The sequence below is a fragment of the Streptomyces sp. NPDC127106 genome (assembly GCF_042677605.1).
Taxonomy (GTDB): Bacteria; Actinomycetota; Actinomycetes; order Streptomycetales; family Streptomycetaceae; genus Streptomyces.
This window is the reverse complement of the sequence record NZ_JBHXTC010000061.1, coordinates 1-43,014: the sequence shown is the minus strand read 5'-3', so window position 1 is coordinate 43,014 and position 43,014 is coordinate 1. Positions and strand designations below refer to the sequence as shown.

The 43,014-nt window shown below is 74.5% G+C and carries 31 protein-coding genes and 3 pseudogenes; 13 read left to right on the top strand and 21 right to left on the bottom strand.

Translation table 11 applies throughout. From position 1 onward, the window contains the following. Window positions 1-285, top strand: a pseudogene (locus tag ACFVGY_RS32295) (hypothetical protein); the annotation flags it as partial. On the opposite strand, the gene ACFVGY_RS32290 reads toward ACFVGY_RS32295, so the two are convergent. Continuing rightward, entirely contained in the window at window positions 269-2,080 is a 1,812-nt protein-coding gene (locus ACFVGY_RS32290; protein WP_385684276.1) for a DUF6350 family protein, read from the bottom strand. The pseudogene ACFVGY_RS32295 and the gene ACFVGY_RS32290 sit on opposite strands and share 17 nt — an antisense overlap. Before the next feature lie 108 nt (window positions 2,081-2,188). On the opposite strand from ACFVGY_RS32290, the gene ACFVGY_RS32285 reads away from it, so the two are divergent. Next, entirely contained in the window at window positions 2,189-3,169 is a 981-nt protein-coding gene (locus ACFVGY_RS32285; RefSeq protein ID WP_385684274.1) for a hypothetical protein, read from the top strand. Window positions 3,170-3,182: 13 nt separating this feature from the next. Here ACFVGY_RS32285 and sucD read toward each other — a convergent pair. From sucD to ACFVGY_RS32260, 5 genes and pseudogenes are all read right to left on the bottom strand, one after another. Beyond that, window positions 3,183-3,938 (bottom strand): annotated as a pseudogene (gene sucD / locus ACFVGY_RS32280) (succinate--CoA ligase subunit alpha); the annotation flags it as partial. A 23-nt stretch (window positions 3,939-3,961) separates the two neighbouring features. Next, window positions 3,962-5,143 carry an ADP-forming succinate--CoA ligase subunit beta gene (gene sucC, locus ACFVGY_RS32275; protein ID WP_385684271.1) on the bottom strand — a complete coding sequence of 394 codons (1,182 nt, stop codon included), beginning with the start codon at window positions 5,141-5,143 and terminating at the stop codon, window positions 3,962-3,964. 261 nt (window positions 5,144-5,404) lie between these two features. Continuing rightward, window positions 5,405-6,592, bottom strand: coding sequence for a vWA domain-containing protein (locus ACFVGY_RS32270; protein ID WP_385684268.1), 1,188 nt, complete (start codon window positions 6,590-6,592; stop codon window positions 5,405-5,407). 187 nt (window positions 6,593-6,779) lie between these two features. After that, the gene (locus tag ACFVGY_RS32265; protein ID WP_385684265.1) at window positions 6,780-9,104 is read right to left on the bottom strand and encodes a DUF5682 family protein; all 2,325 of its coding nucleotides are present in this window, start codon (window positions 9,102-9,104) and stop codon (window positions 6,780-6,782) included. Next, window positions 9,101-10,207 (bottom strand): AAA family ATPase, encoded by a 1,107-nt coding sequence (locus ACFVGY_RS32260; protein WP_385684262.1) that lies wholly within the window; start codon window positions 10,205-10,207, stop codon window positions 9,101-9,103. The genes ACFVGY_RS32265 and ACFVGY_RS32260 overlap by 4 nt, the downstream gene beginning before the upstream one ends. 135 nt (window positions 10,208-10,342) lie before the next feature. Between ACFVGY_RS32260 and ACFVGY_RS32255 the strand changes: the two genes are divergently transcribed. Both ACFVGY_RS32255 and ACFVGY_RS32250 read left to right on the top strand, forming a co-directional pair. After that, complete coding sequence (locus ACFVGY_RS32255) at window positions 10,343-11,689, top strand: SWIM zinc finger family protein (protein ID WP_385684259.1); 1,347 nt, start codon at window positions 10,343-10,345, stop codon at window positions 11,687-11,689. A gap of 242 nt (window positions 11,690-11,931) precedes the next feature. Continuing rightward, window positions 11,932-13,512 (top strand): DUF5691 domain-containing protein, encoded by a 1,581-nt coding sequence (locus ACFVGY_RS32250; RefSeq protein WP_385684256.1) that lies wholly within the window; start codon window positions 11,932-11,934, stop codon window positions 13,510-13,512. A 187-nt stretch (window positions 13,513-13,699) separates the two neighbouring features. Here ACFVGY_RS32250 and ACFVGY_RS32245 read toward each other — a convergent pair whose 3' ends face one another. Beyond that, window positions 13,700-14,101 carry a cobalamin B12-binding domain-containing protein gene (locus ACFVGY_RS32245; RefSeq protein WP_385684253.1) on the bottom strand — a complete coding sequence of 134 codons (402 nt, stop codon included), beginning with the start codon at window positions 14,099-14,101 and terminating at the stop codon, window positions 13,700-13,702. A 221-nt stretch (window positions 14,102-14,322) separates the two neighbouring features. On the opposite strand from ACFVGY_RS32245, the gene ACFVGY_RS32240 reads away from it, so the two are divergent. Together ACFVGY_RS32240 and ACFVGY_RS32235 are read left to right on the top strand one after the other, a co-directional pair. After that, window positions 14,323-15,138 carry an esterase/lipase family protein gene (locus ACFVGY_RS32240; RefSeq protein WP_385684250.1) on the top strand — a complete coding sequence of 272 codons (816 nt, stop codon included), beginning with the start codon at window positions 14,323-14,325 and terminating at the stop codon, window positions 15,136-15,138. Window positions 15,139-15,359: 221 nt separating this feature from the next. Continuing rightward, window positions 15,360-16,904: a M23 family metallopeptidase gene (locus ACFVGY_RS32235; RefSeq protein WP_385684247.1), complete on the top strand. Its 1,545-nt coding sequence runs from the start codon at window positions 15,360-15,362 to the stop codon at window positions 16,902-16,904. 102 nt (window positions 16,905-17,006) lie between these two features. On the opposite strand, the gene pcrA is transcribed toward ACFVGY_RS32235, so the two are convergent. Together pcrA and ACFVGY_RS32225 are read right to left on the bottom strand one after the other, a co-directional pair. Continuing rightward, complete coding sequence (gene pcrA / locus ACFVGY_RS32230) at window positions 17,007-19,493, bottom strand: DNA helicase PcrA (RefSeq protein ID WP_385684245.1); 2,487 nt, start codon at window positions 19,491-19,493, stop codon at window positions 17,007-17,009. Between the two features lie 43 nt (window positions 19,494-19,536). Next, complete coding sequence (locus tag ACFVGY_RS32225) at window positions 19,537-19,839, bottom strand: ArsR/SmtB family transcription factor (RefSeq protein ID WP_385684242.1); 303 nt, start codon at window positions 19,837-19,839, stop codon at window positions 19,537-19,539. Between the two features lie 129 nt (window positions 19,840-19,968). On the opposite strand from ACFVGY_RS32225, the gene ACFVGY_RS32220 reads away from it, so the two are divergent. From ACFVGY_RS32220 to ACFVGY_RS32210, 3 genes are all read left to right on the top strand, one after another. Continuing rightward, the gene (locus ACFVGY_RS32220; protein ID WP_385684239.1) at window positions 19,969-20,895 is read left to right on the top strand and encodes an alpha/beta fold hydrolase; all 927 of its coding nucleotides are present in this window, start codon (window positions 19,969-19,971) and stop codon (window positions 20,893-20,895) included. 26 nt (window positions 20,896-20,921) lie between these two features. Further along, a complete protein-coding gene (locus ACFVGY_RS32215; RefSeq protein WP_385684236.1) occupies window positions 20,922-21,275 on the top strand; it encodes a hypothetical protein in 354 nt (117 codons plus the stop codon). A gap of 119 nt (window positions 21,276-21,394) precedes the next feature. Further along, window positions 21,395-22,441 (top strand): NlpC/P60 family protein, encoded by a 1,047-nt coding sequence (locus ACFVGY_RS32210; protein WP_385684233.1) that lies wholly within the window; start codon window positions 21,395-21,397, stop codon window positions 22,439-22,441. Between the two features lie 34 nt (window positions 22,442-22,475). Here the strand turns inward: ACFVGY_RS32210 and ACFVGY_RS32205 are convergent, their stop codons facing one another. From ACFVGY_RS32205 to ACFVGY_RS32195, 3 genes are all read right to left on the bottom strand, one after another. Continuing rightward, complete coding sequence (locus tag ACFVGY_RS32205) at window positions 22,476-23,579, bottom strand: alpha/beta hydrolase (protein WP_385684230.1); 1,104 nt, start codon at window positions 23,577-23,579, stop codon at window positions 22,476-22,478. Between the two features lie 81 nt (window positions 23,580-23,660). Continuing rightward, window positions 23,661-24,389 carry a LuxR C-terminal-related transcriptional regulator gene (locus tag ACFVGY_RS32200; RefSeq protein WP_385684227.1) on the bottom strand — a complete coding sequence of 243 codons (729 nt, stop codon included), beginning with the start codon at window positions 24,387-24,389 and terminating at the stop codon, window positions 23,661-23,663. Then, entirely contained in the window at window positions 24,386-25,681 is a 1,296-nt protein-coding gene (locus ACFVGY_RS32195; RefSeq protein ID WP_385684224.1) for a PspC domain-containing protein, read from the bottom strand. Before ACFVGY_RS32195 ends, ACFVGY_RS32200 begins: the two co-directional genes overlap by 4 nt. Window positions 25,682-25,812: 131 nt before the next feature. On the opposite strand from ACFVGY_RS32195, the gene ACFVGY_RS32190 reads away from it, so the two are divergent. Continuing rightward, window positions 25,813-27,141, top strand: a complete 1,329-nt coding sequence (locus ACFVGY_RS32190; protein WP_385684221.1) for a PspC domain-containing protein — start codon at window positions 25,813-25,815, stop codon at window positions 27,139-27,141. Continuing rightward, window positions 27,128-27,382 (top strand): hypothetical protein, encoded by a 255-nt coding sequence (locus ACFVGY_RS32185; protein ID WP_385684219.1) that lies wholly within the window; start codon window positions 27,128-27,130, stop codon window positions 27,380-27,382. Before ACFVGY_RS32190 ends, ACFVGY_RS32185 begins: the two co-directional genes overlap by 14 nt. Here ACFVGY_RS32185 and ACFVGY_RS32180 read toward each other — a convergent pair. The 4 genes and pseudogenes from ACFVGY_RS32180 to guaA all read right to left on the bottom strand — a co-directional run. After that, window positions 27,298-27,792, bottom strand: a pseudogene (locus tag ACFVGY_RS32180) (DoxX family protein); the annotation flags it as partial. The gene ACFVGY_RS32185 and the pseudogene ACFVGY_RS32180 overlap by 85 nt on opposite strands. 214 nt (window positions 27,793-28,006) lie before the next feature. Beyond that, window positions 28,007-29,272, bottom strand: a complete 1,266-nt coding sequence (locus tag ACFVGY_RS32175) for a hypothetical protein (protein ID WP_385684216.1) — start codon at window positions 29,270-29,272, stop codon at window positions 28,007-28,009. Between the two features lie 116 nt (window positions 29,273-29,388). Further along, entirely contained in the window at window positions 29,389-30,228 is an 840-nt protein-coding gene (locus ACFVGY_RS32170) for a class II aldolase/adducin family protein (protein WP_385684213.1), read from the bottom strand. A 179-nt stretch (window positions 30,229-30,407) separates the two neighbouring features. Next, complete coding sequence (gene guaA, locus ACFVGY_RS32165) at window positions 30,408-32,000, bottom strand: glutamine-hydrolyzing GMP synthase (RefSeq protein WP_385684210.1); 1,593 nt, start codon at window positions 31,998-32,000, stop codon at window positions 30,408-30,410. Between the two features lie 300 nt (window positions 32,001-32,300). Between guaA and ACFVGY_RS32160 the strand changes: the two genes are divergently transcribed. Beyond that, entirely contained in the window at window positions 32,301-32,579 is a 279-nt protein-coding gene (locus ACFVGY_RS32160; protein WP_385684207.1) for a chorismate mutase, read from the top strand. A 430-nt stretch (window positions 32,580-33,009) separates the two neighbouring features. Here ACFVGY_RS32160 and ACFVGY_RS32155 read toward each other — a convergent pair whose 3' ends face one another. The 5 genes from ACFVGY_RS32155 to ACFVGY_RS32135 form a co-directional block, all read right to left on the bottom strand. Continuing rightward, on the bottom strand, window positions 33,010-34,866 hold the full coding sequence (locus tag ACFVGY_RS32155) for a GMC oxidoreductase (RefSeq protein WP_385684204.1): 1,857 nt from the start codon (window positions 34,864-34,866) through the stop codon (window positions 33,010-33,012). A gap of 33 nt (window positions 34,867-34,899) precedes the next feature. Beyond that, window positions 34,900-36,528 carry a succinic semialdehyde dehydrogenase gene (locus ACFVGY_RS32150; RefSeq protein WP_385684201.1) on the bottom strand — a complete coding sequence of 543 codons (1,629 nt, stop codon included), beginning with the start codon at window positions 36,526-36,528 and terminating at the stop codon, window positions 34,900-34,902. Window positions 36,529-36,698: 170 nt separating this feature from the next. Then, window positions 36,699-38,336, bottom strand: a complete 1,638-nt coding sequence (locus ACFVGY_RS32145; protein WP_385684199.1) for a serine/threonine-protein kinase — start codon at window positions 38,334-38,336, stop codon at window positions 36,699-36,701. Window positions 38,337-38,462: 126 nt separating this feature from the next. Further along, complete coding sequence (locus ACFVGY_RS32140) at window positions 38,463-41,849, bottom strand: protein kinase (protein ID WP_385684197.1); 3,387 nt, start codon at window positions 41,847-41,849, stop codon at window positions 38,463-38,465. Between the two features lie 151 nt (window positions 41,850-42,000). Further along, the gene (locus ACFVGY_RS32135) at window positions 42,001-42,810 is read right to left on the bottom strand and encodes a hypothetical protein (RefSeq protein ID WP_385684194.1); all 810 of its coding nucleotides are present in this window, start codon (window positions 42,808-42,810) and stop codon (window positions 42,001-42,003) included. Here ACFVGY_RS32135 and ACFVGY_RS32130 point away from each other — a divergent pair. Next, on the top strand, window positions 42,809-43,014 hold a 206-nt coding region (locus tag ACFVGY_RS32130), incomplete at its 3' end, for a hypothetical protein (protein ID WP_385684192.1). The genes ACFVGY_RS32135 and ACFVGY_RS32130 overlap by 2 nt on opposite strands.

Sequence of the window (43,014 nt, the reverse complement as noted above, 5' to 3'; positions counted from 1 at the left end):
CCGGGCGGCGGCCCGGGCGGCGGCGCGGTCCCGGAGCAGGCGGCGGCCCGGGGCGGGCTCGCGGCCCTGGGGGCGGCGGCGGCCCCCCAGCGGGCGGCGGCGGTCAGCGGGCTGGTCACGGCCACGCTGGCGATCCTGCTCGCGCTGGGCTCGTACGGGGTGCAGCTCGCGTACAAGGACTTCTACATCTGCCGCGACGACGCCCTGACGAAAAGGGCGGAGCTGCAGTGCAACACGCTGCTGCCGGACAACACCCTCGGCCAGATCCTCAAGGTCCGCCAGTAACCGACCCGGCCGGGGGCCTGCGCCGGGTCAGCACCCGGGCGCCCGCCACGGGCGGCACCGGGTGCTCCTGCGGTGCCGTGGCGGCGACCTGCCGCACCGGGGGCGGGAGCGGGGTCAGGTCCAGGTGAAGTCCCGTCACGAGGGTGACGGGGCGGGCCCGTTTCGCCGTGCCGGGCGGCCGGTCTGACGCCGGGATGGATTCCGGGTCGGAGGCCGGTGCGGGGGACGGCACGGGGACGGAGGGCCCCTGGCCGGTGTCCCGGGCCGCCGCCGGGGACGCCTTCGGGGCCGCCCCGTCGCCCGCCGGGGCGTCGGCCGGGGCGTCGGCCGGGGCGTCGGCCGGGGGCCGGTCATCCTCGGCATCGGCATCGGCCGCGGGGTGGTCCGGGTGTGGGGGGAGGTCCGGGATCAGGGTGCCCGCGGCCTGTCGCAGCGTCTCCCAGCGGATCTCCCGCACCCCGCTCGCGTGCCATGCGTCGTCCTCGGCGGGCTCCGCCCGCCGGACCGGCCGCATCCGCCAGGCATGCACCGCCACGGCCAGCGGCACCGCCGGCAGCAGCATCCAGACGAAGGCCGCCGCGCCGGTCGCCCACCACACGGGCCCGAAGTGGGCGAGTTCGCCCGAGCCCAGCGGGCCGCTCGAGGCCGCCGCCAGCCCGGCCATCGCCAGCCCGCACACCAGCGCCCCGAGCGCCGCCGTCAGGGCCGTCTCCCCGTACGAGACCTCACGCGGCCGGCGTACCGCGAACCAGCCGACCACCAGCCCGGCCGCCACCGGAACCACCGCGGTCGCGCAGGTCAGCAGGGTCCCCGGCCCCTGCGGCGGCAGCGCCGCCAGCAGCGGGAAGTCCGGCAGCGCGGGTGACCCGGCGAAGCCGAGCGGGGTGGCGCTCACGCCGCCGCCCAGGGAGAACCCGGGCCCGAGGGCGTAGGCGGCACCCCACACCATCGCGTTCGGGAGCAGTGCGAGCGCGAGGAGCAGGACCGCGAACCGGCCCGACCAGACGCCGGTCAGCGCCAGGAAGCCGTCCTCGACCTCCGCGCCGTGCCAGGCGAGCGAGAGGCCGACCAGCAGCCCGCCCCCGCCGGCCAGGACGAGCGCCCCGGCCGCACCCGCCCGCAGCGCGACCGCGTAACGGGGGCGCGCGACGGCCCTGCGCAGGGCCGCGGGGACCCGCGGCGGCAGCGGTCCGACCGGGCGGCCCTTGGCCGCCCACACCCCGGCGCCCGCAGCGAGCACCGCGACGAGCGGGACGTGCCAGGCGGCACTGAGGGGGTCCGCGGGCATCGGGCCGCCGGCCGCGTAGACGGTGGCGAGGGAGCCGACGGCCAGGTACCCGCAGAGCACCGCGGAGAAGACCGCGCTCGCGGGCAGTCCGCCGTCCGGCTCGCCGCCGCCATCGCCCCCGGCGGCGGCACCCGCGTCACCGGAGGCGCTGCCGAGGCGGCCGGCGCGGCGCATGAGGAGCGCCGGCAGCACGATGAGGAGCAGCGGGGTCACCCCGACGGGAGCCGGCACGCCCGACAGGGTGTCGTAGCGGACCAGTTCGGTGCCGTGGGCGAGGAGCCACAGGCCGGCGGCGAGGTGCAGGGCCCCGCCGGGTCCGCTGTCCGGGTACGGGGAGCTGATCCACAGCACGATGACGAGCACGGCGAGGAAGCCGAGCCCCAGCCCGGCGGCCAGGGCACCGCCCAGCACGCAGGCGGCGGCCTCGGGTGAGCGGCGGCGGCGCCGGGCCGCGGCGTGGCGTGGGGCGGGCCGCAACGGGCCCCCGCGTCCGGTCGCTTGGGTCACCCCGCCATGGTGCACAACGACACGCGATATGGGCGGTTAATAGGCGAATGTCCGTTGTGTCGCTAAAAATACGTTTATGTACTTTTTTGGCATCGCCGGGAGCATGGCATGACAAAAAGCGCCGAGGAGCCGGAGAACGCCGACCTCCTGACCCCGCCTCCGGCGGACACCCCGTCAGACCGGGGTCGTTCGCCCCGCGTTGCCGATCCGGGCGCGGTTGCCGGGCCGGGCGGGCCCGGAGAGCGCCCCGCGGGACCCCGCGGGGCGTTCGACGCGCTCTACCGGGCGGCCGCGCCCCAGCTCGTCCGAGAGGCCTATCTGCTGACCGGGCGCCGGTTCCTCGCCCTGGAGGCCGTGGAGCGGGCGTTCCAACAGGCCTGGGCGCGCTGGCCCGAGGTCGCCACCGATCCCGACCCGGCCGGGTGGGTGCGCGCGGCCGCGTACGAGTACGCCCTCTCCCCCTGGCACCGGTTCCGCCGCGGCGTCCAGGAACCTCCCGATCCGGGCCCGGACGCGACCGACCCGGCCGACCCGGAGGACCCGGACGACCGGATCCTGCGGGACGCCCTGCTGGAGCTGTCCCCGATCCACCGCCGCACCGTCCTGCTCTACCACGGCGCCGGCCTCGACCTCCCCGACACCGCCGCCGAGACCGAGGCCAGCACCCCCGCCGCCGGCATCCGCCTCCTGAACGCCCACGACGAACTCGCCGCCCGCGTCCCCGAACTGGCCGGCGCACCGCCCGAGGAACGGCTCGCCCTGCTGGAGCAGCGGCTCGGCGCCCTGGAGCCGCCCGTACCGCTGGTGCCGCGGGCGCCGGCCGCCGTCCGCGGCGACGCCGAGCACCGCTCCCGGCGCTGGACGCAGGCGGTCGTCGGCGTGACCGCGGTGCTCGCCGTCGCGACCTCCTACACCCTGGCGACCGCCCCCACCCGGTACGAGGCTCCCGTCGCGCCCGGCGTCAGCGTGTCCGGGGTGCCCCCGCTCAGCGGGCCCCAGCAGCTCACCGAGGAGCGCAGGCAGCTCCAGGACAAGCTGCGGGCCGACCCGGCCGCCGGGCCCGCACGGCTCGCCCCCCGCTTGGAATGAGGTGCCGAAAACGGGCGTGGCCCATGGTCTTGCCCTCGGGGGCGGTGAAGCCCGCGACGTAGCCGACGACCGGCTTGGTGACGTTCTTCGCGATGAAGTCCGCCGCACGCTCCTCGGCGTCGCCACCGATCTCGCCGATCATGACGATCAGCTCGGTCTCCGGGTCGGCCTCGAAGGCCTCCAGGGCGTCGATGTGGGTGGTGCCGATCACCGGGTCGCCACCGATGCCGACGGCGGAGGTGAAGCCGATGTCGCGCAGCTCGTACATCATCTGGTAGGTCAGCGTGCCGGACTTGGACACGAGACCGATCTTGCCGGGCTTGGTGATGTCGCCCGGGATGATGCCGGCGTTGGACTGGCCGGGGGTGATCAGACCCGGGCAGTTCGGGCCGATGATGCGGGTCTTGTTGCCCTTGGCGGTCGCGTACGCCCAGAAGGCGGCGGAGTCGTGCACCGCGATGCCCTCGGTGATGACGACGGCCAGCGGGATCTCGGCGTCGATGGCCTCGACGACGGCGGCCTTGGCGAAGGCCGGCGGGACGAAGAGGACGGAGACGTTGGCGCCCGTCTTCTCCATCGCCTCGGCGACCGAGCCGAAGACCGGGACCTCGGTGCCGTCGAAGTCGACGGTGGTGCCGGCCTTGCGCGGGTTCACGCCACCGACGATGTTCGTGCCGTCAGCCAGCATCAGCTTGGTGTGCTTCATGCCCGTGGCACCGGTCATGCCCTGGACGATGACCTTGCTGTCCTTGTTGAGGAAGATAGCCATGGTGAGTCTGTGACCTCGTCCCTTTACTTCGCAGCCGCAGCGAGCTCGGCGGCCTTGTCGGCCGCGCCGTCCATGGTGTCCACGCGCTGGACCAGCGGGTGGTTGGCGTCCGAGAGGATCTTGCGACCCAGCTCGGCGTTGTTGCCGTCGAGGCGGACGACGAGCGGCTTGGTGACCTCTTCGCCCTTGTCCTTGAGCAGCTGCAGGGCCTGGACGATGCCGTTGGCGACCTCGTCACAGGCGGTGATGCCGCCGAAGACGTTGACGAAGACGGACTTGACGTCCGGGTCGCCGAGGATGATCTCGAGGCCGTTGGCCATGACGGCGGCGGAGGCGCCACCGCCGATGTCCAGGAAGTTGGCGGGCTTGACGCCGCCGTGGTTCTCACCGGCGTAGGCGACGACGTCCAGGGTGCTCATGACGAGACCCGCGCCGTTGCCGATGATGCCGACCTCGCCGTCGAGCTTGACGTAGTTGAGGCCCTTCTCCTTGGCCGCGGCCTCCAGCGGGTTGGCGGCGGCCTTGTCCACGAGCTCCTCGTGGGACGGCTGACGGAACTCGGCGTTCTCGTCCAGGGAGACCTTGCCGTCGAGGGCGATGACGTCGCCGGAGGCGACCTTCGCGAGCGGGTTGACCTCGACGAGGAGCGCGTCCTCGGCGACGAAGGTGTCCCACAGGGTGACCAGGACCTCGGCGACCTTCTCGGCGACGTCCTCGGGGAACTTCGCCAGGGCGACGATCTCGCGGGCCTTCTCGATGGAGACGCCCTCGTTGGCGTTGACCGGGACCTTGGCGAGCTTCTCGGGGGTCGTCGCGGCGACCTCCTCGATGTCCATGCCGCCGGCGACCGAGGCCATGGCCAGGAAGGTGCGGTTGGTGCGGTCCAGGAGGTAGGAGACGTAGTACTCCTCGACGATCTCCGGAGCGGTCTCCGCGATCATCACCTTGTGGACCGTGTGGCCCTTGATGTCCATGCCCAGGATGTCCGTCGCGCGGGCGACGGCCTCGTCCGGGGTGGCGGCCAGCTTGACGCCGCCGGCCTTGCCGCGGCCACCGACCTTCACCTGCGCCTTGACGACAGACTTGCCGCCCAGCCGCTCGGTGGCCTCGCGAGCCGCCTCAGGCGTGTCGATCACTTCACCGGCCAGCACCGGTACACCGTGCTTGGCGAAGAGGTCCCTCGCCTGGTACTCGAACAGGTCCACGCGCGTCCGTCCCTTGTCTTCAAAGATTCGCAGTGTTCGCGGTTGTCTGCGTGGGCGTGCCGCGGAGGGCAACGTGACGGCGCTGTCACAGGGGATGCGCACACGGTGACCGTGGACGCGGCATGTCCGTCTCGCAGGTTATCCCCGGGACACCTGCGTCCCTAAATCGCAGATCACACCTGAGCGGTGATACCTGTCACAGATCCGCTCACCGTCCGGCCGCAAATTCGTGCGATCCGCCGATGTCCCCCCGGCGCCGGGTCAGGGCACCGGCAGGGGCCGCTTCTCCAGCGCCGCCGCCATGACGTCCGGGAAGAGGTCGGGCGTGCAGGCGAAGGCCGGGACGCCCAGCGCCGCCAGGGCCGCGGCGTGCTCCCGGTCGTAGGCGGGGGCGCCCTCGTCGGACAGGGCGAGCAGGGCCACGAACTCCGTCCCCGCCGCCTTCATCGCCGCGACCCGCCGCAGCATCTCGTTGCGTATGCCGCCCTCGTAGAGATCACTGATCAGGACGACGACCGTGTCGGCAGGGCGAGTGATCTTCGACTGGCAGTAGGCCAGGGCGCGGTTGATGTCGCTGCCGCCGCCGAGCTGGGTCCCGAAGAGGACGTCCACCGGGTCGTCGAGCTGATCCGTCAGGTCGACGACGGCGGTGTCGAAAACGACGAGCCGGGTCGCGATCGACCGCATCGAGGCCAGCACCGCCCCGAAGACGGAGGCGTACACGACGGAGGCCGCCATCGAGCCCGACTGGTCGATGCAGAGGACCACCTCCTTCTTCACCGATTGGGCCGCACGGCCGTACCCGATCAGCCGCTCGGGGACGACGGTGCGGTACTCGGGCAGGTAGTTCTTCAGGTTCGCCCGGATGGTGCGGTTCCAGTCGATGTCGGCGTGCCGGGGGCGGCTGGTCCGCGCGGACCGGTCCAGGGCGCCGGCGACGGTGGCCCTGGTCCGCGCGGCCAGCTTCCCCTCCAGCTGCTCGACGACCTTGCGGACCACGGCCCGGGCGGTCTCCCGGGTCGTCTCGGGCATCGCCTTGTTGAGGGAGAGCAGGGTGCCGACGAGGTGCACGTCCGGTTCGACGGCCTCCAGCATCTCCGGCTCCAGCAGCAGCGCGGACAGGCCGAGCCGCTCGATGGCGTCGCGCTGCATGACCTGGACGACGGGGCCGGGGAAGTACGTGCGGATGTCGCCGAGCCAGCGCGCCACGGAGGGCGCGGAGCCGCCGAGCCCGGCGGACCGCTCCCCGCCGGCCGGCCGGCGCGAGCCGCTGCCCGCCCCGTCGCCGCCGTAGAGCGCGCCGAGCGCGGCGTCCATCCCGGCGTCCCGGCCGGTCAGGGTGCACCCGGTGCCGTCCGCTCCTCCGCCGCCGAGCACCAGCCGCCACCGCCGCAGCCGCTCCGCTTCCACTGTTCCCTCCACCGCCGCCACGTTCCCCGTCCCGCTCATCCGTCCGTCCCCCTTCGTGTCCTGGTCGCCGACGGCCACCCGGCCGCCCGCCCTTCCTGCCGCGCCCGTCACCGCCGCGGCGCCGTGCCTGCGCCCGCCGCGCCGCCCTGCCGTCCTCCCGCAGGCCGGTCCCCGGCGTCCTCCCGCAGCCCGGTCCCCGGCCGTGCGCCGCCGGCCGGCGCGGGCGTCAGGGTGCCCCGGCGGCGGCGCAGGCTCCCGCGAGGAGCAGGTGGACCAGGTCCACGACGGCGTCCGCGCGGGCCGGGTCCAGCTCCGGGGCGAAGCCCTCGGGGGCCGCGCCCGGGGCGGCGCCCCCCGGCCGGGCGCCGGGGCCGCGCCGGGCCAGTTCGCCGAGGGTCCGGCGGACGCCCGGCTCGTACGCCCCGAAGGTCCGCCGCAGCAGCGGCAGTACGTCGGTGAAGGCCTCGGCGGGCACCGAGACCAGCCAGGCGTCGATCAGCCCGAGCAGCCGGTCGTCGTGGACCAGCAGCGTGCCGCTGCCCGGGCCGCCCCCGGCGAAGCCGTCGATCCAGCCGGCCGCGTCGGCCGGGGCGGCCGCCGACGACAGGGCGAGCCCCATCAGCCGCGCCGTCTCCTCGGCCGGCAACCGGCCCTCGTCGAGCAGCAGCCGGGCCGCCCGCCCGCGTATCGGCCCGGGCACCGACTCGCGGCCGGCCAGCGTCCTCAGCACCGCCGACCAGCGCTCGCGCAGGCCGCCGTCCTCCAGCAACCCGACCGCCCCGTGCACCGCGTCCACGTGGCCCCGCAGCTCCGCCGCCGCGTCGGCGTCCAGGCCGGCGGCGCAGGCGGGCGGCAGCGCCACGCAGATCCGCTCCGCGAGCCCGCGCGCCACCGCGCCCAGCGCCGGCGCGTCGGTGCCGCGGACGTCGCCGTACCGCAGCGAACGGGCCAGGGCCGGCAGGGCCTTGGCGAGCCGCGCCACGTCCGTGTCCAGCGCGGCCAGGTCGGCGAGGGCCCGCAGGACCGCGGGCAGCGCCTCGGACAACCCCGCCAGCAGGCAGCGCTCGGCCAGCGCGGTGACGTCGCCGAGCTCCCCCGCCGCGGCCGCGTCCGCCTCCGCCTTGGCGGTGGCCGCAGCGAGGACGGTGGTGCCCCAGATCCCGGCCTCGGCCACCCGTACCGACAGCTCCGGCTCCCAGCACAGCCGCCAGGTCTCCCGGAAGGTGCCCGTGCCGGCCCGGGAGGCGGTGGGCCGGCCCCAGTCGATGCCGAGCAGCCGCAGCCGGTGCAGCAGCAAGGAACGGGCCACGTCCGTGTCCTTGCGCAGGTCGAGCTCCAGCTCGCGCTCCTGCGCCTCGGCCTTCAGGCGCAGCGAGCGCTGCTGCCGGGTCAGGTCCCGCTGGAGCGGCACGGCGGGCGCGCCGTCCGGGACCCGGCCGAGCACGTCGCCGACGACCAGGCGGTCCTCGATCAGCGCGAGCGGTACGTCGGAGCCGTCGCACATGACGGCACGGACCGCCTCCAGGGTCTCGGCCAGCCCGGGCAGCGGTCGCCCGCGCACCGCGGCCAGGGTCTCCGCGAGCCGGACCGCCTCGATGACGTGCGCCGTGGAGACCTGCCGGTCCTCCTCCCGGAGCAGTCCGGCCACCTTGGTCAGCCACCGCTCGACCGGCCGGTCCCGGGCGGCGAAGAGGTGCGCGTACCAGCCCGGCGAGGCGATGCCCGCCCCGTACCCGCCGGCCCGGGCGAGCCGCCGGTGCGTCCAGGGCACCCAGGTCGTCTCCACCTTGGTCCTGGGCAGCCCGGTCAGCAGCCGCTTGTCGGCCGCCGCCGTGGTCCTCGCGCGCAGCGCGGGGACGTGCCAGGCGCCGCACACCACGGCGTAGGAGTCGCCGAACTCCCGGCGGGCGGTCCGCATCCGCTGCCGCATGTGGGCCTCGCGCACCAGGTCCCGGGGGTCCTCGCGGTCCGCGAGCGCCTCCCGCAGCGCGGCCATGGCCTCGCCGAGCGCCTCGAACGCGGCCGCCGGGTCCCGCGGCGCCGCCTCCGAGCCCGTACCGCGGTGTTCGACGACGTCCTCCCACCAGCGCTCCGGGTCGTCGTAGCCGGCGGTCTCGGCCAGCATGGCGAGCGGGTCGGGCCGTACCGCGGCGGGCGCGGCGGCCTCCTCCCCGGCCCCCGCCCCCTCCGGCGCCGGCTCCGGCCGTGCTGCCAGGGTGTGCGCGGCGGGCAGGTCGATGAACCGGACGGGGACCGGGTCGGGCTGCTGCTGTGCCCAGCGGATGGCCGCCCACTCCGGGGAGAACTCGGCCAGCGGCCAGAACGCGGCCCGGCCCGGGTCGTCGGCGGCGTGTGCGAGCAGGGCCACGGGCGGCTGCATCGCCGGGTCGGCGGCCAGCGGGAGCAGTGCGTCGCCCTCCGGCGGCCCCTCGATCAGGACGGCCGCCGGCCGGGCCGCCTCCAGGGCGGCCCGCACGGCGCGGGCCGAGCCGGGCCCGTGGTGGCGCACGCCCAGCAGCAGCGGCCCCCGTGCGGGCGCCGCCGGACTCATGCCGTCACCTCCCGGCAGGCGCGGTAGAAGTCCTTCCAGCCGTCCCGCTCGCGGACCACGGCCTCCAGGTACTCCTGCCAGACCACCCGGTCGGCGGCCGGGTCGCGGACGACCGCGCCGAGGATCCCGGCGGCCACGTCGGACGGGCGCAGCACGCCGTCCCCGAAGTGGGCGGCCAGTGCCAGGCCGTGGGTGACGACCGAGATGGCCTCGGCGGTGGACAGGGTGCCGCTCGGCGACTTGACCTTCGTCCGGCCGTCGTCGGTGACGCCGTCGCGCAGCTCGCGGAAGACCGTGACGACGCGGCGGATCTCGTCCAGCCCCTCGGGCAGGGCCGGCAGGTCGAGGGCGCGGCCCAGCTGGTCGACGCGGCGGGCGACGATGTCGACCTCGGCGTCGGCGGAGGCGGGCAGCGGCAGCACGACGGTGTTGAAGCGCCGGCGCAGCGCGCTGGACAGCTCGTTCACGCCGCGGTCGCGGTCGTTGGCGGTGGCGATGAGGTTGAAGCCGCGCACGGCCTGCACCTCCTGGCCGAGCTCCGGTATCGGCAGCGTCTTCTCGGACAGGATGGTGATGAGGGTGTCCTGGACGTCGGCCGGGATGCGGGTGAGCTCCTCGACGCGGGCGGTCGACCCCTCGGCCATGGCCCGCATGACCGGGCTGGGCACGAGCGCCTCGCGGCTGGGCCCGTGGGCGAGGAGGCGGGCGTAGTCCCAGCCGTACCGGACGGCCTCCTCCGGGGTGCCGGCGGTGCCCTGGACGAGCAGGGTGGAGTCCCCGCTGACGGCGGCGGCGAGGTGCTCGGAGACCCAGGTCTTGGCGGTGCCGGGGACGCCGAGCAGCAGCAGGGCGCGGTCGGTCGCCAGGGTGGTGACGGCGACCTCGACGATGCGGCGCGGGCCGACGTACTTGGGTGTGATGACGGTTCCGTCGTCGAGCGTGCCGCCCAGGAGGTAGGTGGCGACGGCCCACGGGGAGAGCTTCCAGCGGGCCGGGCGGGGCCGGTCGTCGGCGGCCGCCAGGGCTTTCAGTTCGTGTGCGAAGGCGTCCTCGGCGTGCGGTCGCAGCGCCTCGGCGCCGGTGCCGTTCCCGTGCGTGGTCATGGTCCCCCTCCGATGCTCGGCAGCCGCTCCCGACTGCTGTTGTCCACGGTGCACCACGCCACTGACAACAGCCCCTGTGGGCAACGTCGTTGCAGGTCAGAGCGATTGTCAGTGGGGGTCTCTACGGTGGTTCCCATGACCGATCAGCAGGTCCGCTGGACAGCGGAACAGGTATTGGCCCTGGCTCCTGACGCGGCATCACGCAAGGCGGGGGCCAAGCTGGGCGGGGCGGGCCCCTGGTCCGAGACCGGAGGTTCCGCTTCCGGTGCGGTGTGGGGGTTGTGCAAGGGCAGCGGGGCCACGCCGTACCGGACGGTCGTGGACCTCTCCGGCCCCGCGTACAAGTGCTCCTGCCCGAGCCGGAAGTTCCCGTGCAAGCACGCGCTGGGACTGCTGCTGCTCTGGGCCGCCGAAGGGTTCGGCGAGCCCGCCGAGGCGCCGGAGTGGGCCGGGGCCTGGCTGGCCGGACGGGCTGCGAAGGCCGCCCGCCCGGCGGGCGCGTCGGCCGGTCCGGCGGACGCGGAGGCGGCGCGCCGCCGGGCCGAACGGAGGGCGGCCCGGATCGGCGCGGGTGTCGCGGAGCTGGAACAGCGGCTCGCCGACCTGGTCCGCGGCGGACTCGCCGGGCAGGAACAGGCGGGATACGCGCCCTGGGAGGAGACCGCGGCCCGGATGGTCGACGCCCAGGCGCCCGGACTGGCGGCGCGCGTGAGGGAGTTGGGGACGATACCCGGTTGCGGTGCCGGCTGGCCCGCCCGGATGCTGGAGGAGGGCGCGCTGCTGCACCTGCTGAACCGGGGCTGGCTCGGTGTGGCAGGCCTGCCGGAGCCGCTCGCCGCGACGGTACGGAGCAGGGTGGGGCTCCCGAACACCGCCGCGGAGGGGGAGGCCGTACGGGACCGCTGGCTGGTGTTGTCCCAGTACGACTCGGTGTCGCCGGACGGCCGGCTCACCACCCGCCGGATATGGCTGCGCGGGCTGGAGAGCGGGCGCCCGGCCCTGGTCCTGGACTTCGGGCCGCCCGGGCGGCCGCCGGCGCTCGCGCTGCCGGTCGGCCTGGCGGTGGAGGCGGAAGCACGCTTCCGTCCCGGCTCGGCGGGGCTGCGGGCGGACCTCGGGGAGAGGTTCGCTCCGGCCGCGCCCTGCGACCGGGTCCCGGCCGGGATCGGCACCGGGGCGGCACTGGAGGCGTACGGGGCTGCGCTGCGGGAGGACCCGTGGCTGGAGTCGTGGCCGGTGGTGCTGGGCCCGGTGGTCCCGATACCGGGAGAGCTGGGCTGGCAGCTGGCCGATGCGGAGGGCGCCGACGCCCTGCCGGTCCCGCCGGCCGGGGCGGGCAACCGGTCCCGGCCGGGCCTGTGGCAGCTGGCCGCACTGTCGGGCGGGGGGCCGCTGACGGTGTTCGGCGAATGCGGCCACCGCGGATTCACCCCCCTGACGGCCTGGCAGCCGGGCTGCCCGGAGCCGGTCGCGCTGGTCTGACCAGCCGGGACCACGGCCGGCAGGCGGTCAGGGGGAAACGAAGGACGGGCGGCGCGGGGGCGCCGGCCGAGGAGGGGCGCGCGGACGCGGGGGCGTCCGCGTGAACGACACAGAAGCCGGGGGGCTTGCCATGAACGACAACCACGCCAGCTGAAGGGCCGGACACGGGGAACGAGAGCGGCTCCGGTCCCGCGGAGGGGGCGGGACCGGAGCACGGAACAGCACCGAGAGGGAGGGACCCGATGGCCACCACGGCCGAGTACACGGGATGCGGGGAGTGGGAGGAGCTGGTCGGCGCCGCGCTGCTGGGCACCGAGCGGCGGCAGGGCGATCCGGCGGCACTGCTCGACGCGGCGGCCGTGCAGACCGTACGCCGCCGGGCCGGGCTGCGGCCCGCCGAGGCCGACCCGCGGCCGCAGCCGGCTCCGGCCGACCCGCGGCCGGAGCCGCCGGAACCGGCCCGGCGGCGGCTCGCGCAGCTGCTGGCCGGGCGGACCGGCGCGGGCAGCGGCAGCGGGCGGCGGGGGGCCGCCCCGGACCTGACGGAACTGCTGCCGCAGTGGCTCGCGGCCGCCGGGCGGCACGGCTACCGGGCGCCGGCGGCACTGCTGCCGGCGCTGCTGGACGCCGCCCGGGCCCGTACGGACCTGCGCCCGCAGGCCCTGGCCCTGGCCGGGCCGCGCGGGCTGTGGCTGGCCCGGCTCAACTCCGACTGGCGGTTCGCCCTGCGCGGCGGCGCGGGCGGCGGGGAACTGCCCGACCCCGGGGACGCGGCAGGGGTGGAGCAGCTGTGGCAGGAGGGGCTGTTCGCGGAGCGGGTGGCGCTGCTGGGGGCCGTACGGGCCCACGAGCCGGCCGCGGCCGTGCGGCTGCTGTCGAGCACCTGGGCCACCGAGCGGGCCGAGGACCGGCTGATGTTCCTCGACTCCCTGCGGGTGGGGCTGTCCGCGCAGGACGAGCCGTTCCTGGAGGCGGCCCTGGGTGACCGGAGCCGCAACGTCCGGGCGACGGCCGCCGAATTGCTGTCCGCGCTGCCCGACTCGGCACTGGCCGGGCGGATGGCACGACGGGCCGTCGCCTGCGTGGGACCGCGAGGGGTGGTCCCGCCCACCGAATGCGATGCGGGGATGCTGCGCGACGGGGTGGTGAAACGGCCCCCCGCCGGGCGCGGTGAGCGGGCCTGGTGGCTCGGCCAGCTGGTGGAGGCGGCGCCGCTGTCCTGCTGGCGGGAGCGGTTCGGAGGGCTCGGCCCGGAGCGGATCGTGGAACTGCCGGTGGCCGACGGCGAGAGCTGGCGGGAGGAACTGCACGCGGCGTGGTGCCGGGCGGCCGTGCGGCAGCGGGACGCGGAATGGGCCGAGGCGCTGCTCGGCCCGGCGTCGGGGCCGCCCGCGACCGCCCCGGGGACGGCGTCGCTCGCGGAGCGGGCCAAGCTGCTGTCGGTCCTGCCGGACGGGAAACGGGCCGAGTGGGTCGCGCAGTTCATCCGGGCGCACGGGCTGCCGGAGGCCTTCCAGCTGCTCGGCGTGTGCGCGGTGCCGTGGGCGGGGGCGCTCGGCCGGGCCGTGGTCGACGCGCTGGACGCGGCGCGGGAGGCGGGCAGCTACCCGTGGAGCTTCAGCGGGGTGATGGGTCTGGCGGAGCGGTGCCTGGATCCTGCGGAGGCGGGCCGGTTGGAGGCGCTCACCGCAGCGGCGCAGTATCCCGAGGACGGGGCTGCGGGGGCGGCTGCGTACTGGGCCGAGGCGTTCCAGCGGCTCGTCGCCACGCTGCGGCTGCGGGCGGCGATGCTCGCCGAACTGGCTCCGGCCCCGCCCGCCTGACCGGGCCGGGCCGGGCCGGTCCGGTCCGGGCCGGGCCGGGCCGCTGGCCGGGGGTCCCGCCGCCGGGTGGCTCCCGCCGTACCCGGGCGCGGCGCCGTTCCGGGGGCTATGCCCCCCGCACCCTGGCACCCCCGCGCCTCAAACGCCGGCGGGGCCGGAACCGCCCCTGGTTCGGCGGGGCCGGGGGTCAGCGGCGGATGTTTTCGCGGACCCAGTCGACGATGGACGTCGTCGTGGCGCCCGGGGTGAAGATCGCGGCGACGCCCTTCTCCTTGAGGGGGGCGATGTCGTCGTCCGGGATGATGCCGCCGCCGAACACCTTGATGTCCTCGGCCTCGCGCTCCTTCAGCAGCTCCAGGACCCGGGCGAACAGGGTGTTGTGCGCGCCCGACAGGATCGACAGGCCGATCGCGTCGGCGTCCTCCTGGATCGCGGTGTCCACGATCTGCTCGGGGGTCTGGTGCAGGCCCGTGTAGATGACCTCCATGCCGGCGTCCCGCAGGGCGCGGGCGATCACCTTCGCGCCACGGTCGTGGCCGTCGAGACCCGGCTTGGCCACCACCACACGGATCGGACCGGTCACACCCATCGCACTGCCTCCTGAGTGAACGAACGTTAAGTACAGCATCGCGCACGCCACCGTTTCGCGGTCAAGCAGGAGGGGGAAATCACACGTGGGACGGCGTGATTCACCGCCAGGAGCCGCACCGCACCAGATCGCCGCGCCACCGTACCGACAGCCGCACGGCGCGGCGGCGCGGCCGGCCGCAGTCCCGTTCACGGTCATGGGGAGGCCAGGGGAGGCCGTCGATGGGGCTGTCCACACCCGTATCCGGATCCGGATACGCGCCGTTCTCGCCGTTCTCGCCGCTCTCGGGCGCCGCCCTGCGGGCCGGGGTCCTCGAGGCGGTCCTGTTCGGCGCCCATCTGCTGCACTACCCGACGGGGATCCGGCAGGAGCGGCATGCGGCGGGGGACTGCGGTCCTCGACCGCCCGTGCTGCTGCTGCACGGGTTCAGCGACAACCGGTCCGTCTTCGTCCTGCTGCGCCGCGCCCTGACCGCCGGCGGCGGGCGCCGGGTGGAGGCGTACAACTACTCGCCCCTCACCCTCGACCTGCGCGTCGCCGCCCGCAGCCTCGCCCGGCGGGTCGAGGAGCTGTGCGAGCGCACCGGCCGGGAGCAGATCGACCTGGTCGGCCACAGTCTGGGCGGACTGGTCGGCCGGTACTACGTCCAGCGCCTCGGCGGGGACGCCCGCGTCGGCACCCTCGTCACGCTCGGCACGCCGCATTCCGGTACGCGGATCGCCCCCTTCATGGACGCGCACCCGCTGGTCCGCCAGATCCGCCCGGACTCCCCGGTCATCGCCGAGCTCCGCGCGCCCGCGCCCGGATGCCGCACCCGATGCGTGGCGTTCTGGACCGAGTTCGACGAGCTGATGGACCCGCCCGGGACGGCCCGCATCGAGCATCCGGACCTGCGCGCCGAGAACATCCAGGTCACGGGGATCGGGCACCTCGCGCTGGCGGCCCACCCGGCCGTCGCGACAGCCGTCCTGCGCGCCCTCGACGGACCTGGTCCGGCAGCCGTCGAACCCCCGGAGGACGCCGCCTCCGTCGCATGAACACCAACCGGACCGGAGTCGAACGAATTTCGAACTCAAGGCCAAGGCTGCGCATGGAAGCGACCGAAACACGGCCGAATGCCCGGTTCCGCTCAGCTCGGAGCCCGCCGAAGATTGTCGTGGCCAGTGACCGCCGGGTACAGTCACGCCACTGCTCTCCCCAGGGAACCCCCCGATCCCTGGCCACCCAGGCCCCCACTGCCGAGGCGAAAGAGAAGTTGGTGAACGACCGCCCCTCGTCGGGCCTGTATCCCGAGTCCGGGTACGACGGCCTTTCCACCAGCACCTTCGCCGGCGATTCGTCCTACGCCTCCTACGAAACGCAGGGTCAGGGGTACGCCTACACCTCGTACGGCGCGTACGACACCGGCTCGTACGACACCACCGCCTGGGCCTCGCAGGGCAGTTACCCCCAGGACGGCTACCTGCCGACCGTCCCCGCCCAGGGCGCCTCCGCGGACACCGCCGCGGGCACGGGCCAGTGGGACACCACCGCCTGGACGACGCAGACCCCGGACTACCAGTCCACCGCCGCCGCGTTCGGCTACGAGCAGACCGGCCAGTGGGCGATGCCCGGCTACGGCACCACCGGCACCGAGACGGGCTCGTACGACGCCACCGCCTGGAACACGGTCCCGCAGGACCAGCAGCAGACCCAGACGTTCTCGTTCGAGTTCGAGCAGCAGCCGCAGCCGCAGCCGCAGCCGGCGTACGCCTACCAGGAGTCCGCCGCCGTCGCCGCCGACGCGTACACCGAGACGGCCGTCTTCGAGGCCCTCGGCGACGAGGCCGCCGACGCGGCCCTGGACTCGGACCACCAGGCCCCGGATCCGGGCGCGGACCTAGACCTGGACCTGGACCTCGATGCGGAGTCGGACCTCGGCCTCGTCGCCGGACCGGTTCACGACATGCCCACCCAGGCCATGCCCGTCACCCCGGCGGCTTCCCCGGCCGGCTCGCCGTCCGGGCCGCGCGCCTCGCGCCGCGCCGGCGCCAAGGCCAAGGCCCCGCACCCCTCCGGCAACAGCCGCCGCCGCACCCCGGCGAAGCGTTCCGCCCTGCTGACGGTGGCCGTTCCCTCGGCCTGCGTGATGGGCATCGCCGGTGTCGCGGCCGCCTCCGTCGGCGGCCTCACCGGCGGCGACAAGCCCGCCGAGGACACCACGACGGTGGCCGCGCCGGACCCGGCGTCGGTCAAGCCGGTGGCCGCCAACAGCAAGCTCGACACCCAGCTGGAGGCGCTCAGCGCCGACGCGGGCGACTTCGCGGACCGCGCGAGCCGCACCCAGGAACGCATCGACCTGCGCCAGCGCCAGGACGAGGAGCGCAAGCGGAAGGCGGCCGAAGAGGCGGCCAAGGAGGCGGCCCGCCCCAAGTTCGCCCTCCCCGTGGCGCAGCACGGCCTGAGTGCCAGCTTCGGCCAGGCCGGCGGCATGTGGATGTCCGTGCACACCGGCATCGACTTCCCGGTGGGCTACGGCACGCCGGTCATGGCGGCCACCGACGGGACCGTACGCACCCAGTGGAACAGCGCCTACGGCAACATGGCGATAGTGACGTCCCCCGACGGCACCGAGACCTGGTACTGCCACCTGGGCAGCACCAAGATCCGGTCCGGCAAGGTCAAGGCCGGCGACGTCATCGCGTACTCCGGCAACTCGGGCAACTCCACCGGCCCGCACCTGCACTTCGAGGTCCGGCCCGGCGGCGGGTCCGCGGTCGACCCCGCGGCCTGGCTGCGCAGCCACGGTCTCAACCCCAACTGAGCCGACGCCCCGAGCGCACGCACGGCCCCACGGGCCCCACGTGCACCCGGCCCCCCGGGGCCCGGCCCCACGGGCACCGCGGCCCGCGGGGCCCGGCGCCCGCTAGAGCTTCTGCACCGGTGCGTAGCGCAGGAGCAGCCGCTTCGGCTTGCCGTCCCCGAAGTCGATGGTCGCCTGGGCGTCCGACCCGGCACCCGTGACCTGCTGGACCGTGCCCAGCCCGAACTGGTCGTGCGTGACCCGGTCCCCGACCGCCAGCGCCACGACCGGCTTGTCGGCGGCCCGGCGCGTCGCGAAGCCGGACGGCCCCGACCGCGTACGGGAGGAGGAGAGGAAGGCCTCCGGGGAGGTGCCGAACGAGGCCTTGCCCGACCCGTAGCCGGAGCCCGTGCCCCGCATCGGGCCGGCCGGCTTCTGCGCGGCGCCCGTGCGCTTCCATTCCAGGTACTGCGCCGGGATCTCCTCGAGGAACCGCGAGGGCGGGTTGTACGAGGGCGTGCCCCAGGCGCTGCGCATCGAGGAGCGGGTCAGGTACAGGCGCTCGCGGGCCCGGGTGATGCCGACGTAGGCCAGGCGCCGCTCCTCCTCCAGCTCCTTGGTCTGGCCAAGTGCCCGCATGTGCGGGAAGACGCCGTCCTCCATGCCGGTCAGGAAGACCACCGGGAACTCCAGGCCCTTGGCCGTGTGCAGGGTCATCAGCGTGATGACGCCGGTGCCCTCGGTGTCCTCGTCGGGGATCTGGTCGGAGTCGGCGACGAGCGCGACCTGCTCCAGGAACTCGGCGAGGGTCCCGGGGTTGTCTTCCGAGCGCGCCTGCTCGAATTCCAGGGCCACCGCCGCGAGTTCCTGGAGGTTCTCGATCCGCGTCTCGTCCTGCGGGTCGGTCGAGGCCTGGAGCTCGGCGAGGTAGCCGGTGCGTTCCAGGACCGCCTCCAGCACCACCGCCGGGCCCGCGCCGGACTCGGCGATCGTGCGCAGCTCCTCCATGAGCACGTTGAACCGCTTCACCGCGTTGGTGGAGCGCGCGGCCATGCCGTACGCCTCGTCCACGCGCCGCAGCGCCTGCGGGAAGGTGATCTTCTCGCGCAGGGCGAGGGCGTCGACCATCGCTTCCGCCCGCTCGCCGATGCCGCGCTTGGGTACGTTCAGGATCCGGCGCAGCGGGACGTTGTCCTCCGGGTTCGCGAGGACGCGCAGGTACGCGAGGACGTCGCGGACCTCCTTGCGCTCGTAGAAGCGGACCCCGCCGACGACCTTGTAGGGCAGACCGACGCGGATGAAGACCTCCTCGAACACACGCGACTGGGCGTTGGTCCGGTAGAAGATCGCGACGTCTCCCGCCTTCGCCCGGCCGGCGTCGGTGAGGCGGTCGATCTCGTCGGCGACGAACTGGGCCTCGTCGTGCTCGGTGTCGGCGACGTAGCCGGTGATGACGGCGCCGGAGCCGGCGTCGGTCCACAGGTTCTTGGCGCGGCGGTTCTCGTTGCGCTCGATGACCGCGTTGGCGGCGGAGAGGATCGTCTGGGTGGAGCGGTAGTTCTGCTCCAGCAGGATCGTCGTCGCGTCCTTGTAGTCCTCCTCGAACTGGAGGATGTTGCGGATCGTCGCGCCGCGGAAGGCGTAGATCGACTGGTCGGCGTCGCCCACCACGCACAGCTCGGCCGGCGGCAGGTCGGGGTAGCCGGGGCCGACCAGCTCGCGCACCAGCGTGTACTGGGCGTGGTTGGTGTCCTGGTACTCGTCGACGAGGACGTGCCGGAAGCGCCGCCGGTAGTGCTCGGCGACGTCCGGGAACGCCTGGAGCAGGTGGACGGTGGTCATGATGATGTCGTCGAAGTCGAGCGCGTTGGCCTCGCGCAGCCGCCCCTGGTACAGGGCGTACGCCTGGGCCAGGGTCTTCTCGAAGCCGTCGGCGGCCTGTGCGGCGAAGGCGTCCTCGTCGATGAGCTCGTTCTTGAGGTTCGAGATCTTGGCGTTGAAGGACTTGGGCGGGAACTTCTTCGGGTCCAGGTCCAGGTCGCGGCAGACGAGCGCCATCAGGCGCTTGGAGTCGGCGGCGTCGTAGATCGAGAAGGACGAGGTGAAGCCGAGCCGCTTGGACTCGCGGCGCAGGATGCGCACGCACGCGCTGTGGAAGGTGGACACCCACATGGCGTTCGCGCGCGGGCCGACCAGGCCCTCGACGCGCTCCTTCATCTCGGCGGCGGCCTTGTTGGTGAAGGTGATCGCCAGGATCTGGCCGGGGTGGACACCGCGCGCGGCCAGCAGGTGACCGATGCGGTGGGTCAGCACGCGGGTCTTGCCCGAGCCGGCGCCGGCCACGATCAGCAGCGGGGAGTCCGCGTGCACCACGGCCGCGCGCTGCTGTTCGTTCAGCCCGTCCAGGAGTGCCGCCGGGTCGATGACCGGCTTCGGCGTGCCGTCGCGGTAGTAGGCGTCACCGCTCATGGGCGCGTCGAAGTGGCCCTCGAAGAGGTCGTCCGCCCCCGGTTCCGGGGCGTGCGCGTCCTCGTACTCCTCGGGCGGCGGCGGGACCTCGTCGGAGGGGGTGAGGTCCGCCAGGAAGCTGTCGTCAAAGAGGCTGCTCATCGCCTTCCGAGTCTAGGGGCCCGCGGGGACAGCCGGGGCCGGATCAGCCTGTGACGAGCGCCAACAGGCCGGGGAAGCGCCGCTCCAGGTCCTCGCGGCGCAGGACGAGGTAGAGGCGGCGGCCCTGGGGGCGCTGGCAGATGACGCCGCTCTCGCGCAGCGTCTTGAGGTGGTGCGTGACGCTCGACCTGGGCAGGTCGGGGACGACCTCTCCGCAGTAGGCCTCCTCGCCGGAGGAGAGCCTGCGGACGATCTCCAGCCGGACGGGGTGCCCGAGGGCCGCGAGGACCTCGGCGAGTTCGAGGCTGTCGGCGTCGGGATGGGTCAGCTCTGCAGCGGCGGCCATGCCCTCACTGTACGCAGCCCTCCGTCAACCCATTGCCTGATCGTTCGAGGATCTCGTACAGTCATCTCCATGATCGTACGAAATCTTCGAACGATTGCTGGATCCCGCCTGCCCACGGAGGACACCCCCATGCCCCGCACCACCCCCGTCGACTTCGCCGCCCTCGACATCGCCGCCCTCGACGACGCCGCCCTCGCCGCCTCCCTCGACGGCGGTTTCACCAGCCGCCACACCGACGTCGACGGCATCCGCCTGCACCACGTCGAGGGCGGCGACCCCGCCGGCGCGCCCCTGGTGCTGCTCGGCGGCTGGCCGCAGACCTGGTGGCAGTGGCGCAAGGTGCTGCCGGACCTGGCCCGCCGGTACCGCGTGATCGCCGTCGACCTGCGCGGCATGGGCGGCTCCGCCAAGCCGGAGGGCGGCTACGACAAGAAGACGCTGGCCCGCGACGTCCACGGGCTGCTGGGCCGGCTCGGCATCGAGTCCGCGCACGTCGTCGGCCACGACATCGGCGCGATGGTGGCGTACGCCTTCGCCGCCAACCACCCGGAAGCCACCCGCAAGGTCGCCCTCCTGGACGTCTCCCATCCCGACGAGGGCTGGGCGGCCATGCCCCTGCTCCCCCGTGAGGACCTCCGGCACCTGTGGTGGTTCGCGTTCAACCAGGTCCACGGCCTGCCCGAGCAGCTGCTCGCCGGCCGCTACCGCGTCCTGCTGGACTGGCTCTTCGGTGCCATGACCAGCCGCCCGGAGGACATCGACGAGCACGCCCGCGCGGTGTACGCCCGCGCCTACGACACCCCGGAGGCGATCCGCGCCGGCAACGACTGGTACCGCGCCTTCGGCCAGGACATCGCCGACCTCGCGACGTACGCCCCGGTGACCGCGCCGCTCCTCGCCCTCGGTGGCGAACGCAGCAACTACGAGCACCTCGCGAAGTCCGTCCCGGCGCTCGGCACCGACACCCGCGTCGTGCGCATCGACGGCAGCGGGCACTACCTCCCCGAGGAGGATCCGCAGGCGGTCGTGGAAGAGCTGACCCACTTCCTGGGCTGAAGGACGGCCCCCGTACGCTCAGCCGCATGGACGTACTCATCAACGCCTTCGTCGGCCTGCACATCATCGGAATCGCCTCGCTCCTCGGCGGTTTCCTGACCCAGATGAAGGCGATGAGCGCAGGCACCGCCCGCTTCGTGCCCGCCATGCTGCACGGCGCCCTGACGATGCTGGTGACCGGTGTCCTGCTGGTCGGCTTCCGCGAGATGGACGGCGGCAGCGTCAACCACATCAAGATCGGCGTGAAGCTCGCCGTCCTCTTCGTCGTCCTCGCGCTCGTCTACGTCAAGCGCGACGAGGAGCAGGTCGACAAGGCGGTCTTCGGCGCGGTCGGCGGCCTGACCGTGGTCAACATCTTCATCGCCACCCTCTGGACCTGATCCGAAGGCGACACCTCCGGATCACGACGTGGCATTTGCGTTCATCTCGTCATCCGACCGTTACCCCGCGGTCTAGCGTCCTCCTCCGAGCCCCGACGGAGGAAGGACGTGAGGCCCTCGTGGCCAGTCATCGAAAGCCCCGGCAGCGCCCGCTTCGCGGCGGCACCGTACGCACCGCCGCCACCCTCGCCCTCGCGGGCGCTGCCACCGCCACCGCCTTCGAAGGCACCTCCCAGGCCGAGCCGCAGCGCACGCCCTCCCAGATCAAGGCGGACGTCGACCGGCTCTACGAGGAGGCGGAGGCCGCCACCGAGCGGTACAACGGGGCGAAGGAGAAGGCCGACGAGGCCCAGCGCGCGCTGAACGAGCTGCGCGACGAGACCGCCCGCCGGACCGACCGGCTGAACGCCTCCCGCCGGGCCCTCGGCTCCCTGGCCGCCGGCCAGTACCGCAGCGGGGGCCTCGGGCCGGCCGTGCAGCTGGCGATGGCGGAGGACCCGCAGGACTACCTGGCCCGGGCCGCGCTCCTGACCCGGGCCGGCGACCGCAGCGCCGCCGACATCGCCTCCGTACGCCGACAGCTGGACGAGGTCGGTGCCCTGCGCGACCGGGCGGCCGGGCACCTCGCCGAGCTCCGGGCCGGGCAGGCCGAGCTCGCCGCGCACAAGTCCGCCGTCGAGGGGAAGCTCGACGCCGCCACGCAGCTGCTGGCCCGGCTCACGGCCGAGGAGCGGACCGCGTACGAGGCCCCGACCGGCGCCGGCGAAGCGGCCCCCACCGGCGCGCGCACCCCGGCCCGGCCGGCCCCGTCCGACGGCAGCCGCGCCGCCCGCGCCATCGCCTTCGCGCACGGGGCGATCGGCAAGCCGTACGTCTGGGGCGCGACGGGCCCGAGCGGCTACGACTGCTCCGGGCTGACCCAGGCCGCGTACCGCTCGGCGGGGGTCTCCCTCCCCCGCACCACCTACACCCAGATCAACACCGGCCGGCGGGTCTCCCGCGGCGAGCTGGCCCCGGGCGACCTGGTGTTCTTCTACCCCGGGGTCACCCATGTCGGCCTGTACATCGGCAACGGCCAGATGATCCACGCCCCCCGCCCGGGCTCGACGGTCCGCGTCGCCCCGGTCGACTCCATGCCCTGGGCCGGTGCGACCCGCCCCGCGTAGCCACCACGGTCGGCGCCGCCACCGGGGCCGGCTGCTACGGCGTCTTGACCTGGGTGCTCAGCCAGCCGAAGGCCTGGGGCAGCTGCTTCGACCACGTTTCGAGGTTGTGGCCGCCGACGACCTTCTCCGCGTGCACCACGGTGGGGCTCTGCGCGAGTGCCTTGAGGTCCGTGCCGGACAGGTAGCCGTCGTGCTCGGCCCCCGACATCCACAGCGAGACCGCCGGCGGGGTGGGTGCGGCCTGGAGGACCGCCTTCAGGTTGTGGGTGCGACGCAGCTCCGGGTCCTGGGCGACCAGCGAGGACGGCTCCTGGCCCGGGTCGTTGTAGCCCGACAGGGAGACGGCGGCGCTGTACCGGTCGGGGTGGGAGATCGCCAGCTTGGCGGCGCAGTACGCGCCGGCCGAGTAACCGGCGATGCCCCAGGTGCGGGGCTCGTCCGAGGCCCGGAAGTTGTCGAGGACCATCTTGCGGACGTCGACGCTGAACCAGCTGTCGGCGTTGACCTTGCCGGGGAGGTTGGCGCAGCCGGTGTCGGCGTTCCCCAGCAGCATGGCGCGCGGCGAGACGAGGATGAACGGCGCCACCTTGCCGCTCTTCATCAGCGGCTCCAGCACCTCGTGCGCCTTGAGCCCCTGGAACCAGGACTTGCCGGTCCCGGGTATGCCCGGGATCAGCTCGACGACGGGGAACTTCTTGTCCTTGAACGCCGGGTCGTCGTACTGCGGCGGCAGCCACACCATGACGTCGCCCTTGACCCCGGAAATCTTGCCGTCGAGCTCGGTCTTCTTGACCCGGCCGCCGAGACCGTCGACCGGCTGCCACTCCTGGAGCACCTTCGGCGCCGTCTCGATCTTCTTGCCGCCGAGCCCGTCCGGGCCGAGGTCGTTCGCAGCCTGCACGTAGTCGCTCGTGCCGAGCAGGTCGCCCCAGGTGGTGTAGAAGTTCTGCTCCCGGTTGACGCCGATGAACACCAGAGCAATGGCCGTGACCTGGGCGAACACCATCATCAGCGCACGGGTGAGGATCCGCACGGCGGCCGGGCCGCGCACCTTGCTCCACACGGCCAGCGGCAGGATGACGGCGATCGCCGTCAGGGCGATCACCGTCGCGAAGAGGGGGGTCCCGGTCAAGCTCATCACGCCAGCCTAGAGGGCGGCGCGCACTGCCCGGGTTCCGCGCCCCGCCTGCGGCATGCGTCACAGACCGTGCGGAACGCCTCAGACGAGACGTCGGGCGGTGGCCCAGCGGGTCAGCTCGTGCCGGTTCGACAGCTGGAGTTTGCGCAGGACCGCCGAGACGTGGGACTCGACCGTCTTGACCGAGATGAACAGCTGCTTGGCGATCTCCTTGTACGCGTACCCGCGCGCGATCAGCCGCAGCACCTCGCGCTCGCGCTGGGTCAGCCGGTCCAGGTCCTCGTCGACCGGCGGCGCGTCGGTCGAGGCGAAGGCGTCCAGGACGAAGCCCGCGAGCCGCGGCGAGAACACGGCGTCGCCGTCCTGCACCCGGAAGATCGAGTCCACCAGGTCGGTGCCGGTGATGGTCTTCGTCACATAGCCGCGCGCACCGCCCCGGATGACACCGATCACGTCCTCGGCCGCGTCCGACACCGACAGGGCGAGGAAGCGCACCGGGCGCTCGGCCGCCGCCATCAGCGGGGCGCAGCGCCGCAGCACCTCGACCCCGCCGCCGCCGGGGAGGTGCACGTCGAGGAGGACCACCTCGGGCCGGGTGGCGGTGATGACGGTGACGGCCTGGTCGACGTCGGCGGCCTCGCCGACGACCTCGACACCGGTGACGGCCGTGTCCCCGATCTCGGCCTGCACGCCCGCGCGGAACATGCGGTGGTCGTCGACGAGGACCACCCGGACCCGGCGGTCCGCCGCGCCGCCGTCCTGCCCCTGCGCCTGCGCGCCCGCGTCGTTCTTCCCGTTCAGCCCGTTCATGCCGCCTTCGCCGCCCTCTCCATCTCCAGTTCGACTTCCGTGCCGCCGTCGGGTGCGGACCGCAGCCGTGCGGTCCCTCCGTTGCGCTGCATCCGGCCGATGATCGATTCTCGTACGCCCATGCGGTCGTCCGGTACCGCGTCGATGTCGAAGCCCGGCCCCCGGTCCCGGACGGAGACGAACACGCGCTGCCCCTCCACCTCGGCGTAGACCTGCACCGGGCCTCCGTCGCCACCGTACTTGGCGGCGTTGACCATCGCCTCGCGCGCGGCCTGCAGTTGCGCACCCAGCTTCTCGTCGAGGGGGCAGTCGCCGACCACGACGACCTCGATGGGGACGCCGTGGTGGTCCTCCACCTCGGCGGCGGTCTTCTTCACGGCCTCCGCGAGGGTGGCGGGCTCCTCGGCCTCGTCCTTGCCGGTGCCCTCGGGCTTGTACAGCCAGTTGCGCAGCTCCCGCTCCTGCGCGCGGGCGAGGCGGCGCACCTCGCCGACGTCCTCCGCGTTGCGCTGGATCAGGGTGAGGGTGTGCAGCACGGAGTCGTGGACGTGGGCGGCGACCTCGGCGCGCTCCTGGGCGCGGATGCGCATCAGGCGCTCCTCGGAGAGGTCCTGGGTCATCCGGATCAGCCAGGGGCCGGCGAGCAGCGCGATGCCGACGAGGACGGCGAGGGCGGCGGTCAGGACGTTGCCGAGCTGGGCGGCCGAGCCGCGGACGACGATGAAGACGGTGAGGCCGACACCGACGAGGGCGACGCCGGCGAGGCCGCGGGCGAGGTGCAGCATCCGCGCGTTGCGGCCGGCGGCGGCCCCCCAGTGCGCCCGCCGGGCGTTGTCGGCCTGCCGCCAGACGAGGACCACACCGGCACCGACGAGCAGGGTCGGCCACACGTAGCGGCCGGAGGCGCCGTCGTCCTGGACCTTGGCGATGAAGATGCCCGTGCCGACGCACAGCGCGATCAGTGCGCCGACCTGGCCCTTGTCGGGCCGGCGCAGGCGCCCGCTGCCGTCGGTGAGGCTGTCGAAGAAGGAACGGTGCGCGGTGCGGCCGCCGACGCCGAGCGGTACGAAGACCCAGAACGCGGCGTACAGCAGGACGCCGAGCCCGTCGCCCCACAGGAACAGGCCGAGGAAGGCGAGCCGCACCCAGACCACGGGGAGCCCGAGGTGCCCGGCCAGGCCGCGCGCGACACCGCCGAGCATCCGGCCGTCGGCGCTGCGGTAGAGCCTGCGCTGCGGCGCTTCGTCGGGATCCTGGGCGTGCGGGGTGCGCGGGGCGGCGGAAACGGGCATGTCACCGATGGTCACACGCACACGGGACGCCCGGCATCAGGGCATCCCCCCAGATGTGACCGGGGGATATCAGGGTTGTGCCAGGGTAAGGCCCGATGCCGGCGCCTCCGACGGCCCGTCACCATGGACGCATGACCAAGCACGACTCCCCACCGCCGGGCGGCACGCCCGACGACCGGGCCGGCGACCGGGCCGGCGCCGGGCCCGTCGGTGAGCGGCCGCCCCTGCGCCGCAGCAAGCGCGACAAGGTCCTCGCCGGCGTGTGCGGAGGCCTCGGCCGCTACTTCGACCTGGACCCGGTGATCTTCCGGATCGTGCTGGGCGTCCTCACCGTCACCGGCGGGTTCGGCCTGATCTTCTACGGCTTCGCGTGGCTGCTGCTGCCGGTGGAGGGCGAGGAGGACAGCGAGGCGAAGAAGCTGCTGACCGGCCGGGTCGAAGGGGCCACGCTGGCGGCGGTGTTCGCCGCGCTGGTGGGCTGCGCGCTGTTCCTGTCGATGCTGCACAACGGCGGTCTGGGGGCCTTCTCCGTCCTGGTCGTGCTGGCGCTGGGCGCAGCCGCGTACGTCTCGCAGCGCCGCCGCAGCTCAGCCGACCCCGAGGCGGAGTCACCCGCCGCGCACCGCCCGGCCCCGCCGGAGACGCAGGCCCCGCCCGCGCCGGGCGGTCCGTCCTGGTGGCGGGACCCGCTGGTCAAGGACGGCACCACCGGCCCGGTCGGGTCCACGGGCTACCTGTGGGGGCCGGACGACTCCGCCGACGCACAGGGCGGTACGAACGGCCGCTCGGGCGGGAAGTCCCGGCAGGACCTCGACCGGCCGCGACCGCGCGGCGGGATCGGCGGGCGGGTGTTCCTGCTCGCGATGGCGGCGGGGGCGGTCGCGACCGCCGCGGTCTGGGAGGACGGCACCCTCTCGTACGCGCTGCAGATCGGCCTGGCCTCGGCCCTGGCCGTCTTCGGCCTCGGTCTCACGGTCAGCTCGGTCAAGGGCCGCACCGGCTTCGGCACGTTCTTCCTCGCCATGGCCACGGCCGGGCTGCTGGCCGTGGCGTCCGCCCTGCCCGAGGACATCGGCACGGACTGGCGGGACGTCCGCTGGCGTCCGGCCGCCATGGCCGACGTACGGCCGGAGTACACGGCGGGCACCGGGCTGGCCACGCTGGACCTGAGCCGGCTGGACGTACCGAAGGGCACCACGCTGACCGTGCGGGCCGGCATCGAGGCGGGCCGCCTCAAGGTGATCGTGCCCCGCGAAGTCACCGCGCAGGCCGACGTGTCGGTGCGGTTGGGCGACATCAAGATGCCCGGGGACAACACCCAGACGATACGCATCAAGAGCGGCGGCGAAACCCAGCGGGAGACCCTGGAGCCGGCCGCGGGCACCGAGCCCGGCGGCACGATCGAGCTGCACCTGCACGCGGGTGCGGGACAGGTGGAGGTGGCACGTGCCGCGTCATGAGTTCCAGCCGGGACGGCTGCTGGCCGGACTGATCCTGACGGCGGCGGGCGTGCTGTACCTGCTGGACGCGGCCGGGGAGGTGGACACGCCCTGGTTCCTGGTCGTCCCGATGGCCGTGGGCGGGCTGGTGCTCGCCTCGCTGGTGGGGATGGTGACCTACGCGGTGCGGCGCGACCGGCGGGACCGTTCGGACGACCGCGCGGCGCGCCGCGACCGGATCAGCGAGTCCAGGGACCAGTAGGGCGCGCCGGCCAGGACCAGCGGGGTCCAGGCCATCAGGTAGGCGAGGTCGTTGCCGTAGTAGTACGGGGTCACCTGCCAGGACACCGTGAGCCACAGGCTGAGCGAGATCAGCGCCCCGCCCGCGGCCGCGAGCCGGGTCAGCAGCCCGGCGAGGGCGCCGAGCCCGACCGCGATCTCCGCGAGGGCCAGCAGGACGGCGAAGCCGACGGGCGAGCGCAGGGCCAGGTCGACGAGGGCGGGGACCGCGGAGGTGTCGCGCACCCCGCTCATCACCTCGCCGATGGAGCCCGGACCGGATGCGGACAGGAACGCGGGATCGGTGAGCTTGTCCAGGCCCGCGTAGACGAAGGTCACGCCCAGGAAAAGGCGCAGCGGGAGGAGCGCGTACCGGGCGGCCCGGTCCCGGAGCGTGGGGGCGGCGGCCGCGTGGGCGGTGGGGGCCGCATGGGCGGTGGGGGCCGCATGGCCCCGTGCAGCGACGTGGCCGACGGGAGCGCCCTGGCCGCCCGCAGGGGGATCGCCCGGGGAAGCGGGGTGGCCTACGGGAGCGGCGGGGGGAAACCGGGAGCCGTCGGGAGCGTCGGGGCTGTCGGGTCTGGTCACGCTCCCATCTCTACCCGCTTCACTCGGCCACGTCGATGCTGTAGCGGTTGGATTCCACCCCGGCCGCGGTCACCACCTGGAGCTCGACCCGTCCCGGTTCCACTTCCGCCGGGACCGGCACCGTCAGCACCGCGTCCGACGGGTTGGAGAACCCTCCCGCCACCGGGACCAACGGCACGTGCACGTGCACCGTCCCGATCCGCACCACCAGCCGCGCCAGCATCTCCGGCGTCTGCGCCCCGGGCGGTACGAAGCCGACCCCGCGGATCTCGATGTCGTCCCCCGGCCGGACGGCCGCGTCCAGGTCCCCGGGCTCGCGTCTGCGGACCACCGACAGCACCAGCGGGCGGGCCACCTCCGCGAACTTCGCCGCCAGGTACACCGCGGCCGACAGGGCCACCAGCAGCGCCAGCGCCCACGGCAACCGCGGCAGCCGGTCCGGGAACCGGGCCAACGACACCGCCGCGTAGCCCAGCACCACCGTGGAGACCAGGACGTACTGGGCGTCCGGGAAGCTGCCCCGGCCCGCGTCGTCCGTCAGCAGGTCCGCGCCGCGCGGGCGGTCCGCGGGCAGCTTCTGCAGGCGCTGCCCGAGGATCCGTACGGCGATCACCCGGCGCACCAGCACCGCCACGGCCGAGGTCAGCGCGACCACCGCCAGCAGCGGCAGGGCCCGCCCGAAGGCCAGCCCCTCGTACAGCACCCGCCGTTGCGGACCCGGCGCCGACGCCGCCAGCTGCAGCGCGGGCAGCAGCGTGGCGAACGCGGTCAGCAGCAGCCAGGCGGCCGGCACCGCCTTCGAGGTGGACAGCCGGTTGTCCTCGCCGACCAGCGGGGCCAGCAGCCCGCCGCGCAGCGACTGGGCGCGGGCGGCGACCGTGAGCAGCCCGGCCAGCACCAGGGCCGCCAGCAGGGCGGCGGTGCGCGCGGGGGACCACCCGGCGCCCAGGGCGGTGCCGACCTGCACCAGCAGCAGTACCCCGGCCGCGATCCACACGGCGAGCACGGCCCGCCGCGAGAACAGGTACAGCCAGGAGGTGCCGGCCTCGCGCCCCCGGTCGGCGACGGTGCGGGCGGACAGGGTCAGCTCGTCGGAGACCCACTGCCGGGACGCCCCGGCGGACCGGGCCACCGCGGCCGGCAGCCCCTGACCCGCGGCGAACTCGTCACGCTTCTCCAGGAAGGCCGCGACCGCGCGCCGGTGGCCCTCCTGCGCGCCGTGCGGGCAGTCGTCGCAGGTGCATGCGCCGCCGTGGGGCACAAGGGAGATCGGGTGGACAGCCATGTGCCTGCCGCCTCTCTGAACTACGGTGCAATGCCAGCGAATTGTGCACCACTGCGGCAGTGCTCCGGATTGCGCACGATGTCAGAGCAGGTGATTAACCGTTCATGATGTTGACGTCACCCGCCCGGCGTACCGTGCGCACCCGCCGGGCGGTCCCCCTGCACGGACTGCCACAGCGGCTGGTAGGCGGCCCAGGCCGCGAGGTCCGTCCCGAACCGTTCCCGCGCGGTGAGCGCGGCCCGGTGGTCGACCGGCACGGGCTTGCCCGCGGCACGCGCGATCAGCTGCACCTGGGCGGCCCGCTCGGCCGCGACGGACCACCAGGCAGCCGCGTCCACGGAGTCCCCGACCGTCAGCAGCCCGTGGTTGCGCAGGATCACCGCCTTGTAGGGGCCGAGGGCCCGGGCGATGCGGCGGCACTCCCCCGGGTCGCCCGCTCCGGCGGTGTACTCGTCGACGAGGGCGTGGTCCTCGAAGAACGCGCAGGCCTCCTGGGTGACGGGGGCGAGCAGCTCGCCGAGCGCGGCGAGCGCCCTGCCGTACGGGCCGTGCACGCGGACCACGGCCACGGTGTCGGGCCGGGCCCGGTGGACGGCCGCGTGCAGGGCGAAGGCCAGCTGGTTCACCCGCCGCTCCCCCTGCACCACGCGTCCGTCCCCGTCGACGAGGAGCAGGTCCGCGGCGGTCAGCGAGGCGAAGGCCCGCCCGAAGGGGTTCACCCAGAAGCAGTCCTCGAACTCGGGGTCGCGCGCGGTGGCCTGGCCGGCGACCCCCTCCTCGTACCCGAGCCGGCCGAACAGGCGCAGGGCGCCGGCGAGCCGCTCCTTGCGGTACGCGCGCTCCTGCGCCGGCTCGGTGTGCACGGGCGGCAGCTCGAAGCGCAGCCGGTCCTCGGGCACGGGCGCGGGCGCGGGCGCGGGTGCGGGCGCGGGCGCGGGTGCGGGCTGGTCCGGCATGGCGGCCCTCCTCGGTCGCAGCGGTCGGCGGCTGGGGCTGGCGCGCAAGGTACCGGCGGGGCCCGCAACCCGCCAGAGCGGGAGCCGGAGAGGAGAGGGCCGGGAAAGGGCGAAGCCGCCACCCCGGGACGGGGGTGGCGGCTTCGCCGCGGGCTCGGGCGGGGGTCAGTCCCTGGGGACTACTCCCACTCGATCGTGCCCGGGGGCTTGCTGGTGCAGTCCAGAACGACGCGGTTGACGTCCTTGACCTCGTTGGTGATGCGGGTCGAGATCCGGGCGAGGACCTCGTACGGCATGCGGGTCCAGTCCGCGGTCATGGCGTCCTCGGAGGACACGGGGCGCAGCACGATCGGGTGGCCGTAGGTGCGGCCGTCGCCCTGCACGCCGACGCTGCGGACGTCCGCCAGCAGGACCACCGGGCACTGCCAGATCTCCCGGTCCAGGCCGGCCGCGCTGAGCTCGTGGCGGGCGATCGCGTCGGCCTCGCGCAGCAGGTCCAGGCGCTCCTTGGTGACCTCGCCGACGATGCGGATGCCGAGGCCGGGGCCCGGGAAGGGCTGGCGCTGGACGATCTCCTCGGGCAGGCCGAGCTCCTGGCCCACCATCCGGACCTCGTCCTTGAACAGCTGGCGCAGCGGCTCGACGAGCTCGAACTCGATGTCCTCGGGGAGGCCGCCCACGTTGTGGTGGGACTTGATGTTGGCGGTGCCGGTGCCGCCGCCGGACTCGACGACGTCCGGGTACAGGGTGCCCTGGACCAGGAAGGCCACGTCCGGGCCGCCCTCGGCCTCGGCGATGATCTCGGCCTGGGCCTGCTCGAAGACGCGGATGAACTCGCGGCCGATGATCTTGCGCTTGGTCTCCGGGTCGGAGACGCCGGCCAGCGCGTTCAGGAAGCGCTCCTGTGCGTCGACGACCTTCAGCTGCACACCGGTGGCCGCGACGAAGTCCTTCTCGACCTGCTCGGTCTCGCCCTTGCGCATCAGGCCGTGGTCGACGTACACGCAGGTCAGCTGGGATCCGATGGCCTTCTGCACGAGCGCCGCGGCGACCGCGGAGTCCACGCCGCCGGACAGGCCGCAGATCGCGCGCTTGTCGCCGACCTGGGCGCGGATGGCCGCGATCTGCTCCTCGACGATGTTGCCGGTGGTCCAGGTGGGCTTGAGGCCGGCGCCGCGGTAGAGGAAGTGCTCCAGCACCTGCTGGCCGTGCGTGGAGTGCATCACCTCGGGGTGGTACTGCACGCCGTACAGCTTCTTCTCGTCGTTCTCGAAGGCCGCGACCGGGACGACGTCGGTCGACGCGGTGACGGTGAAGCCCTCGGGCGCCTTGGAGCAGGCGTCGCCGTGCGACATCCACACGGACTGGTGCTCGGGGGTGCCCTCGAAGAGCGTGGAACCGGTCTTGCTGACGGCCAGCGGGGTGCGGCCGTACTCGCGGGAGCCGGTGTTGTCGACGGTGCCGCCGAGGCTGGTGGCCATCAGCTGGAAGCCGTAGCACATGCCGAAGACCGGGACGCCGGCCTCGAACAGGGAACGGTCGAGCTGCGGCGCGCCCTCCTCGTACACCGAGGACGGACCGCCGGACAGGATGATCGCCTTGGGGTCCTTGGCCAGCATCTCGGCCACGGGCATCGTGCTCGGCACGATCTCGCTGTAGACCCGTGCCTCGCGGACGCGGCGGGCGATGAGCTGGGCGTACTGGGCGCCGAAGTCGACGACGAGAACCGTGTCCGGGGCGGCGTCGTGGGCGGCGGAGGGTGCTTCTGGCACGGGACGGCCTTCCGGCGGAAGAGGGGGCTGTTTTGTCAATTCTAACGGGGGACGCGCCGACCGTTTTCGTCTCACCATCCGAACCCAGTTGGCCCACAGCCGCGCGGACGGCAATAATCCATATCGTGCGCAAGCAGCTGAGCTCCCTCTTTACCTATGGCACCGGACGGTCCGGCCGCCATGGGTTCTCGTGATGCTCGCTCCGAGCCACTGACTTCCCGCAGCGCCCCGGTCCGCCAGGACCCGGGCGCTGCGGCGTTTCACCGGTCCTGCGGACCCCCACCGACAGGAGAACCCGCCATGAACGCCACCGCCGCCACCGCCGCGACCGCCTCCCCGGAGGAGCTGATCGCCGGCTCCCGCGAGCGCATCGACGCCATCGACGACCGGATCATCGGCCTGATCCAGGAGCGGATGGCGATCTCGGCCGTCATCCAGCAGACCCGGATCGCCTCCGGCGGCCGCCGGGTGCACCTCTCCCGCGAGATGGAGGTCCTCGCGCACTGGAAGGACGCCCTCGGCAAGCCCGGCACCACCCTCGCCATGACCCTGCTGGAGCTCTGCCGCGGCCGCGTCTGACGCCTGTTCGTCACCCGTCCGGCCCGTGACCGGCCCCGCGGGCCTTCGTTGGGGTGGATGGCCGCGTCAGCCAGTCGCGGGACCAGCACCACGCGTGGCTCCACCGGAGCGATGAGACGTACGGCCCGTGCGACGTGCGTCGTGGGACCTCGCTCCTCGTGTGACCGGACGGCAGGGGACAGCAGCCCGGTCATCCAGAAAAGACGGCCGGCCCAGGGGACGCCCAGGGCCGGCCGTTCTCGTGTCCGGCACCAGCCCCCGCCCCGGCCCTGGCCCCGGCCCGGCTCCGCCCGCCCACCCTCCGGCCGGTGTGACGGACGCCACACGTGCGCGGGTGTCCCGCGGGTACAACCTTCGGTGGCGAACGTCTGTCACCTATGTACCGCGGCGGGTACCGCGCTCGGAGGGGGAGCGCGGTACCCGCCGCGTGTCAGCCGGCCGCCCCGGCCTCCGGCGCGGTCCCCGCCGTCCCCGCCGTACGCGGCGGGACCTCCGGGACCGCGAGGAACGGCAGCCGCAGCGCGCCGAACGCCTCCTTCGGCACCGCCGGACGGACCGGTTCCACCGCGGCGAGCCGCACGTACGCCGCGCCCTGCTGCGGGCGCGGGTCCTGCTCGCCCTTGTTCGGCCAGTACGACATCGCCCGCTCCGCCTGCGCCGTGATCGTCAGCGACGGGTTGACCCCGAGGTTCGCGGAGACCGCCGAGCCGTCCACCACCGAGATGCCCGGGTGCCCGTACAGCCGGTGGTACGGGTCGACCACGCCCTGCTCGGGCGAGGCGCCGATCGGGCAGCCGCCGAGGAAGTGCGCGGTCAGCGGGGTGCCCATCAGCTCGCCGACGTTGCTGCCGGGGAAGCCGTTGATCTCCTCGGCCAGCAGGGTCGCGGCCCGGGTCGCCTCGGCGATCTGCACCGGGTTGGGGGCGCCGTGGCCCTGGCGGGCGGTGAGCAGCCCCTTGCCGGGGCCGCGGGGCCGCCGGTACGTGGTCAGCGAGTTGTCGAGGGACTGCATGACCAGGCCGATGATCGTCCGCTCCGACCAGCGCCGGTTGGACAGCGAGCGCAGCAGCTGCACCGGGTGCTTCGCGGTCCGTGCGCACCAGGCCCGGACCCGGTGGCCGCCGTAGGGCACCTGGAGCACGGTCAGGAAGCCCATCGCGTTGGAGCCCCGCCCGTAGCGGACCGGCTCGATGTGGGTGTCGGCGTCGGGGTGCACGGACGAGGTGATGGCCACGCCGCGGGTGAAGTCGGCCCGTCGGTCCGCGCCGTGCCGCCTGCGGTAGCGGCGGTCGTCGGTCTGCGCGCCGACCAGGCCTTCCGAGTTGGTGCGGGTCAGCTCGCCGAGGCGGTCCGAGATCCGCGGGAGCAGCCCGTTGTCCTTCATGGTGTGCAGCAGGGTCTGCGTGCCGTACGTGCCCGCCGCCACGACCACGTACCGGGCGTGCAGCTCCTTGGCCATGCCGCGGCGGCGGCCGTCGGTGGGCACGGTGCGGACCCGGTAGCCGCCGCCCGGATGCTCGGCGAGGGCGGTGACCGTGGTCATCGGGTGGATCACGGCGCCCGCGCGCTCGGCGAGGTGGAGGTAGTTCTCGTTCAGGGTGTTCTTCGCGCCGTGCCGGCAGCCGGTCATGCACTCGCCGCACTCGGTGCAGGCCCGGCGGGCGGGCCCGGCCCCGCCGAAGTACGGGTCGGGGACCTCCTCGCCGGGCTTGGCCACGGCGGCGCCCTCGGCGTCGGCGCCGTCGCCGAAGAAGACGCCGACCGGGGCCATGTGGAAGGTGTCCCCGACGCCCATCTTCTCGGCGACGGCCTTGAGGTGGACGTCGGAGGGGGTCGTCGTCGGGTTGAGGCGCACCCCGAGCATCCGCTTGGCCTGGTCGTAGTACGGGGACAGCTCCTCGCGCCAGTCGGTGATCGAGGCCCACTGGCGGTCCTCGAAGAACGCGGTCGGCGGTACGTACAGGGTGTTGGCGTAGTTGAGGGAGCCGCCGCCCACCCCGGCGCCCGCCAGCACCATGACGTTGCCGAGCAGGTGGATCCGCTGGATCCCGTAGAGCCCGAGGGCCGGGGCCCACAGGTAGTTCCGCAGGTCCCAGCTGTTCTTCGGCAGGCTCTCACGGGTGAAGCGGCGCCCTGCCTCCAGGACGCCGACCCGGTAGCCCTTCTCGGTCAACCGGAGCGCCGAGACCGATCCTCCGAAGCCCGAGCCGATGACGATGACGTCGTAGTCGTAGTCGTGGTCGTGGTCGTGATCGTGGGCGTGGTCGCGGACGTGCGGCTGTGCCACTGACGCGCCTCCTTGGCGGACGGACGGGGGCTGCTAGCGCAGGCGCAGGGCCTTCATCGCCTTGAGGCTGCGGGTCATGAACGCCGCGTACCGCTCGTCGTCCATGCCCAGCGAGGGGGCCATCGGCAAGACCCGCTGGTGGGCGACGGTCTGTGCCTCGGTGTACTTGAGGATGCCCTCGGAGCCGTGCCGGCGGCCGAGACCGGAGTCCTTCATGCCGCCCATGGGTGCCTGGGCGCTGCCGTAGGCCGGGGCGTAGCCCTCGTTGATGTTGACGGTGCCGGTGCGCAGGCGGGCGGCGACGGCGTGGCCCCGGCGGGCGTCCTTGGTCCAGACGCTGGAGTTGAGGCCGTAGGCGGTGGCGTTGGCCTGCGCGATCGCCTCGTCCTCGTCGGTGAACCGGTAGATCGAGACGACCGGGCCGAAGGTCTCCTCGCCGCACACCGCCATCGGCGCCTCGACGCCGTCGAGGATGGTGGGTTCGTAGAACAGCGGGCCGATGTCGGGGCGGGCGGTACCGCCGGCGACGAGGGTGGCGCCCTTGGCGACGGCCTCGTCGACGTGCCGGGTGACGGTCTCCAGCTGGCGCTCGCCGACCAGCGAGCCCATGTCCGCGCCGTACGCGAGGGAGCTGCCGAGCCGCATGGCCCTGGTGCGGGCGGCGAACCGCTCGGTGAACTCGTCGGCGATCGAGGCGTGGACGTAGAGCCGCTCGATCGAGATGCACAGCTGGCCGGCGGAGGAGAAGCAGGCGCGGACGGCGCCCGCGGCGGCCTTCTCGATGTCGGCGTCGTGCAGGACGAGCATGGCGTTCTTGCCGCCGAGTTCGAGGGAGACGCCGACGAGGCGGTCCGCCGCGCCCCGGGCCACCTCGCGGCCGGTCCGGGTGGAGCCGGTGAAGGAGACGTAGTCGGCGTGCCGGACCACCTCGGGGCCGACGACGGGCCCCTCGCCGAGGACGATCTGGAAGACCTCGGCGGGCAGTCCGGCCTCGATCAGCAGGTCGCGCGCCCACAGGGCGGTCAGCGCGGTCTCGGTGTCGGGCTTCATGACGACGGCGTTGCCCGAGACGAAGGCGGGCAGGGCGTCGCCGACGGAGAGTTCGAGGGGGTAGTTCCAGGGCGCGATCTGCCCGACGACGCCGCGTGGCTGGCGCAGCTCGGTGACCTTGGTCAGCGTGGGCATGGCACCGGTGTGGCTCTTGGGGCGCAGGTACGCGGGGGCCTTGCGGCCGTAGTGGCGGGCGGCGACCGCGACGGCCTGGACCTCCTCGTGGGCGTGCAGGCGGGCCTTGCCGGTCTCCAGCTGGATCAGGTCGAGCACCTCGGCCTGGCGGTCCAGGACCAGGTCGTGGAAGCGGAGCAGGACGGCGGCCCGGCGGCGCACGGGGACGGCGGCCCATGCGGCCTGGGCGGTGCGGGCCCGGTGGAAGGCCTCGGCGACCTCCTCGGGGGTGGCCTCGGGCAGGTCGGCGAGCTTGTCCCCGGTGAAGGGGGTGTGGTTCGCGGTGCGTCCGGAACCGATCACTCCGCGGGTGAGCCGGGCGACCAGGTCGGGGGTCACCACGTCGGCCGCGGTGCGGGCCCCGGCCGGGGCCGGGGCGACCGGGTTGGTGGGCTGCGGGGCGCTGCGGAGGGGGGCCGGGGCCTGCGTGTCCGTCATGGCGGTGAGCGTATTGCGCCCGGCCCCCTTTGGGTACCCGTCGGTAACCGGATTTTGCCAAATCCGCCAGTGAACGCTGGCAGGATGTCCGGGCGGGCCCGGGAGGCCCTGCGGGCGGCCCAGGAGGCCCTGCGGGCGGGCCGGGTCAGCCCCTGCGCGGCGGGCCGGGGTCAGCCCTTCCCTGCCGCTGGGGCCCAGCCGCTGAGCACGGTGTCGAACTGCGCGCGGGTGGTCTCCCAGTCGGCCACCGGCCCCGACATGTACACCGCGTACTCGGTGCCGTCCGGGGCGATGTACATCTGCTCGATGGACCGGCGCGGACCGGCGTGCACCCCCTTCTCCGTCCAGGTGAACTCCCAGATGGCCGCGCGGGTGCTGTCCTGGAAGGTGTTCTGGTTCAGCTTCTGCCGCTTGTAGTCGGTGCGCTGGCGCACCTGCTTCTCCAGGTCCAGCACGTGCGCGTACGGGTTCTCGTAGTCCGGGGTGGCGTCGACGGCGATGCGGATGAAGTGCTTGCCGTTGTCCGGGGTGTAGTCGATCTGGTTGCCGTCCATCTGGCGCTTCCAGCCGTCCGGCACCCACAGGGTGAAGCCCGCCGGGTCCGTGACCTCGTTCCAGCCGTCGGGCGGGGCCGCGTCCTTGCCGGCCTTGTCGTGCGCGCCGCCCTTGCCGTTCTGCTGGTCGGGGGCGCTCGTGTTCGTGTCGGAGCCGCCGCCCTGGTCGCCTTCCCCCGTGTACTTCAGCAGCCCGAACACCGCACCGCCGCCGACCAGCGCCGCCACCAGCGCCACCGCCGCGGCCCGCTTGATCCGGCCCGCCGTCGGGTTCGGCCGGGCGGCCGGCTCCGGCCGGCCGGGCAGCTCGGCCGTCCCGGCGGGATCCGGCAGTGCCGGGCGGCCCGGTTCGGGCTCCAGCACATCGGCCAGCTCCTGCGGGGTGACCGCGCGCGTGGGCACGTACGCCTGCGCGGCCTTCGGCTCGCGGCCCTCCATCACCTCCAGCAGCATCCGCTCCGTCTCCTGCGCGGAGGGCCGCTCCTGCGGGTCCTTGCGCAGCAGGGCGGTGATGACCGGCCCCAGCGGCCCGGACTGCCGCAGCGCCGGCGGCTCGTCGTTGACGACGGCCTGCAGGCTGGAGATCGGCGAGGTGCGGCGGAACGGCGAGCGGGCCTCGACCGCCGTGTACAGGGTGGCGCCCAACGACCACAGGTCGGACGCCGGGTCGGGAGTGCCGCCGGTGACCCGCTCCGGGGCCAGGTAGTCGATGGATCCGACGATCTCGCCGGTGCGCGTGATGGAGGTGTCGCCCTCGATCGCGGCGATCCCGAAGTCGGTGAGCAGGACCCGCCCGTCCTTGGCGAGCAGCACGTTGCCGGGTTTGACGTCCCGGTGCAGCACGCCGACCGCGTGCGCGGCGCGCAGCGCACCCAGGACGTGCAGCCCGATCCGGGCCGCCTCGCGGGGCTCGATGCGGCCGGCCGCCCTGGCGGCCTCGGCGAGGGAGGGACCGTCGATGTACTCCATGACGATCCACGGCCGGTCGTCGTGCTCCAGCACGTCGTGGACGGTGACGACGCCCGGGTGCTGGATGCGGGCCGCCGCCCGGGCCTCCTTCTGCGTCCGGGCGTGCAGGACCTCCCGGTCGGCCTGGGCGACGAACAGACCCGCCGTCAGCTCCTTTACGGCGACGGTCCTGTTCAGGAGTTCATCGTGGGCGCGCCACACCTTCCCCATGCCGCCGCTACCGATGGGCTCCACGAGCCGGTACCGGCCGGCGAGCACTGCGCCCGCACCTGTCTGCTGTTCCACGAATCCCCGCCACTGTTGTGCACTTCGGGCCAGATTACGAAGCGCTCGGCACGGCCGGTACCGCGGAGGCGCGGATCCGACTGCACTGTGACGCAATTGCCGTACTGAGTCACCGTCAGTCTGCGCTCATCCGCCGGACTTGTAACTCCCCGTGGCCTTTTCGAAGACCTCGGTGACCTTGCCCTCGCCGTCCTGCGGGCCCGTCACCATGACGATGTGGTAGCTGCCGCCCAGCGCCACGACGAAGTTGCGGGCGACGACGCTGCGGCCGTTGCCGTCGATCCACGTGTACCGGCCGGTGACGCGGAGCTGCTGACCCACCTTCGTGGTCTTCACGTCGCCGCCGCTCGCCCAGGTGGACGAGCGGTACGGGGCCAGCTCCGGCTCCTTGTCCTTCTGGTACGTCGCCGGATCCGGATTGCCCTCGACCTTGTCCCGGCCGGGCACCACGATCAGGACGTACTCGCCGTCGGTGTAGCGGACCTGGCCCGCCTCGTTCATGCCGCGGCGCTCCCAGCCGGCGGGCACCGCGATCTCGAAGTGCTCCGGATCCTGCTGCATCGTGTAGCCGGGCGGTGCGGGCTGCGCCGCGGGCTGCGGGGCCGCCGGGGACCCGGACGCCCCGGACGGGGGCCGGGATCCCCCCGAGGGGGACGGCGAAGGCTGTGGAGCGGGCGCCTCCGTCCTGGCCACCGGGGTCTGGGCGGCCGTGTCCTGGCGGCGGTCGCCGTCGCCGGCGCCGCCGGGCAGGAACACCATCGCGTACGCCACCGCCCCGGCCATCAGCACGAGGACCCCCAGCAGCAGGTTCCGGCCGAGGGCGCGGGGCCCGCGCGCGGGGGCCGGGCTGCGGTGCCGCCCGTGCAGCTCGCCGCGGCGGCGCACGACGGGCAGGCGGGCGGGATCCGGCTCCGGGGGCGGGACCGCACCGGGCCAGTTCCCCGGGCCGTGGGCCGCACCCAGGACGGAATCCGGCTCGGGGGCGGACCGCACCAGCGAGCGCAGCCAGCCCCGGAGCTCCTCGAAGTCGGGGCGCTCGGTAGGGTCCTGGCGGAGCAACGACTCCACGACGGGGCGCAGCGGACCGCAGTCCTCCGCGAAGGCGGGGGCTTCGGCGCACACCATCTCGACGAGCTCGGCGACGCTGTCCTCCGGGTACGGGGCGTGGCCCTGCACCGCGCGGTACAGCAGCGCGCCGAGCGCCCACAGGTCGGTGGCCGGCCCGACCGGGGCCGCCAGCTGCCAGGGCCCGCTGACCGTGCCCGCCTGCTCCGGCGCCCACCGCTCGGTGACGGCTCCGACCACCGCCATCCGCGTCTGCCGGGCCCGCTCGGCGTCGAGCCCGCTGCGCGGCCCGGACCGCGCCCCGACCCCGGCCCAGCCGCCCCGTGCCGCGGGCGCGGGCGCAGGTGCGGGTGCGGGTGCGGGCTGTGGGGTGGCGGGCTGCGGGGCGGGGACGCGCTCGGGTGCGGGCGGCGCGGGATCCGGCGCGGGCTGCGGCGCGCGCTGCGGGGTGGGCACGGGCGGCGCGGGGGCAGGGATGTGCGCGGGCACCGGCCGGGGCTGGCCCGGCTGCCCCGGGCGCAGGTAGGCGGTGGGGTCCTCGGCTTGGCGGTACCCCTGCGGCAGGGCGAGCTGCGCCGGCAGCGCAGGCGGACCCGCCTCCGGACGCTGCTGCCCGGCGGGCAGCGCCGCGACCTGCCGCCGCGGTGTGACACCGTGCCAGGCGACCCCGCCGGACGGGGTGTCCCCTCCCCCTGCTCCGCCGTCGGAGCCGGGGACGCCCGGGCCGGACACCCCCGCGGCGGGAAGGTCGGCTGTGCCGGTTCCGACGGCGGGACCGGGCTCCAGGGCTGCGGAGGTGCTGCCTCCCGGGCTCACCCCGGTGGCGGCGCCGAGTCCGGCGGCCGTGGTCCCGCCCGGTCCCGCCGATCCGCCGGCTTCGGATCCGGAGCGCGGTTCCGGGCCGCTGCGGGCGGCCGCGGGCGCCACACCGGGTTCCGGAACCCGGCCCGCGTGCTGCCCGGCCGGGCCCACGGCGGCGGGGGCGGTCTCCGGGGCGGGCGTCCTGGCGGTTCCCCGACCCGTGCCGGTCGTCCCGGGGGCGCCGTACGGGTACGCGTACCCCTGGGGCAGGTTCGAACCCCCCGGCCGCCGCTGCGGTGCCGGCGCCGCATCGGCCGCGGCCGCCCGCTCCTCGGTGACCCGCTCCGCGGCGGCCCGGGCCCCGGCCCGGTACGCGGCCACGACACCGGCCCGCGCGGCCGCCTGGACGACCGCCCCGTCGGGGACGATGCGGTCCGCGTACCGCGGGCCGGCGGCCTGCCCGGGGAGCCCGCCGCCCGTACCGGCCGCACCGGGCACGGGGCGCGCGGAGCCCGTGCCGCCGTCGGCCGCCTCCCCACCGTGCCCGGCACCCGCGGCCGACGGCCCCGAGCGCTCCGGCTGCCGGTCGGGCGCGATGTGGTCCGCGTACCGCGGGCCGGCCGGGTGCACCGGCGCGCCACCGCCCGCACCGGGGTCGCCCGCGGCGGGGCGCGGGGAGGTCGGTCGGCCCTCGGCTTCCAGGGCGTGGCCCGCGCCCGTGGCCAGCGGGTCCGGCTGCCGGTCGGGGGTGATGTGGTCCGCGTAGCGGGGGGTCGTTTCGTAGCCGGGGGCCACCAGGGGCGCGTCGGCGGCTCCCGGCGCGGGCGGCCCGTTCGGGGTACTGCGGTCGGTGGGGCGCGGGTCCGTCTCGTAGCCCGGCGCCACCAGGGGGAGGTGGTCCCCGCCGGGGGCGTCGTCCGCGCGCTGCGGGCCGGGCAGGGGGCGCGGCGGCGCGTGACCGGCGTCGGGTCCCGCCCCGTTCGGGCCGGGCGGCGGCGGGGTGCCCCAGCCCCGTCCCGCGTCCGGGGCGTCGTCCTCCGCCGGGACCGGGTCGTACCCGCACAGCGCGTCCTCCGCGGCCCCGGCGGCCAGGCCGGTCAGGACGACGCGCCCGTCATCGCATATCAGGACGGTCCGGACCGTGATGTTGCGGTGCGTCCACCCGTGCGCGTGCAGCACGCGCAGCGCGGTCAGGACGTCGGCGGCGACCTCAGCCGCCCGGTACGGCGTGAGCGGTTCGTCGGCGAGCAGCGCGGCCAACGACCGGGCCGGCACCAGCTCGCTCACGATCCACAGCGACCCGCCCTCGGCGAACACGTCGAAGACCTGGTCCAGCCGGGGATGGTCGGGGACGGACGCGGCCGCCTGCGCCGCCGCGATGGCCCTGCGCACGGCGGGGAGCTCCCCCGCCGGAAGGACACCACCGTCACCGGCCCCGGCCCGGACCCGGGCGGGGGCGGCCGCCCCGCCCGGCTCCTCGTCGAGCAGTTCCGCGTCCACGAGCTCGGGTAACGGCACCTGCCGTACGAGCACTTCCTGCCCGCTGCGCGTGTCGAAGGCGCGGGTCTCGACCAGTTCGTACTCGTCCGACGGCGGCAGCGGCAGACGGTAGCGGCCGGCCAGGATCCGACCCGCGTAGTCGTCCACTCCGCCTCCCCCGAGTGCGCTGCGGGGCAGGTTCCCCACTGCCCCCGCTGACACGATACGTGGCCGGGGGCGCCCGCGTCCCGGGCCTGCGAAGGCTCGTCGGCCGACGCGGCCCGGCAGCCGACCGAGCCCCTCGGGCCGCGAAGCCCCGTCAGGCGAGCGGCTGGAAGGTCTGGAACGCCACGTTGCGCATCGTCGTGCACTCCGGGCCGTCCCACTGGTCCGCCGGGCAGCTGATCATGATGGCGTAGCCGCGCTTCGCGTCGACCTTGAAGCCGCGGTTGAGCACCCGGACCCGGATGCCCTTCTGGTCCCGCTCGAACTCCCAGTCGGCGACGGTCGGGTAGTCCCGGTACTGCACCGTGTCGATCCGGATCTGCTTGTAGCCCGGGCTGTCGCCCCTCACCTGCAGGGCGAGCAGCGCCCAGGCCTTGGCCGCGTCGTCGCCGGGCTTGTCGGTGTAGTCGACCTGGATGCGCGGGAAGCCGCCGTCGCGGCTGTATATGGCGCCGGAGTTCTGGCCGGCGATGTCCGTCTGCCTGAAGCCCTGCGGCATCGCCATCGAGAAGTGGAACCCGAGGTCGGTCACCACGGCGTACCCCGCGGGGAGGCCCGCGGCCGGCCCGCCGGGCGCGTTGCCCTGACCCTGGCCCTGGCCGCCGCTGCCCGTCTGGCCGTCCTGCCCCTGGCCCTGGCTCTGGCTCTGCTGGCCGTTCGGCGTCTGGCCCTGGCTCGGGTCGGTGCTCGCTCCGCCCGTCTTGCCCGCGGTGGCGGCGGTCTCGCCGGTCTTGTGGGAGGACGGGCCCGGGGTCGGGCCAGCGGAGGACGACGTGCCGTTCTTGCCCTGGTCCTTCTTTCCGCCCGGGCCGTCGCCGCTGAACGCGTACACGAGCAGCGAGCCGATGACGGCCAGCGCGACGACCACACCGGCGATCGCGAGGCCGATGGTGCGGCGGGACATGACGTCGGTGAGCGGCGCGGCGACCGGCGCGGTCCGGCCGGACGGCGCGGCCCCGGCGGGGGCGGCGGCGGCCGTCGACGCGTTCGCCCTCGAGGCGGCCGTCGCGGCGCCCGCCCTCGCCGCCGCCATTCGGGCCGCGTTGTGGGCGCGCCGGGCCCGGTCGCGCGGGGCGCGCGCGGCGCGCGCGGGGCACGTTCTAGGCCG

Coding starts and splice junctions, on each gene's coding strand:
- ACFVGY_RS32215 (WP_385684236.1), top strand. CDS start 20,922: ATGGACGTACTCATCAACGCCTTCGTCGGCCTGCACATCATCGGAATC.
- ACFVGY_RS32245 (WP_385684253.1), bottom strand. CDS start 14,101: ATGGGTGTGACCGGTCCGATCCGTGTGGTGGTGGCCAAGCCGGGTCTC.
- ACFVGY_RS32175 (WP_385684216.1), bottom strand. CDS start 29,272: ATGGCTGTCCACCCGATCTCCCTTGTGCCCCACGGCGGCGCATGCACC.
- ACFVGY_RS32160 (WP_385684207.1), top strand. CDS start 32,301: ATGAACGCCACCGCCGCCACCGCCGCGACCGCCTCCCCGGAGGAGCTG.
- ACFVGY_RS32240 (WP_385684250.1), top strand. CDS start 14,323: ATGGGGCTGTCCACACCCGTATCCGGATCCGGATACGCGCCGTTCTCG.
- ACFVGY_RS32260 (WP_385684262.1), bottom strand. CDS start 10,207: ATGACCACGCACGGGAACGGCACCGGCGCCGAGGCGCTGCGACCGCAC.
- ACFVGY_RS32170 (WP_385684213.1), bottom strand. CDS start 30,228: ATGCCGGACCAGCCCGCACCCGCGCCCGCGCCCGCACCCGCGCCCGCG.
- ACFVGY_RS32250 (WP_385684256.1), top strand. CDS start 11,932: ATGGCCACCACGGCCGAGTACACGGGATGCGGGGAGTGGGAGGAGCTG.
- ACFVGY_RS32285 (WP_385684274.1), top strand. CDS start 2,189: ATGACAAAAAGCGCCGAGGAGCCGGAGAACGCCGACCTCCTGACCCCG.
- ACFVGY_RS32265 (WP_385684265.1), bottom strand. CDS start 9,104: ATGAGTCCGGCGGCGCCCGCACGGGGGCCGCTGCTGCTGGGCGTGCGC.
- ACFVGY_RS32150 (WP_385684201.1), bottom strand. CDS start 36,528: ATGACGGACACGCAGGCCCCGGCCCCCCTCCGCAGCGCCCCGCAGCCC.
- ACFVGY_RS32190 (WP_385684221.1), top strand. CDS start 25,813: ATGACCAAGCACGACTCCCCACCGCCGGGCGGCACGCCCGACGACCGG.
- ACFVGY_RS32220 (WP_385684239.1), top strand. CDS start 19,969: ATGCCCCGCACCACCCCCGTCGACTTCGCCGCCCTCGACATCGCCGCC.
- ACFVGY_RS32135 (WP_385684194.1), bottom strand. CDS start 42,810: ATGTCCCGCCGCACCATCGGCCTCGCGATCGCCGGTGTGGTCGTCGCG.
- ACFVGY_RS32205 (WP_385684230.1), bottom strand. CDS start 23,579: ATGAGCTTGACCGGGACCCCCCTCTTCGCGACGGTGATCGCCCTGACG.
- ACFVGY_RS32200 (WP_385684227.1), bottom strand. CDS start 24,389: ATGAACGGGCTGAACGGGAAGAACGACGCGGGCGCGCAGGCGCAGGGG.
- ACFVGY_RS32270 (WP_385684268.1), bottom strand. CDS start 6,592: ATGAGCGGGACGGGGAACGTGGCGGCGGTGGAGGGAACAGTGGAAGCG.
- pcrA (WP_385684245.1), bottom strand. CDS start 19,493: ATGAGCAGCCTCTTTGACGACAGCTTCCTGGCGGACCTCACCCCCTCC.
- ACFVGY_RS32225 (WP_385684242.1), bottom strand. CDS start 19,839: ATGGCCGCCGCTGCAGAGCTGACCCATCCCGACGCCGACAGCCTCGAA.
- ACFVGY_RS32255 (WP_385684259.1), top strand. CDS start 10,343: ATGACCGATCAGCAGGTCCGCTGGACAGCGGAACAGGTATTGGCCCTG.
- ACFVGY_RS32195 (WP_385684224.1), bottom strand. CDS start 25,681: ATGCCCGTTTCCGCCGCCCCGCGCACCCCGCACGCCCAGGATCCCGAC.